At 54.2% G+C, this 51,689-nt stretch carries 39 protein-coding genes (1 of these 39 only partly in view); 9 read left to right on the top strand and 30 right to left on the bottom strand.

All coding sequences use genetic code 11. From position 1 onward, the window contains the following. The 10 genes from BM181_RS02615 to BM181_RS02660 all read right to left on the bottom strand — a co-directional run. Positions 1-1,883: the 5' portion of an NAD-dependent epimerase/dehydratase family protein gene (locus BM181_RS02615; protein ID WP_075442190.1), read on the bottom strand. The gene continues 208 nt to the left of window position 1, outside the view; 1,883 of the gene's 2,091 nt are visible here — the first part of the coding sequence; the start codon lies at positions 1,881-1,883; its stop codon lies off the left edge, out of view. Positions 1,884-1,926: 43 nt separating this feature from the next. After that, entirely contained in the window at positions 1,927-2,973 is a 1,047-nt protein-coding gene (gene holA / locus BM181_RS02620) for a DNA polymerase III subunit delta (protein ID WP_075442192.1), read from the bottom strand. Between the two features lie 114 nt (positions 2,974-3,087). Beyond that, on the bottom strand, positions 3,088-4,437 hold the full coding sequence (gdhA, locus tag BM181_RS02625; protein WP_075442194.1) for an NADP-specific glutamate dehydrogenase: 1,350 nt from the start codon (positions 4,435-4,437) through the stop codon (positions 3,088-3,090). A 187-nt stretch (positions 4,438-4,624) separates the two neighbouring features. Then, on the bottom strand, positions 4,625-7,219 hold the full coding sequence (locus tag BM181_RS02630; protein WP_075442196.1) for a 3'-5' exonuclease: 2,595 nt from the start codon (positions 7,217-7,219) through the stop codon (positions 4,625-4,627). A 17-nt stretch (positions 7,220-7,236) separates the two neighbouring features. Further along, positions 7,237-7,428: a hypothetical protein gene (locus BM181_RS02635; protein ID WP_075442197.1), complete on the bottom strand. Its 192-nt coding sequence runs from the start codon at positions 7,426-7,428 to the stop codon at positions 7,237-7,239. Between the two features lie 97 nt (positions 7,429-7,525). Then, positions 7,526-7,825 (bottom strand): STAS domain-containing protein, encoded by a 300-nt coding sequence (locus BM181_RS02640; protein WP_075442199.1) that lies wholly within the window; start codon positions 7,823-7,825, stop codon positions 7,526-7,528. Positions 7,826-7,850: 25 nt separating this feature from the next. Then, entirely contained in the window at positions 7,851-8,279 is a 429-nt protein-coding gene (locus BM181_RS02645; RefSeq protein ID WP_075442201.1) for an ATP-binding protein, read from the bottom strand. 185 nt (positions 8,280-8,464) lie between these two features. Continuing rightward, positions 8,465-10,870, bottom strand: coding sequence for a DNA internalization-related competence protein ComEC/Rec2 (locus BM181_RS02650; protein ID WP_075442203.1), 2,406 nt, complete (start codon positions 10,868-10,870; stop codon positions 8,465-8,467). A 31-nt stretch (positions 10,871-10,901) separates the two neighbouring features. Then, the gene (locus BM181_RS02655; RefSeq protein WP_075442205.1) at positions 10,902-11,462 is read right to left on the bottom strand and encodes a ComEA family DNA-binding protein; all 561 of its coding nucleotides are present in this window, start codon (positions 11,460-11,462) and stop codon (positions 10,902-10,904) included. Between the two features lie 124 nt (positions 11,463-11,586). Beyond that, a complete protein-coding gene (locus BM181_RS02660; protein ID WP_143092089.1) occupies positions 11,587-11,940 on the bottom strand; it encodes a hypothetical protein in 354 nt (117 codons plus the stop codon). 214 nt (positions 11,941-12,154) lie between these two features. On the opposite strand from BM181_RS02660, the gene BM181_RS02665 reads away from it, so the two are divergent. Then, positions 12,155-14,263 carry a cyclic nucleotide-binding domain-containing protein gene (locus BM181_RS02665; protein WP_075442209.1) on the top strand — a complete coding sequence of 703 codons (2,109 nt, stop codon included), beginning with the start codon at positions 12,155-12,157 and terminating at the stop codon, positions 14,261-14,263. Between the two features lie 73 nt (positions 14,264-14,336). Here the strand turns inward: BM181_RS02665 and serA are convergent, their stop codons facing one another. After that, complete coding sequence (gene serA, locus BM181_RS02670; protein WP_075442211.1) at positions 14,337-15,920, bottom strand: phosphoglycerate dehydrogenase; 1,584 nt, start codon at positions 15,918-15,920, stop codon at positions 14,337-14,339. A 514-nt stretch (positions 15,921-16,434) separates the two neighbouring features. Between serA and serC the strand changes: the two genes are divergently transcribed. The 3 genes from serC to BM181_RS15225 all read left to right on the top strand — a co-directional run bounded on the left by serC (position 16,435) and on the right by BM181_RS15225 (position 18,683). After that, positions 16,435-17,526 (top strand): 3-phosphoserine/phosphohydroxythreonine transaminase, encoded by a 1,092-nt coding sequence (gene serC, locus BM181_RS02675; RefSeq protein ID WP_075442213.1) that lies wholly within the window; start codon positions 16,435-16,437, stop codon positions 17,524-17,526. A gap of 124 nt (positions 17,527-17,650) precedes the next feature. After that, entirely contained in the window at positions 17,651-18,394 is a 744-nt protein-coding gene (locus tag BM181_RS02680) for a DeoR/GlpR family DNA-binding transcription regulator (RefSeq protein WP_082336123.1), read from the top strand. A gap of 136 nt (positions 18,395-18,530) precedes the next feature. Further along, positions 18,531-18,683, top strand: coding sequence for a hypothetical protein (locus BM181_RS15225; protein ID WP_173370936.1), 153 nt, complete (start codon positions 18,531-18,533; stop codon positions 18,681-18,683). 53 nt (positions 18,684-18,736) lie between these two features. On the opposite strand, the gene BM181_RS02685 is transcribed toward BM181_RS15225, so the two are convergent. The 12 genes from BM181_RS02685 to BM181_RS02740 form a co-directional block, all read right to left on the bottom strand. Beyond that, positions 18,737-20,347: a DUF4127 family protein gene (locus tag BM181_RS02685; RefSeq protein ID WP_143092092.1), complete on the bottom strand. Its 1,611-nt coding sequence runs from the start codon at positions 20,345-20,347 to the stop codon at positions 18,737-18,739. A 71-nt stretch (positions 20,348-20,418) separates the two neighbouring features. Next, positions 20,419-21,111 (bottom strand): hypothetical protein, encoded by a 693-nt coding sequence (locus BM181_RS02690; RefSeq protein ID WP_075442219.1) that lies wholly within the window; start codon positions 21,109-21,111, stop codon positions 20,419-20,421. Positions 21,112-21,116: 5 nt separating this feature from the next. After that, positions 21,117-21,806: a DUF2225 domain-containing protein gene (locus tag BM181_RS02695; RefSeq protein ID WP_075442221.1), complete on the bottom strand. Its 690-nt coding sequence runs from the start codon at positions 21,804-21,806 to the stop codon at positions 21,117-21,119. Positions 21,807-21,966: 160 nt separating this feature from the next. Then, positions 21,967-25,425 carry a 4-alpha-glucanotransferase gene (gene malQ / locus BM181_RS02700; RefSeq protein WP_075442223.1) on the bottom strand — a complete coding sequence of 1,153 codons (3,459 nt, stop codon included), beginning with the start codon at positions 25,423-25,425 and terminating at the stop codon, positions 21,967-21,969. 81 nt (positions 25,426-25,506) lie between these two features. Continuing rightward, positions 25,507-26,943, bottom strand: coding sequence for a glycogen synthase GlgA (glgA, locus tag BM181_RS02705; RefSeq protein WP_075442225.1), 1,437 nt, complete (start codon positions 26,941-26,943; stop codon positions 25,507-25,509). A 13-nt stretch (positions 26,944-26,956) separates the two neighbouring features. Further along, on the bottom strand, positions 26,957-29,416 hold the full coding sequence (gene glgB / locus BM181_RS02710; RefSeq protein WP_075442227.1) for a 1,4-alpha-glucan branching protein GlgB: 2,460 nt from the start codon (positions 29,414-29,416) through the stop codon (positions 26,957-26,959). Between the two features lie 75 nt (positions 29,417-29,491). Further along, positions 29,492-31,996 (bottom strand): glycogen/starch/alpha-glucan phosphorylase, encoded by a 2,505-nt coding sequence (locus tag BM181_RS02715; RefSeq protein ID WP_075442229.1) that lies wholly within the window; start codon positions 31,994-31,996, stop codon positions 29,492-29,494. Positions 31,997-32,079: 83 nt separating this feature from the next. Then, complete coding sequence (gene glgD, locus BM181_RS02720) at positions 32,080-33,186, bottom strand: glucose-1-phosphate adenylyltransferase subunit GlgD (protein WP_075442231.1); 1,107 nt, start codon at positions 33,184-33,186, stop codon at positions 32,080-32,082. 54 nt (positions 33,187-33,240) lie between these two features. Beyond that, the gene (locus tag BM181_RS02725) at positions 33,241-34,395 is read right to left on the bottom strand and encodes a glucose-1-phosphate adenylyltransferase (protein WP_075442233.1); all 1,155 of its coding nucleotides are present in this window, start codon (positions 34,393-34,395) and stop codon (positions 33,241-33,243) included. 361 nt (positions 34,396-34,756) lie between these two features. Next, complete coding sequence (locus BM181_RS02730; RefSeq protein ID WP_075442235.1) at positions 34,757-35,089, bottom strand: hypothetical protein; 333 nt, start codon at positions 35,087-35,089, stop codon at positions 34,757-34,759. Positions 35,090-35,107: 18 nt separating this feature from the next. Continuing rightward, a complete protein-coding gene (locus BM181_RS02735) occupies positions 35,108-35,701 on the bottom strand; it encodes a peptidoglycan recognition protein family protein (protein WP_256211258.1) in 594 nt (197 codons plus the stop codon). A 96-nt stretch (positions 35,702-35,797) separates the two neighbouring features. After that, entirely contained in the window at positions 35,798-37,492 is a 1,695-nt protein-coding gene (locus BM181_RS02740) for an ABC transporter ATP-binding protein/permease (RefSeq protein WP_075442239.1), read from the bottom strand. Positions 37,493-37,644: 152 nt separating this feature from the next. On the opposite strand from BM181_RS02740, the gene BM181_RS02745 reads away from it, so the two are divergent. Next, positions 37,645-38,313, top strand: coding sequence for a hypothetical protein (locus tag BM181_RS02745; protein WP_075442241.1), 669 nt, complete (start codon positions 37,645-37,647; stop codon positions 38,311-38,313). 95 nt (positions 38,314-38,408) lie between these two features. Here the strand turns inward: BM181_RS02745 and BM181_RS02750 are convergent, their stop codons facing one another. Next, complete coding sequence (locus BM181_RS02750; RefSeq protein ID WP_177207147.1) at positions 38,409-39,785, bottom strand: amino acid permease; 1,377 nt, start codon at positions 39,783-39,785, stop codon at positions 38,409-38,411. Positions 39,786-40,002: 217 nt separating this feature from the next. On the opposite strand from BM181_RS02750, the gene BM181_RS02755 reads away from it, so the two are divergent. Continuing rightward, on the top strand, positions 40,003-40,644 hold the full coding sequence (locus tag BM181_RS02755; protein ID WP_075442243.1) for a YigZ family protein: 642 nt from the start codon (positions 40,003-40,005) through the stop codon (positions 40,642-40,644). A gap of 60 nt (positions 40,645-40,704) precedes the next feature. Here BM181_RS02755 and BM181_RS02760 read toward each other — a convergent pair whose 3' ends face one another. The 5 genes from BM181_RS02760 to BM181_RS02780 form a co-directional block, all read right to left on the bottom strand. Further along, positions 40,705-41,070: a hypothetical protein gene (locus BM181_RS02760; protein WP_075442245.1), complete on the bottom strand. Its 366-nt coding sequence runs from the start codon at positions 41,068-41,070 to the stop codon at positions 40,705-40,707. 91 nt (positions 41,071-41,161) lie between these two features. Then, positions 41,162-41,719, bottom strand: a complete 558-nt coding sequence (locus BM181_RS02765) for a gamma carbonic anhydrase family protein (protein ID WP_075442247.1) — start codon at positions 41,717-41,719, stop codon at positions 41,162-41,164. Between the two features lie 252 nt (positions 41,720-41,971). After that, positions 41,972-42,754: a hypothetical protein gene (locus tag BM181_RS02770; protein ID WP_075442249.1), complete on the bottom strand. Its 783-nt coding sequence runs from the start codon at positions 42,752-42,754 to the stop codon at positions 41,972-41,974. Between the two features lie 205 nt (positions 42,755-42,959). Further along, positions 42,960-44,369, bottom strand: a complete 1,410-nt coding sequence (locus BM181_RS02775; protein WP_075442251.1) for a glycoside hydrolase family 1 protein — start codon at positions 44,367-44,369, stop codon at positions 42,960-42,962. A gap of 14 nt (positions 44,370-44,383) precedes the next feature. Continuing rightward, the gene (locus BM181_RS02780) at positions 44,384-46,306 is read right to left on the bottom strand and encodes a beta-glucoside-specific PTS transporter subunit IIABC (protein WP_082336124.1); all 1,923 of its coding nucleotides are present in this window, start codon (positions 46,304-46,306) and stop codon (positions 44,384-44,386) included. A 763-nt stretch (positions 46,307-47,069) separates the two neighbouring features. Between BM181_RS02780 and BM181_RS02785 the strand changes: the two genes are divergently transcribed. Genes BM181_RS02785 through BM181_RS02795 form a run of 3 tightly spaced genes read left to right on the top strand, consistent with a single transcriptional unit; the run spans position 47,070 to position 50,630 of the window. Next, complete coding sequence (locus BM181_RS02785; RefSeq protein WP_218150081.1) at positions 47,070-49,559, top strand: AAA family ATPase; 2,490 nt, start codon at positions 47,070-47,072, stop codon at positions 49,557-49,559. Positions 49,560-49,563: 4 nt separating this feature from the next. Beyond that, positions 49,564-50,016, top strand: coding sequence for a hypothetical protein (locus tag BM181_RS02790; protein WP_075442257.1), 453 nt, complete (start codon positions 49,564-49,566; stop codon positions 50,014-50,016). Between the two features lie 5 nt (positions 50,017-50,021). After that, positions 50,022-50,630, top strand: coding sequence for a hypothetical protein (locus BM181_RS02795; RefSeq protein WP_075442259.1), 609 nt, complete (start codon positions 50,022-50,024; stop codon positions 50,628-50,630). A 151-nt stretch (positions 50,631-50,781) separates the two neighbouring features. Here the strand turns inward: BM181_RS02795 and BM181_RS02800 are convergent. Beyond that, positions 50,782-51,689: transposase (locus BM181_RS02800; RefSeq protein ID WP_143092090.1), on the bottom strand; the 908-nt coding region annotated here is incomplete at its 5' end.

Below are 51,689 nucleotides of genomic sequence, written 5' to 3' on the forward strand. Positions count from 1 at the left end.
GCCAGCGGCAGATCTCCCTGCAGCTGGCGGCGCGCCTTGAGCTCCGCGATAATCTTGTCAAACTCCTTGGCCTGCAGGATACGGGTATTCCCCCAGTAGCGCCGCGCCTGGATTTCGCTCTCATACTGATAGGCTCGTCCCATCGACGACGATATCAGGCGCACCGTGATCGACAGCAGATTCTGCTGATGCAGGCTCCACTGCTCGAACCGCATGCCAAAGACTTCTACGACAGCAATGACCCTTCCCTGATGGATGATGGGCGCCGCCATATCTGGCGCATCCGCCGCCAGTTCCCGATTGATATAGACCGCCTTCTCGTGTAGCACGGATTGCAGATAGCGGCAATCCGCCACGCGCAAAGAGCGCGGCAGCTGGTTTGCCAGCCGCCCCAGCCGTACCTTCTGCCGCAGATACCGCTGGTCATTGCCCACCACGTAGACGGCGATGTCCCGGACATCCAGCACCTGCGCCGTGACAGCAGCCGCCTGAGTGAAGATATTCTCGGGCTCCACACTGTCAAGATTGCGGATGATCCGGTAGAGGCGTCCGATGCTGTCATCGGAATTCACGATCTGGTGGTACAGATGATTCTTGACCTCCATATTCTCATCGTATAGGCGCTTCAAGACAGCCAGCCTTTCCTCATGCTGGGCTGCCTGCCAATGGGCTGCCTCCCGTTCATACCTGCGGCTGTCAGCCACATAGCCGGTGAGTACCGCAACCAACAGATACGTGATCAGATGCAGGAGCATCGCCGGAACATAGAACAGCCCCACGAGCGTGCTGCCCTGATGCAGCATGGCGCCAAGCAGCAGCACCGACGACAGCGCCATCGCAAGCAGCGCCTGCTGCTTGCCATAGAGAAGCCCCATGGCACCGATATAGACAAAATTCATATCAAAGGGGACAATCGGATTCACCGGCTGCCCCTGCTGAAAGGCCATGACTGCCCCCATCAAGGCAAAGCCAGCCAGGTTCTCTGCCAACGGGATGGCCCGCCGCAGCCTTTGCTGCCACTGCAGCCGCCTGCCAGTGTTTGCCAGCTCCCGCTGCTGGTCAGCGGCTGCTGCCTGCACATACTGCCAGGTGAGCTGCAAGCCTTCGGCCAGCGGATATTTCGGCCGCCAGCCCAGCTCGGATGCCGCTTTCTGCTCTGCCATGCCGCCCATCGCATAATCCTCCGCAGAATCTGCATCGATTGCCAGCGGACAAGCCTTCCCCGTTGCCTGGCGCACCAGCTGCGGCAGCTCTTCCCAGCGGACTGCCTCGCCCGCTGCCAGGCTGATGGTTCCGCCCGTGTAGCGGCGGGCAACGGCCCGGTAAAGCCCATATACCGCATCCTCGCGGTATAGGAACGCCCGCTTCCCCGGCCGCCGGCTCGTCACCACCCCGCCCTGCGCCAGCGAATACAGCGCGCGGCTCAGGAAGCCATCCTGCTTGCGGCAGCCTGGGCCATAGACCTCGGGCAGCCGCACGATAGCAAAGCCGCAGCCTGTGACGTCCGCCCAGCCACGCCCCATGCGTTCCGCCATGGCAGCCACCTCGCTCAAGGGGCGCTGCCCTTCAGCCAGTGGCTCGGCCAGCGTCGACGACACCAAATACACCTGCGTGACACCAGCCTGCCAGCCAGCCTGCAGGACATGCAGGAAATCCTGCAGCGCCTTGATGCCTGGCTCGCCAGTCAGAGCCACATCAAGCGCATAGACGAGCACAGGGATATTGTGAATCTTGATGACCTCTTCGGATGCTGGCTTATCCGCCTCCCACACAAAGGTCTGCCAGCCCTCTTTCGTAAACACCTGCCGCAACTCCGTCTGCCAGAACAGTCCCTGACCGGCAAAAACGATCTTCTTGCGGATATCCTTGCGATCTGCCGCCATGCCGCGCCCCCTCTCTGCCTATCTCTATCTCTGCCGCTATGCCCTAAGCCTTTTCGCATAGACGGATCACTGTATGCTCGAGTATTTCCTCACCAGCCTGCCCCGTCTTGAGCCAATAATCGGCGTCGATGAGCTCCAGCATCGCCGCCTTGAGCACCGCCTCAGGGAACTGTGCCGCCGCCCGGCCAAGCTTTTCCGCGATGAATGGATTGAGTTCCATGGGCTTGGCCAGCGCTTTGCCGCGTATCCCCTTGGCCTGCAAGGTCTTCGCCTGCCAAAGCTGGCGCACATGACGCGTCAGCAGCGACAGGATCACCGTGAAATAAGTGCCATCAGCCAGCTGCCGCTTCAAAAGCATCAATGCTTTGCGGCTGTTGCGCTCGCTTATCGCATCCATCAGCGAGAAGACCGATACCTCCGGCAGGCCGGCAAAGACCTTGACGAGCTCTGCCTTGGTGATGCGGCGCTCCTCGGCGAACAAGGCCAGCTTATCAAACTCCCGGTCCAAGAACTCCAGGGAGATCTGCTGCATCATGCTGACCGCTCCCTGGAAATACGCGTAGGCATCGCGATCGAGCTCGCGGTTCATCGACTGCAGTTTGCCCTGCAGCCAGTCGTTGATGTTCCAGGCACGCACGGCCTCAGCCTCCAGCACCAGGCCGTATTTCTCTATCGTCTTGTATAGCTTACGCCGCTTGTCCGCCTTGTCTCCCGTCACGAAGATGACATAGCTGAACGGCGGCATATCCACCAGCGTCGCCAACAGGCGCTCCATCTTCTTGTCCTTGGCCGCCGCCTTCTTCTCCCCGTCTTGCTTGGCCTTGTCCTTGAACAGCGCCGTATTGCGGAGCAGCAGCACATTTTTGTCAGCAAAAAAAGGAGCCGTCTCGATCATGCCGATAAGATCATCTGTATCGATATCAGCCGTGATTTTCTGAACAGACTCCGCAGCATCCTGTGGATGCGAAAACAGCCCCGCCATAATCCGTTTCAGGGCCTTGTCGATATAATAATGTTCTTCGCCAGCCAGCAGGAAAAGATGACAATCCTGCTGCTGCTGGAGTTTCACCATAAACTCGCCAAATTTCACGTCATATCCGCATCTTTCTTTTCATCATAGCTTACATTCTCTCCGTATTCTAATATTATAGTAAAAGGGCATCGCTCAGACAAGCGATGCCCCAGTATTTTTTTGCGTCAAAGCTCAGACCAGCCCATGGGCCAGCATGATATCTGCTACCTTGACAAACGCCGTGATATTGGCGCCCGCCACCAGATCATCCGGGTCAGCATATTTCTCGGCATTTGCTTTCGCGCAGCGGTAGATATTGGCCATGATATCCTTGAGCTTGTTGTCCACCTCGGCAAACGTCCACTGCAGGCGCTCGGAGTTCTGCGACATCTCCAGTGCCGATACGGCAACGCCACCGGCATTGGCCGCCTTGGCCGGCGCAAACAGCACCTTGTTCTGCTGGAAGTACTCGATAGCCTCCAGCGACGACGGCATATTGGCACCCTCACCGACCGCGATGACGCCGTTGGCTACCAGAGCCTTGGCACTCTCGATATCGATCTCTCCCTGGGTCGCACAGGGCAGTGCCACATCGCATTTGACCGTCCAGACCCCCGTGCAGCCCTCATGGTACTCGGCCTGCGGATGCGCAGCGACATATTCCTTGATGCGGCCACGGCGCACCTGCTTGATCTCCTTGACCGCATCGAGGTCGATGCCATTGGGATCATAGATATAGCCGTCCGAATCGGAGCAGGTAACGACCTTGGCACCGTATTCCTGTGCCTTCTCGATGGCATAAGTCGCCACGTTGCCAGCACCAGAGACGACGAGGGTCTTGTCCTTGAGGCTGATGTTCTTGTCATCGAGCATGTTCTTGACGAAATACATCAGGCCATAGCCCGTAGCTTCCGGACGGGCGAGGCTGCCCCAATAGTCCACACGCTTGCCCGTGAGCACCGCCGCATCATAGGCATTGCAGATGCGTTTGTACTGGCCGAACAGATAGCCGATCTCACGGCCGCCTACGCCGATATCGCCAGCCGGCACATCGACATGAGGGCCGATGTGGCGATAGAGCTCCGTCATGAAGCTCTGGCAGAAATGCATGACCTCGTTGTCTGACTTGCCATGCGGATCGAAATCCGAGCCGCCCTTCGCTCCACCGATAGGAAGGCCCGTAAGTGCATTCTTGTAAACCTGCTCAAAGGCCAGGAATTTGAGGATATCGAGGTTGACACTGGGATGGAAGCGCAAGCCGCCTTTATAGGGGCCGACTGCGCTGTTCATCTGGACGCGGAAGCCGCGGTTGATATGCGTCACGCCCTTGTCATCCTGCCACGGCACCCGGAAGGAGACGACGCGCTCTGGCTCGACCATGCGCTCGAGAATCTTCTGTTCCTTGTATTCCGGATGCTTCTCCAGAACAGGTACGACAGTCTCCAAGACTTTTGAAACCGTGGTTTTGAACTGTTTCTGTTCCGGGTCACGTTTGCCAATGAGGTCCAGGGTATCCTGGACATACTGTTTCATGTCTGCCAAAGTAATCGCTCCTTTTGCCTAGATATTCTATTCTGCCAGCAAGGGTCCCGAAGTTCCCCTCCAACGCTTCTCAGTATACTATATTTCGTTTAAAATGTACATAGATTTGCATAAGAAACACTTTTGTGACAATTTGCCATCACCAGCAGCTGGCAGGCAGCTGCAAACGTAACATCTGCCGCACAGCTTACATGTTCTGCACATATTGGCGCGGGATCGTCGCCAGGAACGGGCTCTGATGCACGTAATGTCCATACCGCTGCTGGCACCAGGACACGAATAGCTGCTTGCGGGCACGCGTTATCGCCACGTAGAAAAGCCGCTCCTCCTCTGCGAGCTTGCCCGATTTCTCCGCCTGGAATCCCGGGAACGTCCCCGCCTGCATCCCCGCTAGGAACACATAATCAAACTCAGAGCCCTTGGCCTGATGCACCGTGATGATGGGGATCTGGGGCTTCTTCGTCAGCGCGTCAAGCTCGGTGTTCGAAAGCGTCGTGAAGCGCAGGAAGCGCTCGATGGCATCCAGCGGGCGGATCGATTCATCATCGAGGTCGCGCGCCTGCCGGAAAAGATCCCGCAGGTTCTCCACGCGCTGATACTCCTTGTGCTGTGTATAATACTCGCTGATGCCAGCCTCAACGACGATCTTGCCGAGAAGCTGCCAGGGACGCATATCCCCGGCCCGCTGCCGGAAGGAATCGATAAGTCCTGCCAGACCGGCGAACTTTTCCTGCCAGACGGCAAAATACTCGCGGCGCTGCGCGCTCTGCGGCCCGATATCCCTCTGCAGCGCAAACATGAGGATCTCCGCCGTTGCCTTGATATCATCGAGCGCATCATGGGAAGATTTATGGCTGACCTTGCAGTAATCTCCCAGAAACTCCAGCTTGTGGTTCGGCAGGTTCGGATAGAACCGGCGGAAGATATCCAACGTATCGTAATAGCAGATGTACGAAAGCTGCGGCAGTCCCAGCCGTGCCAAGTGGCTGCCCAGGATGCGCAGGTCATACGTCACGTTATGTCCGACGATAACAGAACCTGCGGCAAACTCGCAGAACTCCTGGAGCACCTGCGCGGGATCCTGCCCATGCTGTGCCAGCCATTCGTCGCTCATCTTATGCACGCGCACCGAGTCGCCCACGCGGCGCGTCGGCCGCAATACGCGCTGGAATTCCTGCTTGATGCTGCCATCTTTTCCCAGCCGTATGCCAGCAATCTGGATGATCTCATCGCGCGTCGTGTCCACGCCCGTCGCCTCGACATCAAAGACAACGATGTTTTCCTGCGCCAGCGCATCCTGCAGCAGCTGGAAAGGATCGCCATCGCGCCGGGCAAACGGATCGATGAAATCCGTGAGCCGGATGCCCGCCCGGCGGTACTCCGCAGACGACAGCTTGCGGATGGTCGCCGGGCCGATTCCCTCCCCGAAGCGGTTGAGGATGCGCACCAGGCTCGACACATCGTGCTTGTTGGCAATCAGGCGCAGGAAGGCCAGCACATCCTTGACCTCCTGCCGCCGGAAGAATTTCATCTCATCGATGAGCATGAAGGGCAGGCGCTGATTCTCAGGCTGCAGCCGGCCCAGTGAGCGGAAATACGCCGACAGGTCTTTGTTGTAGCGGTTGCTGCGCGTCAGGATGCAGACGCGCGCATAGTCCTGCACAGGCAGCTGCTGGATAGCATAGTAGATCCACTGCGCCTCCTCTGCCATATCCATGACACCCTTGAAAACTATCTTTTCCCCATGCTCTTGGCTCACAGCCTGCAAGCCATCGGGGTAAAGCGCCGACACACGCTCGGGGAACAATGCCTGCAAACTCGCAAACGAAGCATTCAGGAGCACCTGCGTCGATCGGTAGTTCTCGTGCAGCACAATACGGCGCGGGTGATATTCCTGCTGGTAGCTGCGCAATACCTGCTCCGGATGTGACCCGCGCCATTCGTAGATGGTCTGGAAGTAGTCGCCGCATAGCAGCAGACGGCTGCTGCCAAAGATGCTCGCGATGATTCCATATTCCAGTTCACTGGTGTCCTGCACCTCATCGATATTGATATACGAAAAGCGGCGCGCCCATTTGACAGCCACCGCCTCCTGGGCCAGCAGCTGCCCCGCATTGACGATGAGATCCGTGAAGTCCAGACCATGCAGGCCATGCAGCCGCTGGTCGTACTCAGCCGTAAGCGACGGCCCCCAGTCCTGCCAGCCGCTGAACAGCCGCGCATAATAATGGTACGAATCATCGACAGCCAGCGCCTTGACCGCCCCAGCCTCCCTCTGGATGAGCTGCGCGAGCGTCCGCCGGTAGTCCTCCGCCGCATCCTCCGAATAATACCCATAGGCCGCCCGCTTCTCCTTCAGCTGGGCGACCAGGTTCTGCACGGCCATAAGCGGCCACTCCGCCGCGAGGATATCCTTGAGCAGCCCCCGGCAGTCCGTCTCATCAAAGATCGTGAAATCAGCAAACAGGTCTGAGTGCCGCTTGGCCTCGGTCTTGATGACATCGTAGCAGAACCCATGGAAGGTGCGCACGACCACGCGGCTGCCAGCCTCGCCAGCCCGCGCCTCCACACGCTCCCGCATCTCGCGGCAGGCCTTGTTCGTGAAGGTCAGGCAGAGGATTTCCTCCGGCAGTGCCTTCTCCTTGGCCAAGATGTTGGCGATCCGGCAGGCCAGGGTATTCGTCTTGCCCGTCCCCGCCGGAGCGAGCAGCAAAATATTGGCAGACAGTTCTTCCACTGCCTGCCGCTGCTGCTCATTCAATTCCGAAAAGTCTTCCTCCATTTCGCAGCCCCCATCACTCAAGCGTTCAGGGATGACTCAAACACCTCCACACAGGACTTCTTGCGTATCGCGGCTAGCATTTCCTCATACGAAGCCGGCTGCATGCCCATGCGGACAAATTTATCGTGCATCGCAATCTCCATATCCACGGCCGCCTCGGACACTCCGGCAGCCATTGCCTGCGCTTTGAATTCTTCTGCTTGCATCATATTGTCATCCTCCAGCTAGTCATACTCTACAATAATATATTCGTCCCCTATGCGTATTTTCCCTCCCGTCAGGAAGTCTAGGACTTTCTGCCTATCCTTATTCCTCGACGTTCAGGAACTGGAGGAATCCCGTCATATCCAGCACTTCCCGCACATTGGGATTCACATGAACCAGCGTCATCTTGCCCTGCTTGCGCATGAGCTTCTCTGCCACCAGCAGCACGCGCAGCCCTGCCGAAGCGATGTATTCCAGTGCCGAAAAATCCAGTGTGAGTGCCGTGATGCCGGCAATCTCCTGCTTGACACAGGCATCAAGTTCCGGTGCTGTCGCCGCATCCAGCCGTCCTGCCAGCGCCAGCGTCAATTCCGTCCCGTTTTTTTCTTTCTTGATTTCCATGATCGATTGCTCCCTTCTCAGCCTGCTATGATTCCTGCGGCAAAAGCGTCTTGCGCAAAGCAAGGATATTCTTTCCATCTTCCCGCCGATAGCTGACCTCGTCCATGATCTTCTTGACTAAAAATATCCCCCAGCCACCGATTTCCCGGTCCTTCAGATCCACATCCGTCGCTGGATCATCACGGGCCAACGGATCGAAGGGCCGGCCTGCATCCATGAAAATAAGCTCGATTGCCGCCGGATCCTCTGTGACTTTGCCCGCGACCACGACCTGTCCGGTCTGCGGTGCATAGGCATAACTGGCGATATTGACGAAGATCTCTTCCACCGCCACCTCCAGCTGGCTCCGCTCCCTTGACGAGATTGCAGCCAAAGCCATGAACGCATCCAGCCAATCATTGAGCCTGGCAAGATTCTGTATATCCGCATCGAGGACAATCTCCTCCTGCTTCATGCCGGCTCACCCCCCTTTCCCTTATACACTATGGCCAGCATCGTGATATCAGCCATTGCCGCTGCCCTCAAGCGGACAGCCTGCACGGCCGGAAAATTTCTCGCTGCCTCCGGAGCCTCCCGTCTGCAAGCACTTTCCTGAATAGATTTCTGTGAGAAGGTGCCATTTTCCTGCTTGACGCTTCCCTATTCCGCAAACTCCCCTGCTCCGTAGGCCTCTACCCGCATTTTTTCGCCGTCGGTATGGAATACCACCGCCCCATCTTTGTCTGTGCGGTAGATCGTGACCCCTGCCGTTTCCAGCCGCTTGACGACTTCAGGGCGGGGATGGCCGAAGCTGTTATCCGCGCCCACGCAGAATACCCCCCACTTAGGTGCAACGGCCTGGAGGAAAGCCTCCGACGTGGACGTGTCTGAGCCATGATGCCCGACCTTGAGCACCGTGCTTCTGACTTTCTTCCCCTGGGCCAGCAGCTTTGTTTCATTCTCGGTCACCAAGTCGCCAGTGAACAGGAAGCTGGCCTTGCCATAGCTGACCCGATAGACGTTGGAAGCCTCGTTGCCAGCCCGGCCTTTTGCATCGAGCTGCTTGGGTGCGAAGATGACCTCGAGCTTCACACCATCGATGCAGAAGCTGGCCCCTTCCTCAGCTTCTGCCAGCGTGACTGGCGGCACCGCCGGAAGCTGCAAGCTCCTGCGATAGGCTGCAGCCCCTTCGCTGGCCGTGACGACTTTGCCCACCGGCAGTTTCCTGACGATTGCTCCCGCACCAGCGGCATGGTCTTCATGCGCATGCGTCAGGAAGATGTAATCGAGCTTGCGGACACCGTAGTGCCACAGGTAAGGGATATCCACTCGTGCACCCACGTCAAATGCCCCATCGCGCGTGCCGCCCGTATCGATCATGAAGGCGTGATGTCCCGGCGTTATCACGAGACACGCATCGCCCTGCCCCACGTCGATGAAATGCACGGTCATCTCCGCTGGCTGCATATACCGCCAGCCGGCCAACAGGCAGACAGCTGCCAGCAGGACAACCAGCAGCTGTTTCTGGCGGAGTAGCGCCGCCTGCCATCGCTGCCGCAGCTCCAGAGGCAGCAAGCAGAAGACCAGCCCGCTGTAATAAAGGCCGCTCCAGAAAGCCCCCAGCGATGGCACCCATACCTGACTGGCAGGCAGATGGGCAATGCCGCGCGTCAGCTCTGCAACAGCCCCCAGCAGCAGGCTGTCGCCCGCAAAGACCAGCTTGCCGGCCAGCGGCAGGAAAAAAGCCACGAGCCCCGCCAGCAGCGCCGCCACGATCATCCACTCCAAGATGGGCACCACGAGGAGATTGGCCAAAAGCGCCGCCAGCGACAACTGATTGAAATACCACGCCAGGATAGGCAAGGCCGCCGCCTGGGCCGCTATCGTGATGGCAAAGCTCCCGGCCAGGAACTCCGGCCATCCCCTCTGCAGCAGCCAGCCACGGATGGCCGGTGCCAGGTACAAGAGCCCGGCCGTCGCCAGGAACGAGAGCTGGAAGCTGATATGGAACAGCAGCAGCGGCGATACCACCAGCATCACCAGCCCTGTGAGCACGAGAATGCGGCCGGCTGCCTTTTCCCGCTCCAGTGACAAGGCCAGAAACGCCAGTCCGCCCATGATAGCCGAACGTATCACCGGCGGCACACAGCCCGCCAGGATGCTGTAAATGATGATCACGCCGATGACCAGCACAGCCGTCGCCTGCCGCGGCAGCCGGAAAAGCGTCCCCAGCCAAGCCATGACCGCAGCCAGCAGGCTGATATGCGATCCCGACACCGACAGGATGTGGACGATGCCTGCCGTCGTGAAATCCTCCAGCAGCTCCGGACGGATGCCCTCATAGCCCCCAAACAGCAAGGCAAAGATTGCCGCTGCATCCTCACGGGGCATGACCGCAGACATCGCCGCCCGATAATGCTCCCGGACACCAGTGATCCACCGGGCAAAGGCATAGCCAGCCTGGGGCTCGATCGTCACGCCCCGCTTGCCCGCAGCCAGCGAGGCTGTGATTCCCTGCGCCCGCAGCAGTCCCCGCGTATCCAGCTGTCCTGGATTGCGATAGCCATGCGGCGCCTTTATCTTCCCCACAGCCGTAAGCCTGTCGCCCACCTGTGCCGCTGGCACTTCCCCTTCAGCCACACGCGCATAGACATACAAGCCTCCTGAGCGGATCTGTTCATCACCAGCAAGCCTGGCTTTTGACACGTCAAGGGCATACCTGACTTTCCGCTGGCCGGTCAGATCTTCCGTGACCCGCGGCTCCTCCCGCAACGTCCCTGTGACTTTGACCTCCTGCCCCGCCAGATGAACGATATCGTTCTCTGGCAGTGTCCTGGCCGCATCAAACCGCACCCAGCCCAACAGGAAAGCCGCCAGCAGCAACGCCAGCCAGCTCCAGCGGCTGCTGCGCCATATCAGGATGCCACTGGCCCCCGCTGCTGCCAGCAGGGCAGCCATGCCCCAGCTCCCAGCCTGCCAGCCGCAAAACTTCGCCAGTGCCATCCCCGCACAGAGCATGACCAGGCAGCCTGCCAGGAACGGCTGCTGCTGCTGACCCGTTTCCATCGTGCCTCACGCCTTTCCCCGCACGCCTGTCTCAGATACAGAGCTTGTCCTTCATCTTCGCGAACTTCGCCTCACCGATCCCCCGGACCTTCTTGATGTCTTCGATGCGTTCAAAGCGTCCCTGGGTCTCGCGATATTCGATGATGCGCTTGGCCATGGCTGGGCCGACCCCCGGCAGCGAATCGAGCTCCTTTTCATCGGCCGTGTTGATGTTGACGCAGCCATTTCCGTCTTGGCTGCCGGCGGCAGTTTTCCCGTCACCAGCCTTCTTTTCGGGCACGCGCAGCTGCTGGCCGTCCTGCAGGGGCTGCGCCATATTGACGCGCTCCTGGTCTGCAGTCGGCAGCAGCCCGCCGCAGGCATTGACTGCCTCAGCAGCACGTGCGCCTTCGCGGAGCGTCACGACCCCGGGCCTGCTCACAGCACCGGTCACATATACCGTAATTGCGGCCTTCGCATCTGTCTCTTCCTGCACCTCTGCCGCATCCAAGGCCACAGCCTGCTCCTGCATATGCACACCATACATCGTCCCGCCGGCTGCCGCCAGCAGCAACACCAGCAGGATGAACATGGACTTCTTGTACATCGGCAATGCACATCCCCTCCCTTTGTCTTCCAATCCTCCTTCTACTTCTCTGCCAATGAAAAAACTCCTGCCCGCAGACAGGAGTTTCCTCGCAATATATTATGATAAGTTGTTGGCTAGATCGGTGCGCTCAGGCAATCGCCGTGCGGAAGAAGTCCTCCACGAGGCGGTCCCAGCCCATATCGTAAACGTTGCGCTCACCGAGCTCATTCTGATACTGGGCCAAAGCGATGGTCATCAAAGAATCAGCCACGTAGCCGTCATCATCCATGCCAGCTTCTACATAGCTGTCGTGCACGGTATTGACTACCTCATTGAGCCGTTCCTGCGTCATGGTGTTGATGATGTAATACATAGCCGACAAATACTCAGCAGTATCCTTACGATAGCCGGCCGGAGTCTCCTTGACCGCATCCATGATCTGACGCAGCTGGCTCAGCGCTATGAACTTTATTCTCGTAACGTACATGTCTTGAGTAAACATACATCATTCCCCCTAACGTGGATATATCATATCATACATTTACATTGAATGCAATTTGTATGCATGTATACATGTAATACTGTTAATTGAATAATATGACTTTTCTCATAACCGTGCAAGAATGACCTTGCCAGCCAGGGACAATATGCAGTAAAATAAGAAAGAATATATCATACAAAGAGTAGGGAATCATTGATTTGGGGAGGTTTACTTGATGGAAAAGATCAAGCTAAGCAAGGGACAAGTATTACATAAAAAAGGCGATAGCGTCAGCACGTTGGAAATCCTGCTGGCCGGCGCACTGACCCTGACCGACGGCGATGATGTGGAAGTCAACCTGGGCAGCGGGTCGATTGTCGGGCCAGCGTATGCACCAGCTGAGACATACCGCTTCGATTATATCGCCCGCGAGGAGTCGACGCTGATTGTCCTCGATTACGAGAGCGAGGACGACATCGTCGAGGCCGTCACTGGCACACCGGCCATCGCACCAGTCATCGCAGCGGCCAGCATGGAGGCTGCTGTGAAAATGCTCAACGCGCTGTCGTCGGCTGCCGATTCAGCGGCTGAGCTTTGCAAAGACATCAAATATAATTACAACGAATATCAATTCATGTGCGTGCAGCTCCAGCAGCAGCCTGAGAACTTCGTCTTCATCTCAGCACTGGCGGCACCTGAGCCGGCAGGAACCACAGCAGGCTGGGAAGCCGACCTCTGCCGGGCCTTCTGCGACCGGCGCGCGCTGCTGGAGAAGGAGTTCTATCCGCTCGACACGACCTTCTGCCTCGCCACTGTGATGCGTGCCGCCAGCATCGAGCGGAAGATCTGCGGACAGCTTGAGGATATGCTCAGTTTCATCAACAATACCAAGCTGATCGCCAAGCCTTTCACCGAGGCCTTCTACGCAGTGAAATCGCGTGTCGACACGAATGCCCGGAGCGACTCCGACGCCGCTCCGCTGATCCACAATGCACTGGATATGATCCTGGCCTTCTCCGGGGTCGACACCGACATTGCCGATGCCTTCCGCAAGGACATCAAGACCTACACCGAGGTTGAAGACCGCTGGGCCAAGTCCGACGAGATGCGCCGCCTGCGCATGAGCATCGCCGATGGCTTCTATCGGGTCTACGAGGCTGCGTTCTTCAAGAGCATGGAGACCTCGCTGATTCCGGCCGAGGTCCGCATGTTCTTTCTCTTCGGCTTCGTCGACGAGACGCTGGCGGGTGCCGCCAACACCGAGTATCTCTACCGCACGGCTGTAGGCTGGGAAAATGACCCCGAAGGCCAGATCCTCTGCCTCTACGATTGGCTGCAGAAAATCTACCAGGGCGAGGCCGTCCCCTCCAAGAATGAATTCGACAACGACTGGCCCGAATCGCTGCGCGAGGATGTCCGGACGGGCGTCCTGACCCAGCAGCAGGCCGATGAGCTCCTGGTCGACAACCGGGCCATGGTCAGCTTTGAGATCCGCAACATGTTCACGTCAGCCAACAAGGCCACCTACGGGCGCCTGGCTTCCTTCGTCCCGGTATTCAACGCCCAGGATGTCGTGCGGCCTCTCGAGAAGAGCATCGCTTCGCCGACACTGGTGCGTGCGGCCTTCGACAAGGTCCTTGCTGTCGACTTCGGCTGCTTCTACCGCCCGACGCTGACCTCGTTCTCCGAGTTCAAGATTCCGCACTTCGTCTACAACGCCGAGGTACGCCCCTATGTCATCCTGATGCCGAATTTCGGCAGCCGCGGCCTCATGTGGCAGGAAATCGAAGGCATGCGGCGCGTGACGCCAGCCCATATGATGCTGTCGATCTTCCACTCCGAGGATCTCGACGCCACGATCGTCCATATGTGTGCCCTGTTCCGTTGGGAAATGTGCCGCCGCATCCAGGGCGTGCGCTACGCCGATATCTCCGAGCCGTCACTTACTTCGGAGTACATGAATTATCTCCAGTTCTACCGCAAGAACGGCTATCTCTCCAGCGATATCAAGGAACGCATCAAGCTCACCCTGCAGAAGGCGCGCAACGACTATAAGACCGTCTTCGTCGCTGATTACGAGAAATATATCCAGAGCGAGGCCTACGGCATGCCCAAGCTCAACAAAATCGCCCGCGAGATTCTGTTCAAATACTGCACATTCTCGCAGCGATTCCGCGCAGAACGCGGCCACAGCCCGCAGTATCAGCCTCTCATGGACCGCTGGAACGTTGCCCACAACACCCGCACCCATAACCTTGACCTGATCCTGCGCAAGATCCAGCGCATGAATCCGGATGCTGTCCCCGCCGAGCTCCTGGGCGAGATCAAATTCGTCAATCTCTGATGACAGCAAAAGGCAGCCGCCTGAGAAAAAACTCTCAGGCGGCTGCCTTTTTATTTCCTATTATACTGATCGCTTAGATTGCGTAGAAGTTGACGAGTCTTGCATCGGAGATGCCATCCATGCCCTTGATGACTTCCATGACAGCTGCCGGGATATCATTATCGACCGTCAGCACCATAAGGCTCGTGCCTTCGATTTCGGTCTTGCCGACCTGCATGGCCGAAATATTGATGCCGTTATTGCCGAGCAAGGAACCGATCGTGCCGATGACGCCTGGGCGATTGATATGCGGGCAGACGAGGATGCGCGCATGGGGATCGACGTCGACGCGGAACTTGTTGATGCGGACGATGCGGCCCTCGCTGCCGAACAGCGTGCCCTGTACCGAAAGCTCCTTGCCAGCGACCTGTGCCTTGACCGTGATGAGATTCGTGAAGTCCTCGACTTCCTTCTCCTTGACCTCGGTGACCTTGATGCCACGCTCTTTGGCCAGACCCGGTGCATTGACGTAGTTGACCTCGTTTTCCATGATGGGGTTGAGCATCCCCTTGACGACAGCCGTCGTCAGAAGGCCCGTATTGACCTCGGTGATCTCGCCGTTGTAGATGACCTCGACCTTCTCCACCGGGCCGTCAGCCAGCGACACGACCGTGCCGCCGAGGCGCTCAGCCAGAGTCAGATACGGCGAGATGACCTTCATGACCTGCGGCGATACCGGCGCCATGTTGACGGCCGTCGCTACCGGCTCGCCCTTGAGAGCGGCCAGGATACCCTCGGAGACATCGAGCGAAACGCCGATCTGCGCCTCGACCGTCGATGCGCCAAGATGCGGCGTCAGCACGATGCCCGGTACGCCGACCAGCGGATGGTCAGCACCGACCGGCTCGCTGGTGTAGACGTCGATGGCCGCGCCGGCCACGATGCCCTGCTTGACAGCCTCGGCCAGGTCCTCCTCGACGATGATGCCGCCGCGTGCGCAGTTCACCAGACGCACGCCCTGTTTCATCTTCTTCATCTGCTCCATGCCGATCATGCCCTTGGTATCCGGCGTCAGCGGCATATGAACCGTGATGAAATCCGACTGCGTGATGACATCCTCAAAGGTCCCGATCGTCACGCCGAGTGCCTTGGCTCGCTCCTCATTGATATAGGGGTCATAGGCGATGACCTTCATATCAAAGGCCATCGCACGCTTGGCTACGCCTGCACCGATGCGGCCCATGCCGATGACGCCGAGGGTCTTGCCCCGCAGCTCAACGCCGACATACTTCTTGCGATTCCACTCGCCCTTCTGCATCGTCTCGTTGGCAACGGGGATATTGCGCGACATCGCGAGCATCATTGCCATCGTGTGCTCCGTCGCCGCAATCGTGTTGCCGCCCGGCGAATTGATAACAATGATGCCCTTGGCCGTAGCGGCCGGGATATCGATGTTATCGACGCCGACACCGGCGCGGCCGATGATCTTGAGGTTCTTGGCCCGCTCGATGACTTCTGCCGTCACCTTGGATGCCGAGCGCACCATCAGTGCATCATACGCCGGAATGATTTCGAGCAGTTCTTCTGCCGAAATCTTGTCTTTGACATCGACTTCGAATTCTTTCTGTAAAAGCTCAATACCTTTCGGGGAAATACCATCTGCAGCCAAAACCTTCATGTTCATCGCTCCTCCAATATCTTTCGGGAAAATACTTTCCTCATAGAATTCTACACAGACAGAACAAAAACCTTTCAAGAATAGAAAAAGCTCCGTCCCGATTGGGACGAAGCTGAAAGTTCCGTGGTGCCACCCAAGTGATATACGCATATATCTCTCATTGCCGCTGTATCGGGCGTCCCGTCTGACTCATCGCCAGCCGCTCCAAGGTGGAACAACAGGTTCTCCCTCTGACTCGCACCAGCCGTCAGCTCTCTTGGCGGTTAGTCCCTGCTGCTTCCTCTTCCTCGCGTTATCACGTGCCTATTCTTCTGTGCATAACCGTATTATAGCCTCTCCATCTCTCACCGTCAAGTGTGTTTTTCAGAAAAACAATATTTATTTTCATGCTTGCTTTTCATAAATTTCCGCGTTAAAATATAACAAAACGCTATATGTCCACATTGCATGGACGCTCCGTTTTTGTAAATCTGTCAAAAAAACAGCATGATGATTTGTTATAGGAGGTTATCCCATGGAAGCAGACCGCGTATACAATTTCAACCCGGGTCCGGCAACGCTGCCGCTCGAGGTACTCAAGGAGGCTCAGGCCGAGTTCCTGAATTTCAACCATAGTGGCATGTCCATCCTCGAGATCAGCCACCGTGCCAAGCAGTACGCTGAAGTCCACCAGCAGGCCAAAGCTGACATCAAGGAGCTCATGGGGCTTGGTGACGACTATGAAGTCCTGTTCTGCCAGGGCGGCGCCAGCCAGCAGTTCGCGATGATTCCGCTGAACTTCGCTACCAAAGAGCACCCAGGCAGCTACGTCCTCTCCGGCAGCTTCGCGACCAAAGCCTACAAAGAGGCGGAACTCTTGGGTGTGGGCGAGGTTGCCGCCTCTTCCAAGGCAGTCGACTTCCGTCATATCCCGACCCAGGACGAGCTCACGATCAATCCTGAGGCGGCCTATGTCCATCTCTGCTATAACAACACGATCTATGGTACCGAGTACCACTATGTGCCGGATACCCACGGCGTGCCTCTCTTTGCCGACATGTCCTCCGACATGCTCTCGCGCCCGGTAGACTTCCAGAAGTTCGACTTCATCTACGCCGGCGTGCAGAAAAACCTCGGCCCGGCTGGTGTCGTCCTCGTCGTCGCCAAGAAAGAGCTCTTAGCCAAGAGCCCGCAGACGCTGCCGACGATGCTGCGTTACAGCACGTTCCTCGAAAAGGATTCGCTCTATAACACGCCGCCAGCTTTCTGCATCTACATGGTCGGCAAAGTCGCTGCCTGGATCAAGGCCAACGGCGGTCTTGCCGAGATGGAGAAACGCAACCAGAAGAAGGCCAAGGTCGTCTACGATGCCATCGATAATTCGGACGGCTTCTACCGCGGCCATGCCGACAAGGACAGCCGTTCCTTCATGAACGTCACCTTCCGCCTGCCGAGCGAAGAGCTTGAGAAGAAATTCGTCGCTGAAGCCCTCGAGCATCAGCTCAGCGGCGTCAAAGGCCATCGCAGTGTCGGCGGCATGCGCGCCTCCATCTACAACGCTATGCCGTATGAAGGTGCCCTCCGCCTCGCCGAGTTCATGGAAAAGTTCCGCAAGGCCAACGCCTGACAGCATAAATATTTATAGGGAAAAGACGTCACCGATAACAGTGACGTCTTTTCCCGTGTCTATGCCTGTGCTATAATTGACATGGACAACAAGAATTAGAATGTCACAGATAGGAATTGATAACATGCACATGCGACACACACACTTACTCAATCTTGTAAACCAAAAGAAACGCGTTGCTGTCACGGAGCTTGCCCAGGCACTGGATGTCTCCGAAGTGACCATCCGCAAAGATCTCAATCTCCTTGAGCGCAAAGGTCTGCTGCGCCGCGAGCACGGCTATGCGGCCATGACGGCCAGCGATGACATCGCCAACCATCTCTCCTTCAACTATGAGCGCAAACGCCAGATTGCCCAGCGGGCCGCTGAGAGCATCCACAACGGCGAGACGGTCATGATTGAGTCCGGCGGCTGCTGCGCACTGCTTGCCGAAGAGCTGGCCACCAACCGCCGTGATGTCACCATCATCACCAACTCGGCTTTCATCGCCGACTATGTCCGCAAACAGCCCAATGCCCATATCATCCTTCTGGGCGGCGAATATCAGAATGAGTCGCAAGTCATGATCGGCCCGATGATCCAGACCTGTGTCAGGGATTTTTCGGTCAACAAATTCTTCGTTGGCACAGACGGACTCAATGAGCACGGCTTCATGTCCAACGACATCATGCGTGCCGAAGCGGCCCGCACCATGGCCAACAGCGCCAATCAGGTCATCGTCCTGACCGAGTCCAGCAAATTCCAGACGACAGGTGTCGTCTCCCTGCTGCCCCTCGAACGCGTCAGTGCCGTCTACACCGATGGCGACGCCGACAGCCAGTCGCTCACGCTGCTCAACAACAGCGGCATCCATGTCTATCCGGTCTGATGCGCTGCTGCATAAAAAATCTTTATATCCATCATCAGTAAAAATTACTTGCAAATATACCTAAAGGTGCTATAATATCATCTTGTGAGTTGGTACTAATACTTGCTCAGAAATTATTGACACAGGAGGTATAGACATGCAGGATTTAGCAAAGGTCCTTGGCCAAAAACTCAACAGCTGGGAGTTCCGTGAAGCTTGGGAAGAAAGCTCGATGGAATACGATTTCCTGGACCGTATTGCAACGGTATGTGCAAAAGTTGCTCATAACGCTGATGAAACCAACAACTGATCCGGTTGCCGACAATAAATAAGACCTCACTTCGCTTGAAGTGAGGTCTTTCTTTATTTTGCTGTTTTTTTCGTCTTTTCTGCCGCCGTATTCATGAAGTAGCGGAAATCCTTGCGCTCACCGCGCTGGATGTCCGACTCGAACATGCGGTTCCAGGGGAACGTGACGTTGATGTCCTCGAGGCTCTTGAACGGGGGCAGGTTCTCCTGCACGAACTGCTCCATCAAGCGGGTCGACCGCAGGCCTACCGCCTCGCGCTTGGCGTCGAGGGAGCCATAGAAGCCATCGCCGCGCAGCCAGGTCAGCTGGCGCGCCACGATATTGCGCACATTCGCCTGATAGCCCCAATCGTCCAGATACCGCGTGAGCAGCAGCTCATCGACATCGGCATCCTTCATGTATTTCGTGAGCATGCCTGCGCCGATCACAAAGCCCGAGCTGTTGGTCGGCGTGTTCCATCCCGAATACGCCTTAATCTTGAAGAGCAGGCCGCGTTTCTTGAGCTCCTCCATCAGCGCATTGTCAGCGCCGTTGGCGTAAGCGATATCGGCAATACCCACTGGATATCCCTTGCCGACGTATTCCTGGACGATATCGGCAAAGTATGCAGTGCCCTCGCGCGGACGCCCGTCATTGGCACGATCATTGGCCTCATAGGTCTTGCCATTCGGATTCGTGTTGACCGTCAGTACCAGATCGGCATTCGCAGGGCTCGTCACCGGCATGCCGCCGCCCGCCGTGATGGCCGAGCTCACCGACGCGCTGATCCGCTCATCTGAGTAAGCAGGCACCGTCGCGGGACCACGGCCCCAATTGTAGCGGACGTACACAAACGGCACATCCTTGCGCAGGTTATTGACAGCACGGGACATCAGCAGCATGCCCATCTCGTCGATGCCGGCCATCGTCTGAAACTCCGTCTTGCCCAGATCCTTGCCCTCTTCATCAAGATGGCGGCTCTCCATATGCGTCCGCGAATACGGCGCATTGTCATCGCGGCCCAGCACCAGATAGTTGAACAGCTTGCCGCGGGTCAGCTTGATGAGCTGCTGATTGGCCGAATAGTTCTTGTCACGGCGTCCCAGCCAGTCCTGCATATGCTTGCGCGGAATGAGCTCCTCCAGGAAGGCTGCTTCCTTCGTCTCCCGGCGGGTCAGCCCTTCAACCTCTTCCTTGTCCTTGAGCACGGTATAGCGGAAGATATCCGCGCCATAACTGCGATAGTATTCAGGCTCTTCATGGCCGGATGCCGCGCCCGAACGCGGCGTGCGCATAATCGAACCAAACACATAGAGCGGCAGCTTGGGATTCTCCTTGCGAAATGACTTGAAGTTCTCGGTGCGGGCCAGGATCTGTTCCTTGGTATAGCTGTGCTTGCGTGAGCCGACAAGGCTGCCATAGATCAGCGAATCCGACGAAACAACCGCTGCATCCGCATCCCGGGCATTCTCCTTCAGCCAAGCCCACAACTCATCGGGATGGCCGAGATCCTGCCGGTTGCCCAATAGCTTGTCCGGCGGAACAATCACCTCATAGCCCAGTTTCTGCACCACTTCAGCCGTCTGCTGATTCGATATCGGCCGATTGTCATGGGGTACGTAGATAATCCTGGGCACCACATTCTGCTTATGGCGTGCGGAAGCCATCGGCAATGCCATGACCATCACGCCCAGCACCAGTACCAGTGCCAATATACGCCGTTTCAAAAAACCGCTCCCTTCAATACCTTGCCGGCTCATTCTGCCGTCCTGCTTTTGACCAGTCCCACCAACGCATCCTTCACCTCATCGGGAATGTTGAGTTTCGTCTGGAACTCCACACCGCCTTCCTTCGGAGAGGCATTCCGGATTTCGATCATATCGATGAGCCGATGCCCCTGATACTGCGTCTGGCCAAAGTCTGACTCCGCGAGTACCTTGCTGTAATCCACCCGGACGGTGTTGCCATGGATTTCCAAGGGCAGGTCATCTGAAATCTCGATATGGCCCAGCATGCGCTCCGCCATAGACAGCGATATGCGGGAAAAGACCCAGGACATGAGCCCCTGCGACGGCAGATTGCGCTCGCGCACACGATAAACCATATACGAGGTATCGCCTTCGTGAACAAATTCCTTGATCTCGCCCGAAAGCTCGATCCGCCCCACTTTTGCGTCCGTGTCTGCCGTGATGTCCAGCCGGCCATTGGCATGTGATTTGACCGTCACTGCCTTCACATGCCCCTCCGCGGGGATGCGCTTGGCCAGTGCCTCGTTGATCACATCGTCCGGCACGAACAGTTTTCCCTGGCTGATTTCCAGCAGCGATTCCTTGGACCAGGTCTGCTGGATGACCTTCAGCGCCGGCCCGTAATCCTTGACCGCCTGCTGCACCCTTGACCAGTCGATATTCTGTATCTGTTCCTGCCAACCAGCTGGTAAATCTATCATCTTGCTTACGCCTCCGCACTTGTCCCCTTGTTCTCACGGATCGTCTGCCAGAGATCCTGAGCACGTTTGTACATCTTGTTATCCGTATTGCGGATATTCTGGTCGCCGATGATGCGAGAAATATACTGCGTCGCTTTCTCGTAATCATTCATGCGATAGTAGATGGCTCCGATCAGATACATCGCCATCGTATCGGTCATACCATTGATCGGGTAGCGCTCCGTCATCAGCGAGCGGTCATAGAGCTCCGCTGCGCGCTGGAGCATCTCCATTTCCTTCTCCGGCTCCTCAGCATCGCGGTAGATCCAGCCCAGCTCGAGATAAAGGCCTGCGCGCTTGGCCAGCGGCTGATCGGTAAGCTCCGCATAGAAAATGGCCAGCTTGAACGAAGCCACGGCATCGGGAACCTGACGCTCCTCGACGAACTGCATCCCCAAGGTGCGCTTCGACAGGAATTCTTCGATCTTGCGTTTGTGCAGTGCCGGCATAGTCCCTAAGAAGGTCTTCTCATCGGCTGCATAGCCGCAATGCTCACAAAACCAGATTTTATAGAAATACGGATTGAAGTCTTTGTAATGCATGCAGAAATCTTCATCCATCTTCTCCATCATCAATTTGGACTTCGTCTTGACAACCCGCGTCGATTCCCCACAGATCGGGCACGTCTTCTCAACAACAAAAGTAAATTCACCCATGATTTCTCCCTCTTCTTCCATTGGATTCCCTTAGACAATATATCTAGGATACCACATTATCCCGGAAAAATAAATGAAAGCTGCGCTTTCCCAGCTTAGAATTGACTGAGAAGAGCCTTTCCCTCTGCGGGAAAGGCTCCTTCTATCCTGTCGCTGCCACTCAGCGTCCATATTTCCGGCAAAGTCTTGCCAACTCATCAGCATCAGCCGTCAGGAGATAATCCGATTTGAGCCGCCATTTCCAGTTAAGGCCCACAGTACCCGGGATATTCATCCGGCTGCGTTCATCCAGCTGCAGGATATCCTGCATGGGAATCATGGCCAGCCGGGCATCAGCCGCATAGGCAAACTCGATGAGCTTGCGCGCGATGCTGTCCGGACGGTCGGCCTTGGCATGCAGCATGCCAGCCACCGCTGCCCGCATCGTATCGTCGATGTCCTGCTTGTACCAGCCGATTGTCGTATTGTTGTCATGCGTACCTGTATAGACGATACTGTTTTCTGGGGTCACGCAGCCCAGGCGCCCCTGTGCATTGAAGTGCAGCGTGAAATGCAGCACTTTCATGCCGGGGAAGCCGCAAGCATCGCGCAGCTGTCCGACTTCATCGGTGATGATGCCGAGGTCCTCGGCTACGATGGGCATCTGCCCGCCCAGATCCTTGCGGATCTCATCAAAGAACGGCTTGCCCGGCCCCTTGACCCAATGGCCGTTGATGGCCGTGTCCGCCTTGCCGTCGACCTCCCAGTAAGACTCGAAGCCCCGGAAGTGATCGATGCGGACGATGTCCACGAGCTCGAACAGCTTGCGGAAGCGCCGCTTCCACCAGCCATACTTCTCTTCCTTCATGGCCGTCCAATCATACTGGGGATTGCCCCAGAGCTGGCCGGTCGCGCTGAAGTAATCGGGCGGTACGCCAGCCACGGTATGGGCCGTGCCATCGGGATTCAGGTCAAAGAGATGCTGGTTAGCCCAGACATCAGCACTGTCTCCCGCCAGGAAGATCGGCATATCGCCCATGATCTGGATGCCCTGCTGTTTGGCGTATTCATGCAGGCGCTGCCACTGCTGGGCAAACACGAACTGCTCGAACTTGACCAAGCCGATAGCATCTGCCAGCCGCTTCGACAGCTCCTTGAGCGCCTTCTTCTCATGCTTCTTGACTGCCTCCGGCCACTTGGTCCACTCGACGCCCTTGAATTCCTTCTTAGCCGCCTGGAACAAGGCGAAGTCCTCCAGCCAGTACGCCTCGCGCTCACAGAACGCCAGATACTCGCCATTGCTCTCCGCCTCGGCCTTGAACTTCGTCCAGGCCTTCTTGAGGCATTTGTTCTTGAAATTATAGACCCACTCGAAGTCGATGAACGACGAATTGCTCACATACGGAACGCGCGCTTCTGCCGCTGTCAGCCACTTATGCGCCAAAAGCTCCTCGATATCGATGAGCATCGGATTGCCTGCAAAGGCCGACGAGGACTGGTACGGCGAGTAGCCGACATTGTCCGTGGGACCAAGGGGCAGGATCTGCCAGACATGCTGCCCGGACTGCTTGAGGAAGTCAATGAAGCGCTGTGCTTCCTTGCCGAGATCGCCAATGCCGTATTTCGACGGCAGCGAAGTCGGATGCAGCAGGATGCCTGCCTGCCGCGGATACTTGCGTGGCTGCCGTTTGTGCTCCAGCAATATGCCGGTCAGCGGCGCCAATTTGACTTCGACCTGGCCGCGGACGACTGGATACTCTTTGCCACTGCCCAAAGCATCAACGAAACAACCATCAGCAAAATCGCTGACATCCATATAAACCATCCGGCTCTCACTGCGGCTCCGATTGAAAGCGACCAAAAACGCTCCGTCCTCAGCCTCAGCGCCAAAGACATCCTCGCCGCCACGGATGACACGCGCATAAGCGATCGTATCGCCATCAGCGCTAAGCGGCAGCAGGCTGCCAGTCTGCAAGACCGTATGCTTGTTGCGCAGAGCGATGATTTTCTTATACCACTCGCGCAGGTAAAGGTCGCCGCCATCCCAGGGATATGGCCGGCGGTTATACGGATCTTTGAATCCCTGCATGCCGATCTCATCACCATAATATATACAGGGCACACCAGGATACGTCATCTGCCACAGCGCCGCCATCATGAGCCGTGCAGCACCGAGGTTGTACTGCTCCTTGTCCAGCCGCGCCCGTGACTGCTCCACAGCCGGCATGCCATCATAATAGGCCGCATCGCCGAGCAACGTGATGGCGCGCTGGACATCATGGCTGCCGATCAGGTTCATCATCGCGTAAAAATTCTCACGCGGATAATTCTCCCGCAGGCTCTCGAAACGCCGTTGCGCTGTCTGGCCGTCGACATGCCCCTTGAGGAAATCGAACAGGATGGTGCGGAACGGATAGTTCATCGCCGAATCCATTTCCTGCCCGCAAAGATACTCGCGCGGCACACCATAGGCAATCTTATGCGAAGCATCTTCCCAGACCTCGCCGATCATGACAGCCTCGGGATTGCTTTTCTTGAGTTCCGCAAAAAAAGACTGCGAGAAGGGCTCCGGCAGCTCGTCGATCACATCCAGCCGCCAGCCGGCAACACCTTCATTTAGCCAATGATGCAGGACACTATCCGGCGCTGAAATGATGAAATCCATATACGAAGGCGTTGTCTCCGTAACGTTCGGCAGCGTATTGAAATTCCACCAGCTGTCGTATTCATAGGGGAAATTGCGGAAATTATACCACTCGTAATATGGCGACTCCTTGGACTGGAATGCGCCCACCGTATCATATTGGCCCGCACGATTGAAGTAACGGCTGTTGCTGCCCGTGTGACTGAACACACCATCAATGATGATACGGATGCCTTGTGCCTTGGCCGCCTCAATGAGTTCGCGGAAATCTTCATTGGTTCCCAATATGGGGTCTATTTTATGATAATCGCCCGTATCATAATGATGATTGCTTTCCGACTCAAAGACAGGATTCAGGTAGATGACCGATATGCCTAATTCCTTCAGATAGCCAAGTTTTTCCTTAATGCCCTGCAAGTTGCCGCCAAAGAAATCATACGCCACGATTTCCTTCGTATCGGGGTCCTTATAATAGCAAGGATCGTCTGACCAGTCCGCATGATAGACTGCCCCCTTCTTCTGTATCAGCTTGTCGCCCTTGCGGCAGAACCGGTCGGGGAATATCTGATACATGACGCTGTGCTTGAACCAGTCCGGCGTCTTGGCGCCCTGGTTGTAGACCGTGATCTGGAACGATGGCGGTACATGGTCGTAGACATTACCCAGTCCGCCCCATTGCTCCGGATTGTTGCCATAGTAAGTCGTGCCCTGCGCTGTCGTGATGATGAAGTAATACCATAGCAGGCAGCCCTTTTCCGGCATCTCCATGTCGGCACAGTAGAACTTCTCCGCACTGTCGCTATCATCCTTCGTCGTCAGATTCACGAGCTTCTCGCCCGATTTATCATGCCAGAGCCGCAAGAGAACATGACGGATTTCCTGTTTGGTCTTCAACCGTATCCCCAGCCGGACTTTTGTGCCGGCTTCCGCCGCACCAATCGGCGAGCGGAAATAGATATTCTGGGAGTTATGCTCGACCTCACTTCTATCCAGCATAAAATCTCCTCCTTCTCTTCTCGTACTCAGTCCCGCTTGCATAAAAGGCGGCAAAGATCCTTGCCGCCCCATGTATTTTGCTTATTCTGCCAACAGCCTGTTATACAGTGCCTTGTATTCCTTGGCAGAGTTCTTCCAACTATAATCGGTATTCATGGCATTCTCTACGATATGCTGCCATTCTTCAAAATTCTCATAAGCACTGAGTGCACGCTTCAACGCATACATCATCTCGTGCGCATTGTAATCACAGAATACGAAGCCATTGCCCTCGTTGGTATACTTATCGTACTGCTGGACTGTATCCTTGAGGCCGCCAGTCTCGCGGACTACAGGAATAGCACCATAGCGCATGGCGATCAGCTGGCCAATGCCGCATGGCTCATAGTTCGAGGGCATGAGGAAAATGTCCGCTGCCGCATAGATGCGTTGTGCCAGCTCATTCGAGAAACGGATATTGGCTTTGACCTTCGTCGGGAAGCGCCATTCCAGTCCCTTGAACCACTCTTCGTACTCCTTGTCGCCCGTTCCGAGGATGACCAGCTGGATGTTTTCATGCTGCAGGATCTCATCCATCATGCGCACGATAAGATCCAGGCCCTTGGCCTCAACGAGGCGGGAAATCAGGGCAACCATAGGCGTACGGCGGCTCATCGGCAAGCCCAGGAAGTTCTGAAGCTCGGTTTTGTTGTCGGCTTTGCGGTCACGGCTGTCCACATCGTAAGTCTCAAACAGGTTTTTATCAGTAGCAGGATTGTAGATATTGTAGTCAATGCCATTCACGATGCCATACAGCGAATCACGGCGGCTGCGCAGCAGTCCATCAAGATTCTCGCCGAAGTAATCGTACTGGATTTCCTGCGCATACGTCCTGCTGACTGTGGAAATATAGTCTGCATAGATGATGCCGCCCTTCATGAAGTTTACGGCATCGTAAAATTCCAAATCGCCATTGTTGAAATACTTCCAGTCTAGTCCCAGGACATCGCTCATGATCTCCTTCGGGAAAACACCCTGATACTTGAGGTTGTGGATCGTATAGAGCGTACGGATTTTGCGGTAGCGCTCATCGTCCATATGCTCGAGCTTCAGCAGGACGTTCACCATGCCAGCATGCCAGTCATTCGTATGGATGACATCCGGCCAGAAATCGACGATAGGCAGCAGACTCAGCACGGCACGGCAGAAGAATGAAAACCGCTCTGCATCATCATCATAGCCATAGAAACCCTCGCGGTCGAAGTATTCCTGATTGTCCACAAAGTAATAGGTGATGCCGTCCTTTTCATACTTGTCCAGACCGATATATTTCTGACGCCAGGCCACACTCAGTTCGCCATCGTAGATATGCTCCATGGCATTGCGGATCTCAGGTGCGATCTTGCCGTATTTCGGCATGACCACACGGACCTCCACCCCTTCTTCTTTCAGTGCCTGCGGCAGCGTTCCTGCTACATCAGCCAGGCCTCCGGTCTTCGCAAATGGTACTGCTTCAGATGCAACATAAAGAACTTTCATTCCCATTTCCTCCTTAGTCATTGCCAGCAGCTTTTTTCTTTGCCGTGGTCTTCGTGGTTGTGGACTTTGTCGTTTTCTTAGCCGCAGACGTCTTCGTGGCCGCTGTCTTGCGGGTCGTCGTCTTCTTTACAGCGGGCTTCTCTGCTTCCTTCTCAGCCGCTGCCGTTTTTTTCGCAGCAGTTTTCTTGGCTGCTGTCGTTTTCGTCGCCGCCTTGGCTGTTGCCTTCTTGGCTGTCGTTTTCGGCTCTGCCTTGGCCGCGGTCTTCTTCGCCGCCGTCTTCGTCTCAGCTTTCACTGCCGTCTTCTTAGCGGTCGTCTTCGCCTTGGCCGTTGTCTTTTTGGCCGTGGCCTCTGCCTCAGCCTTCGCGGCCGTTTTCTTCGCAGCTGGTTTCGCAGCAGCTTTCGCCGTTGTTTTCTTCGCTGCAGTCTTCGTCGCAGTCTTCTTCGCTGCCGTCTTCTTCACGGACGTCTTCTTGACTTCGGCGGCTTCTGCCTTGCTGGCAGAATCACTTTCCTCATGGCCTCTGGCATCTACTTCCGCCGAAGCCTCAGGAAAAGACGTTCCTGCACCAGACTGCCCTTTGAGACGCAGATATACCGTAGCCAGCGGCGGCACCGTGATCGTGATGGACTGCTCACGGTTATGCCATGGCACATCCTGGCTGATGATCTCGCCATTGTTGAGTACACCGCTGCCACCGAAGGCCTCGTCATCCGAATTGAACACCTCGACGTAATGACCCTTCGACGGCACGCCGATGCGATAGTTCTGACGGACTTCCGGCGTGAAATTGCAGACAGCGATGATGAAGTCATTGCTGTCCTCAGCCTTGCGGACGAACGAGACGATGCTGTTCTCGTTGTCGTTGCAGTCGATCCACTGGAAACCATTCCAATCGAAATCGACCTGCCAGAAAGCTTTGTTATCGCAATAGAACTTGTTGAGAGCCTTCGAATACGCCTGCATCTTCGTATGCATATCGTACTGCTCGACCAGATGCCAGTCAAGGCTGTCATCGTAATTCCACTCGATGAACTGGCCAAACTCACCGCCCATGAACAGGAGCTTCTTGCCCGGATGAGCCATCCAGTAGCCGAAGAAGGTACGCAAACCAGCAAATTTCTGCCAGTAGTCGCCCGGCATCTTGCTGATCAGCGAGCACTTGCCATGCACGACCTCATCATGCGACAGCGGCAGGACGAAGTTCTCGGAGAACGCATACATGAACGAGAAGGTGACCTTGTCATGATTCCACTTGCGATAGATGGGATCAAGGCTCATATACTTGAGCATGTCGTTCATCCAGCCCATGTTCCACTTGTAGTTGAAGCCCATGCCCCCCATGTAGACCGGCTTGGAGATCAGCGGCCAGGCCGTCGACTCCTCGGCGATCATGAGTGCCTGCGGATGATACTGGAAGATAGCCTCATTGAGCTTGCGCAGGAAATCCATGGCCTCGAGGTTGCCCGTATCGCCGTATTTGTTCGGCTGCCATTCGCCTTCCTTGCGCCCGTAGTTCAGGTACAGCATATTGGCGACAGCGTCGATGCGCAGGCCGTCGATATGGAACTCCTCGAACCAGAACATCGCATTGGAGATCAAGAAGCTCTGTACCTCCGTGCGGCCATAATCGAAGTTCGTCGTGCCCCACTCCCAGTTCTCGGCACGCTGCTCGTTGTCCGACTCGTAGAGCGTCTGTCCATCGAAGTGGCGCAGTCCCTGCTCATCCTTGCAGAAATGGCCCGGCACCCAGTCCATGATGACGGCGATGCCATTCTGGTGGGCCTTGTCGACGAGATAGCGGAAATCATCCGGCTCGCCATAGCGGCTCGTCACAGCGAAATAGCCCGTGGCCTGGTAGCCCCAGGAGCCATCGAAGGGATGCTCACAGAGCGGCATGAACTCGATATGCGTATAGTTCATTTCCTTGGCATAGCTGATGAGCTGATCCGCAAGCTCGCGATACGAGAGATACTCGCCCTCACCATTGCGGCGCCAGGAACCTGCATGGACCTCATAAGTCAGCATGGGACGTCCATACGAGGACTCCTTGCGCTTCTTCTCCAGCCAATCGCCATCCTGCCAGTCATAGTGGCTCATATCGTAGACGCGCGATGCCGTCTCCGGTTTCTTTTCCGCATAGAACCCATACGGGTCAGCCTTCATGATGCGCGGGCCGCCCCACTGCGGTTCGATGGCATACTTGTAGACAGCGCCCTCCTGGACGTTTTCGATGAACACCGACCAGATTTCCCCATCCTCAAGACGGTTCATCGTATTGACGCGGTCATCCCAAGCATTGAAATCACCGACGACACTGATGGATTTCGCATGCGGTGCCCATACGGCAAAGCGGACACCTTTTTTGCCGTTTTCCTCCACGAAATGGGCGCCCAGCATCTCATAGGCATGATAATTCGTCCCCTGATGGAACAGGTATCGGTCAAATTCACTAATATCTGAAGTCTTCAAAAATAATCCCCCTTATAGATAACCGTAGATTCCAGGCGGGACCCCCTGCCCGCCCAAAATCAGCGGCATACGTGCTTACGACATCATGACAGGCTTGACCTGCCAGATTTCATTGGCATACTCATCGATCGTGCGGTCAGATGAGAAGCAGCCAGAGTTGGCAATGTTCATCGCCGAGGATTTCAGCCAATTGTATTTGTCCTTATAGCGGCGCATGATTTCCTCATGGGCCTCAGCATAGGCATTGAAATCCTTGAGGATGAAGAACTCGTCATTGGCGTGCAGCAGATAGTCATACAGCGAATGGAAATCGCCATAGCTGCCGTCCACGAGCTGATTGACGACCAGGCGTACCTGCGGATTCGTGTTGTATTCATCCCAAGCCGAGTACGTGCCCGTCGCATAGTAGGTCAGTACTTCTTCCGCCCGGAGACCAAAGATGACGCAATGCTCATCGCCACCGACGGCCTCGCGGATCTCGACATTGGCACCATCGAGCGTTCCCAGCGTGATGGCACCATTCATCATGAACTTCATGTTGCCGGTACCCGAAGCCTCCTTGGAAGCTGTCGAGATCTGCTCACTGACGTCTGCGGCCGGATAGACGATCTCGCCGATCGATACGCCAAAGTTCTCGATGAATACGATCTTGATCTTGCCCTTGATGCTGGCATCGTTGTTGACCTTCGCCGCCACTGCATTGATGAGGCGGATGGTCTCCTTGGCGATGTAGTAGCCCGGGGCAGCCTTGCCGCCGAAGATATACGTCGTCGGCAGCATATCGTAGCTCTTGTCCGTCTTGAGCTTGTTGTACTGGTACATGATATGCAGGATATTCATAAGCTGGCGCTTATACGAATGGATGCGCTTCACCTGGATATCGAAGATCGAGTCAGGATCGACCTCGATGTGATTGTGTTCTTTGATGTATTCGGCCAGAGCCACCTTGCGCAGGCGTTTGACCTTGCCGAGCTCCGCCAAAAACGGCTTGTCATCGACATAATCGTTGAGCAGGTCGAGCTGCTCCGGATGACGGTGCCAACGGCGGCTGCCGATTGTCGCATCAATGAGGTTCGCAAGCTCCGGGTTAGCTCCCATGAGCCAGCGGCGATGCGTGATGCCGTTCGTCTTATTGTTGAACATCTTGGGGTTATACTCGCAGAAATCACGCAACGTCGTGGTCTTGAGGATATCCGAGTGGATCTTGGCCACACCGTTCACGCTATGGCAGCCGACAATCGCCAGGCGGGCCATATGCACCATACCGTCCTCGATGATCGAGAGCGCGCGTACCTTGCCTTCATCCTGCGGATAGCGCTCACGCACTTCCTCCAGATGGCGACGATTGATCTCGTCGATGATCATATAGACGCGCGGCAGCAGTGTGCGGAACATGTCAACCGGCCATTTCTCGAGGGCCTCCGGCATGATGGTATGGTTCGTATAAGCAATCGTGCTTCTCGTGATGACCCAAGCCTCATTCCACTCCAGTCCCTCTTCATCGACCAGGATGCGCATAAGCTCAGCCACTGCCACTGCCGGATGGGTGTCGTTGATATGGATGGCGATCTTCTGGCCGAAGTCATGGATGTCCATGCCCGTCTTCTTGTAATGGCGCACGATGCTCTGCACGCCAGCCGACGTCATAAAGTATTCCTGGATCAGGCGCATGCGACGGCCATCATAGGTGCTGTCATCCGGATAGAGATAGCGCGTGATGCTCTCAACGAACAAGCGGTACTCGTTCTTCTGCCGCATCTGTTCCTGCGTCAGCATGCCATAGTCAGAGAAGTCGCGGTTGACCTCAGCATTCCAGAGACGCAGCGTGTTCACCGTATTGTTATGATAGCCGACAATCGGTACATCATACGGTACCGCCATGACCGTCATCGGATTCTCATAGACCAGCTTGAGGCTGCCGTCTTCCATCTCTTTCATATATGCATGGCCGTTGAACTTGACATCGACAGCCTTATCCGGCTTGCGGTACTCCCAAGCGAAGCCATCGCGCAGCCAGTTATCCGGGATCTCAACCTGGTTGCCATCGATGATCTTCTGCTCGAACAGTCCGTACTGGTAACGGATGCTGCAGCCATGTCCCGGCAGGCGATGCGCTGCCATCGAGTCGATGAAGCAGGCTGCCAGTCGGCCAAGGCCGCCATTGCCCAGGCCGGCATCAGGCTCCTCTTCATACGTCTTGAGCAGGTCGAGGTCGAAATCGTCCAGGACTTCCTTGACGGCTTCCTCGATGCCCAGATTGATGAGATTTGCCTTGAGCAGACGGCCCATCAGGAACTCGATGGAGAAATAATAAACCTGTTTCTCCTCGCGCTCCCCGTAGGTACGGTTCGTCTTGATCCAGTTATCCGAGATATACTGCTTTGCCGTTGCGGCCACCGTCTGGTAGATCTCCGTCGGTGTCAGTTCATTGAGGTCGCGCCCCCACATGATATGTGCCGTATTGACGAAGCGGTTCTTCAAGCCTTCTTTGAGCTTTTCAAATTCTTTGTTCTTGGGACTCTTCTGTTTCTTTTCTCTGGCCAAATCCAAACACTCTCCTTTGGCAGTATTCTTCCTCATGGAATAGCAAACAACAACAGCCGTTGTAACCGCCACTGCCCGTTATAAGCAGTGGTGCCTCGTTACAACGGCTGACCTTGACATCAGATGACGACATTCTTCGTGACAATCAACGGATAGTTCTGTGCACCTTTGAGCCACTTCTCCTTCGTGATGACCACGTTCTTGTCGCAGATGACATTCTCGATGAGCGAGCCATCCTGAATGTCACATTTCTGCATTATGATAGAATTCTTGATCTTAACGTCCTTGCCGACCTTGACGCCGCGGAACAGGATGCTGTTCTCGACCTCGCCGCGGACGACACAGCCGTTAGCGATCAGCGAATTCTTGACCTCTGCCGTTTCCTTATACTGAACCGGCACTTCATCCTTGACCTTCGTATAGATGGAATTCTCCCCCATGAAGAGCTCTTCCCATACTTCAGGTTCCAGGATATCCATATTTGATTTATAGTATGCTGCCGTGGAATCCACATGAGCAACGTAACCATCGTGTTCACAAGCATAGATGTTGTATTCCGAGGCACGGCGGATGATGCCATCCATCAGCAGATCCTGACCACCATGCTCATAGGTATAGCGGACCATCTCGACAAAGATACGCTTCTCCATGAGGTATACGTTCATGGAAACCTGCGAACCATCATAGACGGCTGGCTTCTCGGCAATATCCGTGACGAGCCCATTCTCTGCCGTCTCGATGACGACATTCTTGCCCGTGGTTTCTTCCGAGACCGTGTGATACACCATCGTGATATCAGCACTGGTATTCTGATGGAAGCGCAGGAGCTGGCTGAAGTCTACATTGTAGACAAAGCTGCCGCTCGTCAGCAGCACATATTTCTGCGTGCTGTGCTCGAAGAAATCCAGATTGTGATAGAAATTCTTCAGATCGCCTTTGCGGGTCGTGCTTTCCTGCTGCGGAGCTGGAAGATAGAACAAGCCATCATGGCGGCGGGCCAGATCCCAATCCTTGCCGGAACGCAGATGGTCAAGAACCGAGCGCGGCTTGTCGGGTAGCATGACTCCCACATTGGTGATGCCGGAATTGACCATGCTCGAGAGGGTGAAATCGATCAGCCGGTATCTGCCAGCAAATGGCATGGACTCCACGGCCCGTCGATCCGTCATCTCCCGAATCAGGCTATTCTCTTCCTGAAGATTGATAATCCCCATTACTGTTTTCAATTTTATTCACTCCGATCCAACTATGACTAAGGTTGCTGTGTAATCTTGTGTGTATCAGCCAGCCTGTTTGCTGCCTGCCTCCGTCAATACGGTCTCGCCCTCGGCTACTACAGTAATGGCGCCTTTCTCTCCGGCTACTTTCGCCCCCTCAGCGATCTCGCAGTTCTGCGCGACGATCGCGTAGTCGACGACAGCATTATCACGGATGACCGTCGACGGCATGATGACCGAGTTCGTGACCTTCGCGCCTTTGCCGATGCGCACGCCCGGGAAGATGACCGAGTTCTCGACCTCGCCCAAGACCATCGACCCCTCACTGATCATCGAGTTCTTGACCTTGGCATTCGGGCCTACATAATGCGGCGGCATGGACGGGTTGCAGGAGCAGATCTTCCAGTCGCCGTTGATCTCAAACGGCGGCACATCCTGCAAGAGATCCATGTTTGCCTGCCAGAGGCTCTCGATCGTCCCGACATCCTTCCAATAGCCATCAAAGGCATAGGAGTACAGACGTGCCTTGTCGGCCAGCATCTTCGGGATGATGTTCTTGCCAAAGTCATGGCTGCTCGTCTCATCCTTGGCATCGTCTTCGAGATACTTCTTGAGGAAGCTCTTATTGAAGATGTAAATGCCCATCGAAGCCAGATTGCTCTTCGGTTTCGCCGGTTTCTCCTCGAATTCTTCGATGCGTCCATCTTTATTCGTGTTCATGATACCAAAGCGCGGAGCCTCGTCCCAAGGAACCTCAATGACACCGATCGTAGCCTCGGCCTTGTTCATCTTGTGCGCCTCAAGCATCCACGAATAATCCATCGTGTAGATGTGGTCGCCAGACAGAATCAGTACATACTCCGGGTCTGCCAGATCGATGAAGTTGAGGTTCTGATAGATGGCATCAGCCGTACCGCGATACCAGTCAGCACCCTTCTCGCGTGCATACGGCGGCAGGATGAAGATGCCACCCTCTTTCTTATCCAGATCCCAGGCGCTGCCCGAAGCCAGATAGTTATGCAGTTCCAGTGGACGGTACTGCGTCAGTACGCCTACCTTATCAATGCCGGAATTCGCACAGTTGCTCAACGGAAAATCAATGATACGGTATTTGCCACCGAACGGCACAGCCGGTTTTGCGATTTTCTTCGTCAACGCCCCCAGCCGGCTACCCTGACCGCCAGCCAGAATCATTGCTAAGCATTCTGTCTTTCTCATAAAAAATCCCCCTTGGATGTGTAGAAAGCAATTTCCCCTTTTTTATGATTGCTTTCCATATATGTATCTATAAAAACAGATTTCTCTGTTTATATACATGAATATCCATTTTCAACGCAAAACCATAATTTTCCATCAAAAACGTTCTTCTTTCTCAAGCTGCCCGCGAGAGATTTCCACATCTGCTGCCCCACGGCAAACTCGCAGCCCTTGAGAAAATCAATTTATAATCTAGTAGATTCGCCAAAATTTTTCTTTTTCCTGCTTCAAAAGAAAAAAATTACCATAAATTTTATTTTTTATTTGATAAATATAAAATATGCTATTGTGTACAAAAAAAGGACGCTTTTATGACATAAAATCATAAAAACGTCCAAACCAACGCGCCAACGAACAGCGCGATGCTGAATCCCCGCATGGCATTGCTGACTGCCTTGCCATGTTCCCCGAAAAACAACGGCGCCAGCGGCCGCATCTCATGTACCAGGAACGATACGCAGATCATGATCAGCGGGCCGTCGTCTGTCACCCACTCGTAGAGCAGGATGAAGGCGACAATGACAATGGCCAGCAGCTCGCCACGGGCATAGCCGGTTTTCTTCGTCTGCAACGCCTCATCATGGACCGCACGGCTGACAGGATTGCCAAACTCATCCGTACGGTCCTCTTCACGGACAAACCAACGGTAGCGCATGCCAGCCCTCCTCTAATCTCAATACAGTTCCGCAGTATCTTCGACCAGGCCATCGAGCATATTATACAAGCTGCGGCCCGGGCAATCCGTCGAGTTGTACTCGCGGTGTCCCTTGATGTGCTCGCGGTCGGGATTGATGCCATAGAAGCGGCAAAGAGCGGCCAGCAGCTCAGCAGCCGACTCCATTTGGGCTGACGTCGGTACAGCCTCCATGAAATTGCCGACCACATTGACACCAATCGTATGCCAATTATGCTGATAACAATGTGCCCCGAGCATATCCATCGGCCGCCCGCGCTCGATCGTGCCATCCTTGCGGATGAGGAAATGATAGCCGATTCCCGACCAGCCATTATTCAGATGCCACTGATGGACTTCCTCTGCCGATACGTCACGATTGGTACCGCCGATGTGATGGAGGACAATGCCATCCGTCGTCGTGCGGTTCTCCAGCGAGCGGAACTGCAGATCCGTCTCGCGGATTGGCAGCCCCAGCTTGGCATCGCGCCTGACGCCGCTGCCATCCGCATTCCAAGCCGCCTCTGCCTGTGCCTGTGGCCAAAGCTCCTGCGTCAGGACAGCGCCAGCCCCCATGCATATGATGTTTTTCAAGAAATCCCTGCGATTCATGTATATCTACCTTACTTTTTTACAATAACAGTCCTTATTTTAATCCCCCATTCTGAAAAAAGGCGGTAAGTCCTAAAATCATGCCTGAACAGGGCGCAGCTGCCAGCTGCCATCACCAGCCAGATGCAGCTCCGTATCATGCTGGGCAAATAAAGTCGAACGATGGCCAACACTTACAATGCTCACCTGTGGCAGCTCCCGCTTGATAAGCGCATACATCTCCTGCTCTCGCGGCTCATCAAGCGCTGAGCTCGCCTCATCGAGGAAAATCCAATCCGGCTTTACGAGCAGCACACGGGCAAAGGCCAGACGCTGCTGCTCGCCCAGCGACAGGATGCGGCTCCAATCGTCGACATCATCAAGACGGCTGGCAAACTTCGCCAAGCCGACCAATTCCAGCACTTCCTGCAGCCGCTCTGGGTTACCTTCGGTCGTCAACGGATAGTAAAGCGCACGCCGCAGACTGCCCAGCGGCAGATACGGCCGCTGCGGCAGGAACAGGATGCGGCTGCCCGCCGGAAACGTAATCCCGCCCTTGCCATAGGGCCAGATGCCAGCCAATGTACGCAAGAGCGTACTCTTGCCGCAGCCCGAAGCCCCTGTTACCAATACGCGGCTGCCGCTCGGCAATGCCAATGTGCAGTCCTGCAGCAACACGCGCTCATCCGGCAGCTGCACATGCAAAGCCGTAAGCGAAAGTTCCTGACCTGCCTGTTCGCCGCGCTGCACACCATTTTTGATGGCGCTGACTTCCTCGATATGCTCCGTAAAGCCAAGCAGTCGGCGAATCACAGCCAGCAGCTGCGCGATGGTATCGTAGGACGTGACAAAAAAAGACAGCGCATCCTGTACGTGGCCGAAAGCCGTCACCGTCTGCATAAGCCCGCCCAGTGCCATACCACCCGCAAAATACCGCGGTGCTGCCAGTACCAGCGGCACGATGATTGCCAGCTGGGCATAGCCATTGACATAAAAGTTCAATATCTTTGTCTGGCGCATGAGCTGCCAGTAATTCTTGATGACATGGGCAAAACGCTCTTTGAAGCCAATACCCTCAGACGATTCGCCGCGATAAAAAGCAACGCTCTCACTGTTCTCACGCACACGCATCATATTGAAACGGAAATCCGCCTCATACCGCTGCTGGTCGAAGTTCAAACGGATAAGCTTGCGGCCTGCAATATGCGCGCCGACAGTGCCCAGTACCGAATAGATGAGTGAGAACCAGAACATATAGCCATAGATGACAAATTCATGGCTGCCTAATGGCACCGTAAAAGCTCCTGACAGATTCCACAAGACGACGCCGAATGCCGCCAGCGTCGTAAACTGCTTGAGGAAGCCAATCAAAAGCTGCAGTGTCAAAAGCACAAACTGATTGATATCCTCACTGATTCGCTGATCAGGGTTATCGGTGTCGCTTTTCAAGACTTGCAAGCGATAATAAGATTGCTCGCGCAGCCACTTGGCCATGTAGTCATTGGTCAGCCAGGTACGCCAATTGATCTGGACCATCTGGCGCAGATAGATGGCGTAAACAGCAATGAAGATATGCAGGGAAGCCAGGCCCGTGAATTCGCCGACCAGCGGCCAAAAGCTATCTGCCTGATACTGCTGCAGGGCATTGTAGAATTCATTGAACCAGCTGTTAATGCAGACGAGCAAGTATACATCAAAAAAGTTCAGTCCAATGACAAATGCCAATAATCCTCTGGCACGCCATTTATGCTCAGAATTCCAATAGCCGCGGAACAAGCGCCAAAAATCATACATAAATCTTCTTTTCACACCGTTCACATCCTCTTCTATAATAGGCTAAAAGGCCATTGTATTTTAGTATAGACGTTTCTCCAGTTTCCCGCAAGGCTTGATTATGATAGAATAGAAGTGGCCTTAGGCCATAACAACAGGAGGTTTATACACGAATGATTCTCTATATATTGGGCTTTACCGCCCTATTCTTGCTGTTTTTACTCTACCGTTATCTGCCGAGCAAAAAAATTTTCTGCTACTTCTGCCTGACGCTCCTAGCCGCCGGCGGCATCGTCTACTTCCTCTGGCCGGCAAAAGAACCTGCGCCAGCTGCCATAAGTGAAGAAGACATAAACTATCAGCTCGAGCAGCAACAGATATTTGCGGCTTGGTATGCAGGGTATCAGCGCGACATCAGTGAACTTGACCGCAATTGGCAATGGTACCATCAGATTCTCGAAAATTTCAAAGAAGACTCGATCAGTATCCAGACGGCTTATGTCCGCCTCAAACAGCTTGACCAGGACAGTTTGCAGCTGCGTGACCGCATCAGCCATAATGCACCACCAGTCACGCTTAACGATGGCTGCTACGACCTGCTGATTGAAGTCATGAAAAAGACCAACAGCTATGCCGATGCCCAATATCATACCATCGCTCTCACCAAGGCAGCTGCCGACCCTGCCAACCTGCGCTCCAACGACCAGGCAGAACAGAGCCGCATGCTCCAATCAATCATGATCCGCGAATCGCCAGCCGGTCTCTACACAGCCAAAGAGATTGCCACCATCCGCGACTACCTTGACGTACAGGAAGATACATCTCCTGCCCAAAAGCAGTAACTGCATATGGATACAAAAATCCCCCGTAAACCAGATTGTCCATCCAGTTTACGGGGGATTTGCTATCCAATGAACCTTGCCTTATGTTTTTTATATCAATGCGCTGCCCGCGCTAAGGCCGCGCGGCGTTTTGCCCGCAGATGATACCACGCCATCGGCAGCACCAGCATCGGGATGCCGGCAAACAAGGCTTCCTGCAGCTCTGGCGTAAAAATCATGACCACCAGGCAGAAGACCTGTGCCCAAATACCAAACAGCGTAACATACGGAAACAGCGGCGTCTTATAACGCAACGTACCGACCTTGCCCTCAGCCATCAGCTGCTTGCGGAAACGATACTGGCTCCAGCAAATAGAAATCCAGGCAATCGCGCCGGTAAAACCTGAAACAGCCAGCAGATAGGTGTAAATCACAGAGTCCGGATTGAATGCATAGAGCAGGATAACCGCCCAGCAGGCACAGATGGAAACGAGGATGGCCCGCGATGGCATGCCATTGTCGTTGAGCTTGCCCAAAGCCTTGGGAGCCATATCAAGCTTTGCCAGCGCATGCATCGCCCGTGCCGCGCCATAGAGACCCGAATTCGAGCACGAAATGGCCGCCGTCAGGATGACAAACGCGAAGAACGCACCAAATCCCGTAAAGCCATACTGATTGACTGCTGCAGCAAACACGCTCTCTTCCAGTGTTGCCTTGTCCCAGGGCAAAATCGAAATCAGCAGCAAAATCGGAATGATATACAGCGCAATGATGCGCCACGTCACATTGCGGACAGCAGTCGGAATACTCTTAGCCGGGTCCTTGCATTCGCCTGCTGCCAGGCCGATGATTTCCGTTCCCTGGAAGTTAACCAGAATGATAACCATCGTCAGCACGATAGCCCAATAGCCATGCGGAGCAAAACCGCCACTGCCCAGGAGCACGCTGGTGCCGATATAGCCCTGATCGCCGATGAGGCCAAGACAGATGAGTCCAGCCACAATACTGAAGGCCACGAGAGCTACAATCTTGATAAGTGATAGCCACGACTCGCTCTCGCCGAACTTATCGACATGAAACAGATTGATACAGGTCACAATCAGACTGAAGAGCACCGCCCACCAAAGCTGACTGACCATCGGCAAAAAACTATTCATGATGATTCCCGCGGCAATCATCTCCGAGGGAACATACGCGACCCAGGTAATCCAATAGGCCCAGCCTACGCCGCACGCCCAGGTTGAAGAAATATGTTCCTGCGCATAATTGACAAATGACCCCGATATCGGTTTTTCGACCGCAAGCTCCGCCAGACAGAGCATTACGCAGAGCACAATCAGACCTCCTAAAAGATACGCCAGTATCGATGCCGGCCCGGCCTTTTCGAGGACATACCCCGTACCGAGGAAGTAGCCACTGCCGATGACTCCGCCCAGCGAAATCAGCTGCAAGTGCCTGTTCTTCAACCCTCTGTTCATTTTCGATTCGTTCATGACCTTACTAACACAACCTTCCCAGTACCGCTGCCTGTTTGTGATTTGTATAGCATCTGCCATCCGCGGCACTTCATTTATTACTTCCTAAAGAATACTACAAACGCCAAGGAAATACTATAGGCTGAGAAAAGTTTTATGAAATAAATTTCCCTTTCCGTCCCTGTGGATATTACGCTATAATGAAATATGACAATCCCTGCCAAGAGGTGAAACTATGAACGCATACCGAACCATCCAGGAAACTGATGACTCCATCGAGACGCTCTATGAGATACAGAAATCAAAATTCATCACGCATCTGCGCCATGCCGATACCGAAGAAGAGGCCCGTGCCTTCATCCAGGCAATGAAGAAGAAATACTTCGACGCCCGTCACAACTGCTCAGCTTACGTGCTCGGCGAAGGCGCCGACAAACAAAAATCCAACGACGATGGCGAACCTGGCGGCACTGCCGGCAACCCGATACTCGAAGCCATCAAGAAAAACGAACTTACGAATATCGTCGTCGTTGTCACGCGCTACTTCGGCGGTATCAAGCTCGGTGCCGGCGGACTGATACGCGCCTACAGCCATGCGGCAGTGCTTGGCATTGAAGCCGCAACAGTACTTGCGATGACCCCATTCCAGCAGCTCGATGTGACGGTAGGCTACGACCTGCTTGCCACCGTCGAGCACTGGATGCGCCAACACGAAATCCGCAGCCTCGAAGCCGACTATGCAGATAACGTCAACCTGCACCTGCTCATCGAGCCTACTGCCAGCGAGCACGTACAGGCAGAGCTTACCGACCTCACGGCTGGACGCGCAAGTATCACCCCCGGCGATGAGCAGCTCATCGCCATTCCCGCCTCGTGAATACCGTCAACGACAAAAGAGGTGTTGCCCGCAAAAACTTTGGGGCAACACCTCTTATTTTTATAACATCTTATCCTGCTGAGCTGACAGTTCCTTATCAGCTGCCAAGCCATACATGGCCTGCGCCTCGGGGCTGATACTTACCGTATACGCCTCACCAAAGAAATGATCGCTCGCCACATCTTTGATTTGGTCTTCTACCTTTTTCAGCTGTCCACTCAAATCGCTGATTTTCTCCGCATTCGCATCCGCACTGATACGGTCAAGCTCAGTAATCTGTGAACGATAATTGAATTTCTGCGCTCTTAGTGTCTCCAGGCTGCCGTCGTTTCCCTCCGGGCTGGCGGCACCTGCTTTTCCCATGAGATAGGGCGAAATCCGATCCGTGGGATTGTAGAGCACATTGGGAATCGATACGACTTCCATATACTCACCTCATTCCTACCATAACCCTATCTTTATTATACCGAAAAAAAAGGCCCGCTGAAATAGGCCTTTCTTCCTCATATCATTAAATTCAGATTATTTTTTCACCATGGTAGACTTCACCAGCAATATCCGGCTTGACGCCATAATCGATGGCCCACTCGCATTTATATTTGATGGCCTGCGCATGGATGCTTGCCAGCCTGTCCTGCGTGCGCACCACCTTGCCCGGCACGCCGACCACGAGCGAGTTCGGCGGAATCACATCATTCTCACGTACCAGCGCTCCCGCCGCAATAATAGAACCACGGCCAATCTTCGCTCCAGTCAACACCGTAGCATTCATGCCGATGAGCACATGATCCTCAATCTCGCAGCCATGCACGACAGCACCATGACCGATTGTCACATAGTCGCCGATGATGCACGGATAGTCATCAGCCACATGCAGGCAGGCCAGATCCTGCACATTCGAGCACTCACCAACCGAGATATAGTTCACATCCCCGCGCGCCACAACCCCCGGCCAAAGGCTGGCAAACCGCGCAACCCGTACATCGCCAGCCACAAACACTTGTGGCGCAACGAACGCTTCTTCATCAATCTGCGGGCGAATCCCCTTGAACACATTATCTTTAAGCGTATACATAGAAACACTCCTTTGACCGGTCAAAATAAAAGAGCCTCGCCATTGTCCTCAAACGCGAAGCCCTTTTATACAAGGAACGTTGTCTTCAACTACGACCCTTGTAAATCGTAATTGAGAAAACGATTACGAGTGGGATGCAGCTCATACGTCCGCCTGTCCCTGCGCCTATCATAGCACCACACCAAGAAAAAAGCAAGCGCTTTTCCTATTTTTTGCTCGTCTTTTATCTTTTTCTTTCTTTTTATGCCGCTTTTAGAACAATTTACCGCGCACATTGCCGGTGAAAAGCTCAATCTCATGGATGAATTCCTTCCACTGCTCAGGCATCTCCTTGCCTCGCAGCGTGTAGCTGCCGCTGTCCTCTGTGCCATCGTGCCAGATGAGCTTCCATTCCACCTGCGGCAGGTAGTCATCGGCAATCGTATCCGACTGCGCGCTGAACCGCGCCGCCTGCGCTGCAATGCGCTCCAGCAGCAGCGGCACATTGCGCACCGAGTCGAACGCATGGCGCTCCGTGCCCAGCCCCTGCTTATGGCGCGTGAATACCACGATATGCTTGCCACGATTGATGATCAGCTTCTCCACCAGCTGGATCTGCTTCTGCTTCGGCAGATAGATCGTGCCACCGCTATTCTCAATCGTATCATGCAGAATAAGCGACACCTGCTCCAACTGGCGCACCTTATGGATTTCGACCCCGGGAATCCGGTTCATGAGATCGACAAACGCGGCCCAGCTGCCAGGATATGCCTGATCACCTACAATGCGGCGCATGCCAATCTTCGAATCCTTGAACGCCAGCCGCCACAAATGATGCTGCTCTGGCGGCGTCTCCGGCTGATAACTCGCCCGCCAGGACTCCAGATGCAGCTTCTCTAAGTGGCGCAGCCAGCGGCGGCCGCTTTCCAGCACCTGCATCTTTGCCGTTCCGCCTTCCTCACCATGCGTAACACGGTAATATAATTGCCGCTCCTTTACAAGCAATTCCACTTTCAGCGGATATTCTTCCATCTCAAACGTCAATTTTTCCAGCAATCCTACCTGTTCCTCCCATCATCCCCAGATTTCGTTCACTACTACCATCATACGCATAGGAACTGGTTCCGTCAAGAAATATCCTCTACATATAAACCTCATCCGTCAGCCTGCGTCTGACACCTGCCCCCAAAGGGAATACGATACCACAAGAAGTCCACGCTCTCTGCCAGCGTGGACTTCTTGCCCTGGTATAGAAATGTACTTATTTTTTCAGGCTCTCGCCATTGCTGGCTATGACATCTTTGTACCACCAGAAGGATTTCTTGCGGTAGCGCGCCAGCGTGCCTGAACCGTCGTCATGGCGATCGACGTAGATGAAACCATAGCGTTTGGCCAGCTGTGCTGTCGATGCACTGACAAGGTCAATGCATCCCCAGGTCGTATAGCCCATGACTGGCACGCCATCTTCGATGGCTTCGCCGACCTGCACGAGATGGTCATTCAAATACGCGATGCGGTAATCGTCGTTGACCGTCTTGCCCCCCTTGCCATCATCAACGAGCTCGTCTTTCGCCCCGAGCCCATTCTCGACGATGAACAACGGCTTCTGCCAACGGTTATAGAAACGGTTGAGCACGAAGCGCAGGCCCTGCGGGTCGATCTGCCAGCCCCATTCGGATTCCTTGAGATACGGATTGCGCTTGCCGCCCATGAGGTTGCCTGCGCCTTTCTCCGCCTTCGCATCGGCCGACTCGCAGATGCTCACATAGTAGCTGAACGAGATGAAGTCGACGGTATTCTCCTTCATGAGCGCCAGTTCCTCCGGCGTCGTCTTGATCTCGATGCCATTTTCACGGAAATAACGTTTCATGTAGCCTGGATATTCGCCGCGTGCATGCATATCGCCAAAGAAATCGTTGAGATTGTTGGCCAGCATCGTCTTGATGATGTCATCAGGATTCGGCGTCAGCGGATACGTCGGCATCGACAGGATCATGCAGCCGATCTTGGCCTCAGGCATCATCTCATGGCCGATCTTCGTGGCCAGAGCCGAGGCCACGAGCTCATGATGGCAGGCCTGATAGAGGTCTGACAGGCTGAGTTCTTCCCGCGGCGTCATGATGCCGCCGCTCATCAAGGGAGCGTGCAAGATCGAGTTGATTTCGTTGAAGGTCAGCCAGTATTTTACCTTGCCCTTATACCGCGTGAAAATCGTACGCACATAGCGCTCATAGAAACCAATGAGATCATGGCTTATCCAGCCGTTGTATTTCTTTGCTAAATGCAGCGGCGTCTCATAATGCGAAATCGTCACGAGCGGCTCGATTCCGTATTTATGGCACTCAGCAAACAAGTCATCATAGAATTGCAGGCCCTTTTCATTCGGTTCAGCATCATCGCCATGCGGATAGATGCGGCTCCAGGCAATCGAGGTGCGGAACACCTTGAACCCCATCTCGGCAAAGAGCTTCACATCCTCCTTGTAGCGATGATAGAAGTCGATGCCGACAAGTTTCATATTGTCGGCGGTCGGCTCGGCCGTCGGCGCCCCCTTGATGCCGCGCGGCATGATATCCTGGATATCGATGCCCTTGCCATCTTCGTTGTAAGCGCCTTCACATTGATTGGCAGCTACTGCGCCGCCCCATAAAAAATCCTTAGGAAAAGCCATTGTGCAAAACTCCTTTATGCGATTACCGTCAGAAGATTTTCTTCTTCTTTGATTTCCTGCCCCGTGACCGTGACGATATCCATATACTGATCCGTATTCGTGACGAGCACCGGCGTCGTGACATCATAACCCGCCGCCCGGATAGCTGCTGCATCGAACTCGATAAGCGTCTGCCCAGCCTTCACATGCTCACCCTGCTTGACCTTAGCCGTGAAATGCTGGCCCTCCAGCTTTACCGTATCCATGCCGATATGGATGAGCAGCTCCGTGCCCTTGTCGGTAATCAGACCGATCGCATGAGCCGTCGGGAACAGCGTCATGACCGTGCAGTCGGCCGGAGCGACCACGCGGCCATCCGACGGGTCGATGGCGATGCCCTTGCCGAGGACGCCCGTGGCGAACGCCTCGTCAGCCACATCTTCCAAAGCAACCAGCGAACCAGCCAGCGGTGCCTTGATGACCTCACGCTCCGCCGTCCGGCCGTCTTTTTCCTCGATGACCGTCAGTTTTTCCGCTGCCTCAGCCGGCTTGGCATCCTTATAGAGGACTGCCGTGACGATAAGGCCAAAGGCAAACGAGACAGCCGAGGCGATCATGCCGCCATACATACCGGAAAGATCTCCCGTCTGCGTGTCGATGAAGGTCGGATAGCCAAAGATGCCAAGACCGCCGAACATGAACAGCTTGACGGACAGCAGGGCCATCAGCGCACCGCCGATAGCACCGCCGATGCAGGAAATGATGAAGTATTTCTTACGGGGCAGCGTAACGCCATAGATGCATGGCTCCGTAACACCGAAGATGCCCGAGATGAAGGCCGGCAGGGAAAGACTTTTTAATTTTGCATCCTTTGTACGCAGGAAAATGCCGAGGACAACACCAATCTGCGCAAACGAACAGCCAAAATACGTAACGACAAGCGGATCGAAGCCATATACCGTGATGTTGTTGATCATGATGGGGATAAGGCCCCAATGCAGGCCGAACATGACGAAGACCTGCCAGAAAGCACCGATGAACAGTCCCGCAATGGCTGGGCTGACGTTGTAGATAGCCATAGCTGCGGCGCCGACGATCTGGCCAGCCCAGGTTGCCACCGGGCCAATGACCATGAAGGTCAGCGGCACCACAATCAGTATGGTGAAGAACGGCGTCAAGAAGCTCTTGAGCATGGTGGGCATGACCTTCGCCACTGCCTTTTCCACCTTGGCACCGAACCATACGGCCACGATGATGGGAATGACGCTGGAAGCGTAATTCATCAGGATAACAGGCAGGCCCAGCAGTTCCATATGAATGGCCGACTGGAAAATCGTGCCGTCAAAGAGGTTGTACAGCGTTTCCCCCTTCATGATGGCAGAAACCGTGGGATAAACCAATGCCGCGCCGATAGCCATACCCGTGAATTCGTTCATCTTGAACTTCCGGGCTGCCGTAAGGCCAAGGAAAATCGGCAGGAAATAGAAGAACATATCCCCTAGGATATTGAGCATCTGAGCCATGCCACTCTTGGCTTCCACCAGCCCCACGGCCATAAAGAGCGCCGTGAAGCCCTTGATCATGCCGGTTGCCACCAGCACGCTGAGTACCGGCTGGAACACGCCGGAAATCAAATCAATGAACCGGTCCAGGGGGCTGAGGTTCTTATCCTCTTCTTCCTCACCGCCCTTAGGAGCGTTGCCGGCGATTCCCGACACTTCCAGCACCGTATCATAGACATCGGCCACTTCATTGCCGATGACCACCTGATACTGCCCGCCGCTCTGGATGACGGTCACGACACCTTCGCGAGCCTTCAGATACTCCGTATCTGCCTTGCTCTCGTCCTTGAGCTTGAACCGCAGCCGCGTGATGCAGTGGGCCAAGCTGATGACATTTGTCTCGCCACCCACGTGACGGACAATGTCTTTTGCTAGTTCTTCATACTTCTTCATCATGAATCCCTCCAAAATTAAACAACTTTGAAGGTTTGGCCAACCTAATGTAACCATCCTAAACATAAAAAAAAAGCGTGGATCAACCGTGAGAACAGAAAAAGCCCTCAAGGTTTGGCCGCTCGCGCGTAACCATCCCGCTCAACTCGATTACAATAATAACAAATCGGTGGAGAAATGTCAACAAAAATCTCTGTCCCAGAACAGAACCAGCGGCCAGTCTGCCCGCCACGTTGTGCATGATATGGCTGTTGCTTCATCCCCCATGATTTTTCGTTTATTAATCAATTTTAATGAAAGCTATTTAGAATATACACGATGAATATTGCCGCAAAGAAAAGGAATCCTACGAGCATTCTATTTATGATTCATCATCATATCCCCCATTTCTTCCGTGCTACGATAAATCAACGAGGAGACATCATCTATCATGACCATGACAGCAAAAGAAATATTGAAATTCTTGCTTCCGGAATATCAAATACTAACCACTATCAATGAAAAAGGGTTCATTGCCCAAGATCCGGCAGAATCCCGCCTACGCCTTCCCCCAACACAAACATATCCCAGCGGAATGGTTGCGCAGCAAACGGAACCGGCCCCAGCCGCCGCTCAACCTATGCCCTCCATATCAGCCGCCCCGTTTCCCCAGCCTGATGAGAGCCTGACTTCTCCAAAGAATATATCCGGCAACGAAGAATCAAAAACAACCACGGAACCCAGCAATGCCTTTGCGGACCTGCCCGCTTCACTGAAAAAATACTGGGTGGGCTCTGAACGTGACCGCCATGCACTTTGCAAAGCGTTTCAACGGCCCTATGTCAAAGGATTCGAGCATAATATCCCGAAAAATGCCATCCTGCTCATCGGCGAAAACAGCCGCGGGAAAACATACGCCGTCAAATGTATCAGTGAACTGTTGAAACAGCGCAAAATATTCCGCTCCCCCGCTCTATCCATCATCGATTTCAACGATTACGCTGCGGATACTTCCCAGGGGCTGTTCCTAAGCGATTTATACCAGGCATTGAATACCCATACCGAAGCAGTCGTATTCGAGAATGTCGAAAAATCATCTATGCCCCAGCTTGAGATCCTGTACCAGCTTTTGACCGAGGGAACTTACAGATTATCCAAGCGGTACATGATGCACAACAGCAGTCTGGTTGAGGCCACAGGCATGCTGGACACAGGACTCGTTTCTAACATAGAGGCCCGGGGAAAGTTCTTTGTCTTTACGACGACCCTTTCACAGGCAAAGATAATCGCATTTCTGGGAAATAAAATCATAAAGGAGTTTGGCGACATCATAGCGCTGGATCCCATCGCAGGCAAACAGATAAAGGACCTGGCCTATACGCTCTGCGTCAACATGCTGCACAAGTGCAAAGACAATCTGCATATCGACGCTGAAGTCGACGAAACACTCATCAACGAATTAAGCACCCACTATGGCACCACGCATAGCATAAAAGATTTAGCCACTTACATAGAAGACCAGCTCTATGACCCTTTGACGGAGATGAAGCTGCAAGAGAAACTCCATGACCATGAGCGCATTCAGCTGTCATATGACAAGGGATATTGCGTAGCAGCAGAAAGCGGCGAAATCATAAGGACATCTGCCTACCAGAAGAATTACTATGCACTTGAACTTGAGGACGCGCGTCAGGAATTGGAGCAGGTAATCGGTCTTGCCAAAGTAAAAGAATACGTGCGGAATCTGGAAAACAACGTCAAGGTCCAGCGGCTGCGAGCCGGCAAAGGCTTAAAAAGCACCAATCTGTCCATGCATATGATTTTCGCAGGCAATCCCGGCACAGGAAAAACGACCATGGCCAGGATTGTCGCCAAATACCTGAAAGCAATCGGTGTGCTGTCCTCCGGCCATTTATGCGAAGTGACGAGAGCCGATTTGGTAGGCCAATACGTTGGCCATACCGCAGCAAAAACCACAGCTGTGATCAAGAGCGCCATCGGCGGCGTGCTGTTCATCGATGAGGCCTATTCACTCAGTAGAGGGAAAGGCGATGTTTTTGGCACAGAAGCGATTGACGCGCTCGTGAAAGGCATGGAAGACAATCGGGAGGATCTGGTTGTAATCCTGGCCGGCTACGAAAAGGAAATGCAGGAATTCCTCAAGACCAACAGCGGCCTGAAGTCCCGCTTCCCCAATATTGTTCATTTTGAAGATTACACCATCGAAGAAATGTGCCGGATTGCTGACGTCACTGCCACGGCAAAGGGCTACAAGCTCTCCGATCTCTGCACAGACGGCTTGCGGCATACCTTTGAGAAACATCAAATCAAAGGGAAGAATGACAGTGGCAATGGCCGTCTCGTGCGGAACCTAATTGAAGATGCTATCTTGAAGCAATCCCAAAGAATCATGCAAAATCCAGAAGACAATATGGAATTACTGCTCCCAGAGGATTTCGGCTTCACAGAACAAACAGGATTTGACCTTGAAAAACGTCTGAATAAAGTAATCGGCATAGAAAATGTCAAGAAATACATCCGCAGCCTTGCCGCCCGCATAAAGATCCAGGCCATGCGAAGGCAGGCCGGCTTGAAGACCGATGACACCCAAACCTTGCATATGATTTTTGCCGGCAATCCCGGGACTGGCAAAACCATGATGGCCCGGACGGTTGCAGACGTACTGTACAATCTCAAGGTCATCCCCACCAACAAACTGATAGAAACCGACCGCTCAGGTCTTGTCGCAGGCTATGTGGGACAGACGGCGATAAAGACGCGCCAGGTAATCGAGACGGCCTTAGGCGGTGTGCTGTTCATCGACGAAGCCTATGCGCTGGCGCAGGGCAGCAAAAACGATTTTGGGCAGGAAGCCATCGATACACTCGTCAAGATGATGGACGATAACCGGGACCAGCTTGTCGTAATCCTCGCCGGCTACAGCGAGGATATGCATAGCTTCCTGCGCAAGAACGCCGGCCTGCAGTCCAGATTCGCCAATATCATCGAGTTTCCCGACTACACTACCGATGAGCTCATGCAGATTGCCGAGAATATGTATGCCGGCAATGGATATGTATTGGATGCAGACAGCCAGGCCCTCCTACGAGAAAAATTTGCCGCAGCCCGCTTGGACAAACAGTTCGGCAATGGCCGCTATGTAAGGAACGTATTCGAAAAATCCATCAATAACCAGGCGCTGCGCCTGAGCAAGGAAAACAATCTTTCCCAAGCTGCATTGAGCACCATCACGAAAAACGATATACAGGAGGTCTGATGATATGAAAGAACGGATTTTGAACTTCATGGCAGGACTATGGTTTTTCGGGATATTGATGTGGGCACTGCTTTTTGGCGTCCTTGCCCTGCTCATGATTTCTTTCTGCGATATCGCCGGCATGCTTAACAGCGGATTTTCCAAATCCGCCATTGGCCTAATCGTCTGCTTCTTATTGGGAATGATTTTAACCCTAACAGGTGCGATTCCTGTATTCAGGAAATGCTACTATAAATTACCCTGGCTATACCCTTTCAGCATGATGCTCAGCATGGATCTTTTCATCGTGAGCATTGCGGAAACCATCTTAGCCAAAGGATTTTCTGTAATCAGTACGCCACGTCATACCATAACCATAGCCGTTATGGTTGTGCAACTCATTGTCTGCAGGCTTGCAATGTGCGCTTATCTGAAAAAATATCCCATGGCCATCCACCAATATGACAGGCTGGAGTGATACGAATGGAAAACAATGAACGAAAGAATGAACATACACTGGAAAACCACAGGGAATACATCCCTGACATAGCGCAGGGAATGCCAGATCATAGCCATGAAGCGGCTTCCCCTTTCACCAAGCGCATAATAAAAGAAGCCGTCCCGCTTCTCCTGGCCAGTATGCTGGCCATTATCTTCGGGATGATGAGCCATTCCGGCCACGCTGTCAACAAGAGCAGTGACGCAAAAGCAGCCCTCGAAACCCATATGTCCACTACACTGCCTGCCGGTACCAGGCTGCTGTCAAAAGACGAGCACTACGCCGGTGGCGATATGACCATCACACATAAAGATTCTGCGGCAAAAACCAAGCTGTATATTTGGGATTATGCCGCAGAAGATGGGGACTATGTGCAAATATTTGTAGATGGGGCACCACTTGGCGAGCCTTTCATGATAAAAAATACCCCCGTAGCTCTTACGGTGCCGGCTGTTGGCGAAGTCAAAGTCGTAGGCACCCGAGATGGCGGCGGCGGCATAACTTATGCAGTTTATTATGAATCGGATCAGACCACCTATTTCAATGGCATGAACCAAGGCGGCAGCAATGTGTACACACTGCTGCGGGAATAATTATTTTGCCGGCCAATACAAAAGAGGGTGTGACAAAATGCAAAAGCATTTTGTCCACCTTCTTTTTTCATGCCTATTTTTACTTTTTAGAGAATAACCGCTGAAAAATGGGCACAAAGCCCCTTTCCCCATAAAACAGTATTTCTACAGATTATGCGGCTTTCTTCAAACGTAACTTTTTTTTATGATATTTATAGAGGTTGTGCCCAATAGAAACCAGGAAAATCTCCAACCGGACCTGTTTCATACCTTTTCGGACAATTCGTTTGTACCAACGATTATTTTTCATGATGCCGAAAGTTCCTTCTGATTGAATGGAACGATTCATACGGAGAAGTGCACCATGGATGCTTTCTAGGTTATCCACAACTTCCTGATGCATGGAAGTCAATTCTTCGTTGATGCGAATGATTCTATTCTTGTCCGTCCTTTTGCATTGTGTAGCATAAGAACAATCGGTACAATCTTCGCATTGATATATTTCTTCCTGACGTCCATACAGATTTCCTTTGATATTCTTGCGATATTTGAGATGGAAGGCTTTTCCCGCAGGACAGCGTAGTATACCGTCTTCGTCAATCTTGAAATTGACTGGCCGAAAGGGATTATCCCGATATTTCGTGTTGGTTGTTTCTTTTTTGAACATGGGAAATTTCATATATTTTTCCATGCCGTGCTGCTCACAGAAAATGTAATTGTTGTAAGAACCATACCCTGCATCGGCCACAGGATATTTCGGATAGAATCCATATGTTTTATGGAACTGCTCCAATAAGGGAATGAAACAGTCCATATCCGAGCGGTACTGATTGACGTCAGCTACAGCGATGTATTCATCGGCAATACCGAATTGGACATTATAGGCGGGGAGCAGCTGGTCGTTTCCCATATAGTCCTTCTTGATCCGCATGAATGTTGCCGAATGGTCTGTTTTGGAATAACTGTTGCGGTTAGGCCCGCAAATGGTAATCCGTTCGACATACTCCTCAAGCTTTTCGATATATTCCTGCAGGCGCTCGTAGTGCCTCTGTTGTGGCGTTTTGCGATGACCAATACCAT

Origin of the sequence: Pseudoselenomonas ruminantium (assembly GCF_900113715.1) — a bacterium.
Taxonomy (GTDB): domain Bacteria; phylum Bacillota; class Negativicutes; order Selenomonadales; family Selenomonadaceae; genus Selenomonas_A; species Selenomonas_A caprae.

Bases quoted from the DNA above. Each gene is read 5' to 3' on its own strand.
- BM181_RS02630 (WP_075442196.1), bottom strand. From the start codon at position 7,219: ATGGAGGAAGACTTTTCGGAATTGAATGAGCAGCAGCGGCAGGCAGTG.
- BM181_RS02635 (WP_075442197.1), bottom strand. From the start codon at position 7,428: ATGATGCAAGCAGAAGAATTCAAAGCGCAGGCAATGGCTGCCGGAGTG.
- BM181_RS02640 (WP_075442199.1), bottom strand. From the start codon at position 7,825: ATGGAAATCAAGAAAGAAAAAAACGGGACGGAATTGACGCTGGCGCTG.
- BM181_RS02645 (WP_075442201.1), bottom strand. From the start codon at position 8,279: ATGAAGCAGGAGGAGATTGTCCTCGATGCGGATATACAGAATCTTGCC.
- BM181_RS02650 (WP_075442203.1), bottom strand. From the start codon at position 10,870: ATGGAAACGGGTCAGCAGCAGCAGCCGTTCCTGGCAGGCTGCCTGGTC.
- BM181_RS02660 (WP_143092089.1), bottom strand. From the start codon at position 11,940: ATGTTTACTCAAGACATGTACGTTACGAGAATAAAGTTCATAGCGCTG.
- BM181_RS02665 (WP_075442209.1), top strand. From the start codon at position 12,155: ATGGAAAAGATCAAGCTAAGCAAGGGACAAGTATTACATAAAAAAGGC.
- serA (WP_075442211.1), bottom strand. From the start codon at position 15,920: ATGAAGGTTTTGGCTGCAGATGGTATTTCCCCGAAAGGTATTGAGCTT.
- serC (WP_075442213.1), top strand. From the start codon at position 16,435: ATGGAAGCAGACCGCGTATACAATTTCAACCCGGGTCCGGCAACGCTG.
- BM181_RS02680 (WP_082336123.1), top strand. From the start codon at position 17,651: ATGCACATGCGACACACACACTTACTCAATCTTGTAAACCAAAAGAAA.
- BM181_RS15225 (WP_173370936.1), top strand. From the start codon at position 18,531: ATGCAGGATTTAGCAAAGGTCCTTGGCCAAAAACTCAACAGCTGGGAG.
- BM181_RS02685 (WP_143092092.1), bottom strand. From the start codon at position 20,347: ATGGTCATGGCATTGCCGATGGCTTCCGCACGCCATAAGCAGAATGTG.
- BM181_RS02690 (WP_075442219.1), bottom strand. From the start codon at position 21,111: ATGATAGATTTACCAGCTGGTTGGCAGGAACAGATACAGAATATCGAC.
- BM181_RS02695 (WP_075442221.1), bottom strand. From the start codon at position 21,806: ATGGGTGAATTTACTTTTGTTGTTGAGAAGACGTGCCCGATCTGTGGG.
- malQ (WP_075442223.1), bottom strand. From the start codon at position 25,425: ATGCTGGATAGAAGTGAGGTCGAGCATAACTCCCAGAATATCTATTTC.
- glgA (WP_075442225.1), bottom strand. From the start codon at position 26,943: ATGAAAGTTCTTTATGTTGCATCTGAAGCAGTACCATTTGCGAAGACC.
- BM181_RS02715 (WP_075442229.1), bottom strand. From the start codon at position 31,996: ATGAGGAAGAATACTGCCAAAGGAGAGTGTTTGGATTTGGCCAGAGAA.
- BM181_RS02725 (WP_075442233.1), bottom strand. From the start codon at position 34,395: ATGAGAAAGACAGAATGCTTAGCAATGATTCTGGCTGGCGGTCAGGGT.
- BM181_RS02730 (WP_075442235.1), bottom strand. From the start codon at position 35,089: ATGCGCTACCGTTGGTTTGTCCGTGAAGAGGACCGTACGGATGAGTTT.
- BM181_RS02740 (WP_075442239.1), bottom strand. From the start codon at position 37,492: ATGTATGATTTTTGGCGCTTGTTCCGCGGCTATTGGAATTCTGAGCAT.
- BM181_RS02745 (WP_075442241.1), top strand. From the start codon at position 37,645: ATGATTCTCTATATATTGGGCTTTACCGCCCTATTCTTGCTGTTTTTA.
- BM181_RS02750 (WP_177207147.1), bottom strand. From the start codon at position 39,785: ATGAACGAATCGAAAATGAACAGAGGGTTGAAGAACAGGCACTTGCAG.
- BM181_RS02755 (WP_075442243.1), top strand. From the start codon at position 40,003: ATGAACGCATACCGAACCATCCAGGAAACTGATGACTCCATCGAGACG.
- BM181_RS02760 (WP_075442245.1), bottom strand. From the start codon at position 41,070: ATGGAAGTCGTATCGATTCCCAATGTGCTCTACAATCCCACGGATCGG.
- BM181_RS02765 (WP_075442247.1), bottom strand. From the start codon at position 41,719: ATGTATACGCTTAAAGATAATGTGTTCAAGGGGATTCGCCCGCAGATT.
- BM181_RS02775 (WP_075442251.1), bottom strand. From the start codon at position 44,369: ATGGCTTTTCCTAAGGATTTTTTATGGGGCGGCGCAGTAGCTGCCAAT.
- BM181_RS02780 (WP_082336124.1), bottom strand. From the start codon at position 46,306: ATGATGAAGAAGTATGAAGAACTAGCAAAAGACATTGTCCGTCACGTG.
- BM181_RS02790 (WP_075442257.1), top strand. From the start codon at position 49,564: ATGAAAGAACGGATTTTGAACTTCATGGCAGGACTATGGTTTTTCGGG.
- BM181_RS02795 (WP_075442259.1), top strand. From the start codon at position 50,022: ATGGAAAACAATGAACGAAAGAATGAACATACACTGGAAAACCACAGG.